The 57,671-nt window shown below is 73.1% G+C and carries 43 protein-coding genes, 1 tRNA gene and 5 pseudogenes (1 of these 49 running past the window's edge); 21 read left to right on the top strand and 28 right to left on the bottom strand.

Features of this window, described 5'->3' with window-relative positions:
• The 3 genes from ABZ934_RS10650 to ABZ934_RS10640 form a co-directional block, all read right to left on the bottom strand.
• On the bottom strand, positions 1-388 hold the beginning of the coding sequence (locus tag ABZ934_RS10650; RefSeq protein WP_361311134.1) for a S8 family peptidase. 962 nt of this gene lie to the left of the window's left edge; 388 of the gene's 1,350 nt are visible here — the first part of the coding sequence; it begins with the start codon at positions 386-388; its stop codon lies beyond the left edge, outside the window.
• 76 nt (positions 389-464) lie between these two features.
• Positions 465-902: a GNAT family N-acetyltransferase gene (locus ABZ934_RS10645; RefSeq protein ID WP_361311132.1), complete on the bottom strand. Its 438-nt coding sequence runs from the start codon at positions 900-902 to the stop codon at positions 465-467.
• Positions 903-1,490: 588 nt separating this feature from the next.
• A complete protein-coding gene (locus ABZ934_RS10640) occupies positions 1,491-2,192 on the bottom strand; it encodes a 4'-phosphopantetheinyl transferase superfamily protein (RefSeq protein ID WP_361311130.1) in 702 nt (233 codons plus the stop codon).
• Positions 2,193-2,259: 67 nt separating this feature from the next.
• Here ABZ934_RS10640 and ABZ934_RS10635 point away from each other — a divergent pair.
• Positions 2,260-2,367, top strand: a pseudogene (locus tag ABZ934_RS10635) (alpha/beta hydrolase); the annotation flags it as partial.
• Between the two features lie 40 nt (positions 2,368-2,407).
• On the opposite strand, the gene ABZ934_RS10630 reads toward ABZ934_RS10635, so the two are convergent.
• On the bottom strand, positions 2,408-2,950 hold the full coding sequence (locus ABZ934_RS10630) for a hypothetical protein (protein ID WP_361311127.1): 543 nt from the start codon (positions 2,948-2,950) through the stop codon (positions 2,408-2,410).
• Between the two features lie 364 nt (positions 2,951-3,314).
• Between ABZ934_RS10630 and ABZ934_RS10625 the strand changes: the two are divergent.
• Positions 3,315-3,566: pseudogene (locus ABZ934_RS10625) on the top strand (phospholipase A2); the annotation flags it as partial.
• Positions 3,567-3,674: 108 nt separating this feature from the next.
• On the opposite strand, the gene ABZ934_RS10620 reads toward ABZ934_RS10625, so the two are convergent.
• Entirely contained in the window at positions 3,675-4,703 is a 1,029-nt protein-coding gene (locus tag ABZ934_RS10620) for a hypothetical protein (protein WP_361311125.1), read from the bottom strand.
• Positions 4,704-4,972: 269 nt separating this feature from the next.
• Here ABZ934_RS10620 and ABZ934_RS10615 point away from each other — a divergent pair, with 269 nt between their 5' ends.
• A complete protein-coding gene (locus ABZ934_RS10615; protein WP_361311123.1) occupies positions 4,973-6,067 on the top strand; it encodes a glycosyltransferase in 1,095 nt (364 codons plus the stop codon).
• A 79-nt stretch (positions 6,068-6,146) separates the two neighbouring features.
• Here the strand turns inward: ABZ934_RS10615 and ABZ934_RS10610 are convergent.
• From ABZ934_RS10610 to ABZ934_RS10600, 3 genes and pseudogenes are all read right to left on the bottom strand, one after another.
• Positions 6,147-6,314 (bottom strand): annotated as a pseudogene (locus tag ABZ934_RS10610) (TerD family protein); the annotation flags it as partial.
• Between the two features lie 112 nt (positions 6,315-6,426).
• A complete protein-coding gene (locus ABZ934_RS10605; protein ID WP_361311120.1) occupies positions 6,427-7,512 on the bottom strand; it encodes a DNA cytosine methyltransferase in 1,086 nt (361 codons plus the stop codon).
• 478 nt (positions 7,513-7,990) lie between these two features.
• A tRNA-Arg gene (locus tag ABZ934_RS10600) sits at positions 7,991-8,063 on the bottom strand.
• Between the two features lie 331 nt (positions 8,064-8,394).
• Here ABZ934_RS10600 and ABZ934_RS10595 point away from each other — a divergent pair.
• From ABZ934_RS10595 to ABZ934_RS10555, 9 genes and pseudogenes are all read left to right on the top strand, one after another.
• A complete protein-coding gene (locus tag ABZ934_RS10595) occupies positions 8,395-10,002 on the top strand; it encodes a dynamin family protein (RefSeq protein ID WP_361311118.1) in 1,608 nt (535 codons plus the stop codon).
• A gap of 4 nt (positions 10,003-10,006) precedes the next feature.
• Entirely contained in the window at positions 10,007-11,824 is a 1,818-nt protein-coding gene (locus ABZ934_RS10590; protein WP_361311116.1) for a GTPase, read from the top strand.
• Positions 11,825-11,920: 96 nt separating this feature from the next.
• Positions 11,921-12,328: a single-stranded DNA-binding protein gene (locus ABZ934_RS10585; RefSeq protein ID WP_361311113.1), complete on the top strand. Its 408-nt coding sequence runs from the start codon at positions 11,921-11,923 to the stop codon at positions 12,326-12,328.
• 401 nt (positions 12,329-12,729) lie between these two features.
• A complete protein-coding gene (locus ABZ934_RS10580; RefSeq protein WP_361311111.1) occupies positions 12,730-13,758 on the top strand; it encodes a thioester domain-containing protein in 1,029 nt (342 codons plus the stop codon).
• Positions 13,759-13,950: 192 nt separating this feature from the next.
• Positions 13,951-15,474 carry a phosphatase PAP2 family protein gene (locus ABZ934_RS10575; protein ID WP_361311109.1) on the top strand — a complete coding sequence of 508 codons (1,524 nt, stop codon included), beginning with the start codon at positions 13,951-13,953 and terminating at the stop codon, positions 15,472-15,474.
• A 26-nt stretch (positions 15,475-15,500) separates the two neighbouring features.
• Positions 15,501-15,716: pseudogene (locus ABZ934_RS10570) on the top strand (barstar family protein); the annotation flags it as partial.
• A 399-nt stretch (positions 15,717-16,115) separates the two neighbouring features.
• Complete coding sequence (gene ettA / locus ABZ934_RS10565) at positions 16,116-17,780, top strand: energy-dependent translational throttle protein EttA (RefSeq protein WP_361311107.1); 1,665 nt, start codon at positions 16,116-16,118, stop codon at positions 17,778-17,780.
• 11 nt (positions 17,781-17,791) lie between these two features.
• Positions 17,792-18,265: a thioesterase family protein gene (locus tag ABZ934_RS10560; protein WP_361311105.1), complete on the top strand. Its 474-nt coding sequence runs from the start codon at positions 17,792-17,794 to the stop codon at positions 18,263-18,265.
• Positions 18,262-18,978, top strand: a complete 717-nt coding sequence (locus ABZ934_RS10555; protein ID WP_361311102.1) for a hypothetical protein — start codon at positions 18,262-18,264, stop codon at positions 18,976-18,978. The genes ABZ934_RS10560 and ABZ934_RS10555 overlap by 4 nt, the downstream gene beginning before the upstream one ends.
• A gap of 142 nt (positions 18,979-19,120) precedes the next feature.
• On the opposite strand, the gene ABZ934_RS10550 is transcribed toward ABZ934_RS10555, so the two are convergent.
• Complete coding sequence (locus tag ABZ934_RS10550) at positions 19,121-19,522, bottom strand: globin (protein ID WP_361311099.1); 402 nt, start codon at positions 19,520-19,522, stop codon at positions 19,121-19,123.
• Positions 19,523-19,830: 308 nt separating this feature from the next.
• Between ABZ934_RS10550 and ABZ934_RS10545 the strand changes: the two genes are divergently transcribed.
• Entirely contained in the window at positions 19,831-20,817 is a 987-nt protein-coding gene (locus ABZ934_RS10545) for a methyltransferase domain-containing protein (RefSeq protein WP_361311097.1), read from the top strand.
• Between the two features lie 45 nt (positions 20,818-20,862).
• Here ABZ934_RS10545 and ABZ934_RS10540 read toward each other — a convergent pair whose 3' ends face one another.
• The 12 genes and pseudogenes from ABZ934_RS10540 to ABZ934_RS10485 form a co-directional block, all read right to left on the bottom strand.
• Positions 20,863-21,810 carry an FHA domain-containing protein gene (locus tag ABZ934_RS10540; protein WP_361311397.1) on the bottom strand — a complete coding sequence of 316 codons (948 nt, stop codon included), beginning with the start codon at positions 21,808-21,810 and terminating at the stop codon, positions 20,863-20,865.
• Between the two features lie 45 nt (positions 21,811-21,855).
• Positions 21,856-23,184 carry a VWA domain-containing protein gene (locus ABZ934_RS10535; protein WP_361311094.1) on the bottom strand — a complete coding sequence of 443 codons (1,329 nt, stop codon included), beginning with the start codon at positions 23,182-23,184 and terminating at the stop codon, positions 21,856-21,858.
• A 71-nt stretch (positions 23,185-23,255) separates the two neighbouring features.
• Positions 23,256-24,743, bottom strand: a complete 1,488-nt coding sequence (locus ABZ934_RS10530) for a protein phosphatase 2C domain-containing protein (protein ID WP_361311395.1) — start codon at positions 24,741-24,743, stop codon at positions 23,256-23,258.
• 471 nt (positions 24,744-25,214) lie between these two features.
• Positions 25,215-27,884: a tetratricopeptide repeat protein gene (locus ABZ934_RS10525; protein ID WP_361311092.1), complete on the bottom strand. Its 2,670-nt coding sequence runs from the start codon at positions 27,882-27,884 to the stop codon at positions 25,215-25,217.
• Complete coding sequence (locus tag ABZ934_RS10520) at positions 27,881-29,233, bottom strand: hypothetical protein (protein WP_361311089.1); 1,353 nt, start codon at positions 29,231-29,233, stop codon at positions 27,881-27,883. The genes ABZ934_RS10525 and ABZ934_RS10520 overlap by 4 nt, the downstream gene beginning before the upstream one ends.
• A gap of 85 nt (positions 29,234-29,318) precedes the next feature.
• On the bottom strand, positions 29,319-30,254 hold the full coding sequence (locus tag ABZ934_RS10515; RefSeq protein ID WP_361311393.1) for a glutamate ABC transporter substrate-binding protein: 936 nt from the start codon (positions 30,252-30,254) through the stop codon (positions 29,319-29,321).
• A gap of 152 nt (positions 30,255-30,406) precedes the next feature.
• A complete protein-coding gene (locus ABZ934_RS10510; RefSeq protein ID WP_361311391.1) occupies positions 30,407-31,690 on the bottom strand; it encodes a hypothetical protein in 1,284 nt (427 codons plus the stop codon).
• A gap of 363 nt (positions 31,691-32,053) precedes the next feature.
• Complete coding sequence (locus ABZ934_RS10505; protein ID WP_361311389.1) at positions 32,054-33,055, bottom strand: BadF/BadG/BcrA/BcrD ATPase family protein; 1,002 nt, start codon at positions 33,053-33,055, stop codon at positions 32,054-32,056.
• A gap of 65 nt (positions 33,056-33,120) precedes the next feature.
• Positions 33,121-34,413 carry a 6-phospho-beta-glucosidase gene (locus ABZ934_RS10500; RefSeq protein ID WP_361311087.1) on the bottom strand — a complete coding sequence of 431 codons (1,293 nt, stop codon included), beginning with the start codon at positions 34,411-34,413 and terminating at the stop codon, positions 33,121-33,123.
• Between the two features lie 5 nt (positions 34,414-34,418).
• Positions 34,419-34,575: pseudogene (locus ABZ934_RS10495) on the bottom strand (carbohydrate ABC transporter permease); the annotation flags it as partial.
• Positions 34,576-34,585: 10 nt separating this feature from the next.
• Positions 34,586-35,875, bottom strand: a complete 1,290-nt coding sequence (locus ABZ934_RS10490; protein ID WP_361311084.1) for an ROK family transcriptional regulator — start codon at positions 35,873-35,875, stop codon at positions 34,586-34,588.
• Positions 35,876-36,004: 129 nt separating this feature from the next.
• Positions 36,005-37,060: a mechanosensitive ion channel family protein gene (locus tag ABZ934_RS10485; protein ID WP_361311082.1), complete on the bottom strand. Its 1,056-nt coding sequence runs from the start codon at positions 37,058-37,060 to the stop codon at positions 36,005-36,007.
• 287 nt (positions 37,061-37,347) lie between these two features.
• Here ABZ934_RS10485 and ABZ934_RS10480 point away from each other — a divergent pair, with 287 nt between their 5' ends.
• The 4 genes from ABZ934_RS10480 to ABZ934_RS10465 all read left to right on the top strand — a co-directional run bounded on the left by ABZ934_RS10480 (position 37,348) and on the right by ABZ934_RS10465 (position 40,658).
• Complete coding sequence (locus ABZ934_RS10480) at positions 37,348-37,884, top strand: HNH endonuclease (RefSeq protein ID WP_361311079.1); 537 nt, start codon at positions 37,348-37,350, stop codon at positions 37,882-37,884.
• 217 nt (positions 37,885-38,101) lie between these two features.
• On the top strand, positions 38,102-38,329 hold the full coding sequence (locus ABZ934_RS10475; RefSeq protein ID WP_361311076.1) for a hypothetical protein: 228 nt from the start codon (positions 38,102-38,104) through the stop codon (positions 38,327-38,329).
• A 29-nt stretch (positions 38,330-38,358) separates the two neighbouring features.
• Entirely contained in the window at positions 38,359-40,398 is a 2,040-nt protein-coding gene (gene malQ / locus ABZ934_RS10470) for a 4-alpha-glucanotransferase (protein ID WP_361311074.1), read from the top strand.
• 20 nt (positions 40,399-40,418) lie between these two features.
• Positions 40,419-40,658 (top strand): hypothetical protein, encoded by a 240-nt coding sequence (locus ABZ934_RS10465; RefSeq protein ID WP_361311072.1) that lies wholly within the window; start codon positions 40,419-40,421, stop codon positions 40,656-40,658.
• A 158-nt stretch (positions 40,659-40,816) separates the two neighbouring features.
• Here the strand turns inward: ABZ934_RS10465 and ABZ934_RS10460 are convergent, their stop codons facing one another.
• Positions 40,817-41,314 carry a MarR family transcriptional regulator gene (locus tag ABZ934_RS10460; RefSeq protein ID WP_361311070.1) on the bottom strand — a complete coding sequence of 166 codons (498 nt, stop codon included), beginning with the start codon at positions 41,312-41,314 and terminating at the stop codon, positions 40,817-40,819.
• 149 nt (positions 41,315-41,463) lie between these two features.
• On the opposite strand from ABZ934_RS10460, the gene ABZ934_RS10455 reads away from it, so the two are divergent.
• From ABZ934_RS10455 to ABZ934_RS10445, 3 genes are all read left to right on the top strand, one after another.
• Entirely contained in the window at positions 41,464-42,432 is a 969-nt protein-coding gene (locus ABZ934_RS10455; RefSeq protein ID WP_361311068.1) for an EamA family transporter, read from the top strand.
• 143 nt (positions 42,433-42,575) lie between these two features.
• Positions 42,576-43,424 (top strand): DMT family transporter, encoded by an 849-nt coding sequence (locus ABZ934_RS10450; protein WP_361311387.1) that lies wholly within the window; start codon positions 42,576-42,578, stop codon positions 43,422-43,424.
• Between the two features lie 10 nt (positions 43,425-43,434).
• Positions 43,435-44,352 carry a LysR family transcriptional regulator gene (locus ABZ934_RS10445; RefSeq protein WP_361311066.1) on the top strand — a complete coding sequence of 306 codons (918 nt, stop codon included), beginning with the start codon at positions 43,435-43,437 and terminating at the stop codon, positions 44,350-44,352.
• 83 nt (positions 44,353-44,435) lie between these two features.
• Here ABZ934_RS10445 and pepN (ABZ934_RS10440) read toward each other — a convergent pair whose 3' ends face one another.
• From pepN (ABZ934_RS10440) to pepN (ABZ934_RS10415), 6 genes are all read right to left on the bottom strand, one after another.
• Positions 44,436-47,030 carry an aminopeptidase N gene (gene pepN, locus ABZ934_RS10440; protein ID WP_361311064.1) on the bottom strand — a complete coding sequence of 865 codons (2,595 nt, stop codon included), beginning with the start codon at positions 47,028-47,030 and terminating at the stop codon, positions 44,436-44,438.
• A 170-nt stretch (positions 47,031-47,200) separates the two neighbouring features.
• Positions 47,201-48,232, bottom strand: a complete 1,032-nt coding sequence (locus tag ABZ934_RS10435; protein WP_361311062.1) for an aspartate-semialdehyde dehydrogenase — start codon at positions 48,230-48,232, stop codon at positions 47,201-47,203.
• A gap of 279 nt (positions 48,233-48,511) precedes the next feature.
• The gene (locus tag ABZ934_RS10430; protein ID WP_361311060.1) at positions 48,512-51,841 is read right to left on the bottom strand and encodes a S8 family serine peptidase; all 3,330 of its coding nucleotides are present in this window, start codon (positions 51,839-51,841) and stop codon (positions 48,512-48,514) included.
• A gap of 274 nt (positions 51,842-52,115) precedes the next feature.
• A complete protein-coding gene (locus tag ABZ934_RS10425; protein WP_361311058.1) occupies positions 52,116-52,685 on the bottom strand; it encodes a CGNR zinc finger domain-containing protein in 570 nt (189 codons plus the stop codon).
• 398 nt (positions 52,686-53,083) lie between these two features.
• Complete coding sequence (locus ABZ934_RS10420; RefSeq protein WP_361311055.1) at positions 53,084-54,046, bottom strand: hypothetical protein; 963 nt, start codon at positions 54,044-54,046, stop codon at positions 53,084-53,086.
• A 193-nt stretch (positions 54,047-54,239) separates the two neighbouring features.
• Positions 54,240-56,810, bottom strand: a complete 2,571-nt coding sequence (pepN, locus tag ABZ934_RS10415) for an aminopeptidase N (RefSeq protein WP_361311052.1) — start codon at positions 56,808-56,810, stop codon at positions 54,240-54,242.
• 125 nt (positions 56,811-56,935) lie between these two features.
• Between pepN (ABZ934_RS10415) and ABZ934_RS10410 the strand changes: the two genes are divergently transcribed.
• Positions 56,936-57,583 (top strand): DsbA family protein, encoded by a 648-nt coding sequence (locus tag ABZ934_RS10410; RefSeq protein ID WP_361311050.1) that lies wholly within the window; start codon positions 56,936-56,938, stop codon positions 57,581-57,583.
• The last annotated feature ends 88 nt before the right edge of the window (positions 57,584-57,671 follow it).

Genomic DNA, 57,671 nt, shown 5'->3' with positions numbered 1-57,671 from the left:
CGTACGTGTACGAACCGTCGAGCGGGAGGTCGCGCTGGTCGATCCGGTCGAGGGACCAGGGGGCCAGCGGCTGGGTCGTGTCATTGATCCGGAATTCGGTGTCCGGCTCGACGGACGCCACGCGCGGGTCGGCGGCCAGCTCGGCGGCGCGGGCCGCGGTGGTGCGTACGGCGAAGCCGTTCAGGGCGGTGTCGTAGACGGCCACGACCTCGTCCCCCGCCTCCGCCGCCTCCGCGGCCATGGCGCGGCCCGCGGCCAGGGCCCGGGCGGCGCCGTCCTTGAGGACCACGACGTACGGGGCGGTGGGGGCTTCGGTGGCCGGAGCCGTGGACAGGGCAGCCGTCGCCAGGAGGGCGGCGGCCGGGAGCAGCGCGGTGAATGCGGTCATGCCGCGATGCTCGGCCGGGTGGGGGGCGCCCGCGCGGGGGGTGCGCCGAGTGGCCCCCGACACGCCACCGGAGGGGTTACGGGGTGTCAGGCGCGCCGGCGTCGGGGGAGAACGGCCAGCCGCGCATCGCGAAGACGCCCTCGTCCCGCGCTCCGGCGGAGGCGTACGTAGCCAGGGCCGCCTCGTTGTCGGTGTCGACCCCCACCCACATGCCGTAACAGCCGCGTGCGCGCGCCTCGTCGGCTAGGGCCAGGGCGAGCCGGCGGCCGATGCCGCGGCGCCGACAGCCCTCATCGACCGAGAGTTCGTACAGGCACATCTCGGTGCCCTTGTCGGGGTGGCTCATCTCGACACCGGAGACCATCCCGGCGGGCACGCCGTCGAGGTACGCAATCAGCATCAGGTGCCCGGGCGAGGCCAGGAACCGCTCGGCCCACTCCTGCCGGGCGGCCCCGTCGAACAGTCCCTCGGCGGCGACGAGTTCGGCTACGGTCCGGGCACGACGGATCTCCATGACGGCGATGATAGGCCCGCCACCCCACGACGGGCGCCGGCGTGGACCGCCCGCCCCCACCGGCCGTCCACCCGTCGCGGCAGGGCCGGCCCCCACCCCGGCCCCGACGAACCCACCGCTCACGCCATGCGCCCGGCAGGCGCAACGCCGGGTCTGTTCACCGCCCCGCCGGGGGAGCGGCAGGGCCTCCTGCCGGGCAGCGACCCGCCGCCGCGGGGGTCACGCCGCTCCCGGCCGCTCCTCGCACGGGTGTTCCAACCCCGTCGCGCGCGGGTGCCAAGCCAACCCGATGCCGGGCACCGAGCGCCTGCGCCCGCGCGGACTCCCGCACGGGACAAGGGGGAACGCAGCCCTTCGCGGGAGGGGATCCGGCCCGCTACCGACCACAGCCCGGGGCGACGGCGTTCTGTCCCTGTCCCTGGAGACGGCAGGAGCGGCACGGCACGGTGCCCCACCAGGCGGTCGCTGCGGTGTCGTTCTCCGCCCCGTCGGAGCGGTACGTCCCAGGCCGCCAGCACGGCATGCGCCCCGTCGGGGCAGCGGCGGAGCCGTGCACCACCGGGACGGCCGGGGCGGCGGCAGTACCCTCTACCGCCCGGCCAGGGCAACCGCAGCCGCGTAGCCCGGCGGGGCCGTCAGGTCTCGGAGGGTCCATCCCGCCACCTGGGCCGGGGTCGGGCCCGAGCCGACGTACGGCTCGGCGATGCCTTGCGCGAGCCCCGCGCCCGTCGCCTTGAGGACGGCTTCCTTGCGCGCCCACAGGCGGCCCAGCGCCACGGGCCGGTCCGCCTCCGCCAACGCCGTGAGTTCCGCCGTCTCCACGGGATGCAGCGTGCTCAGCACGTCCGACACCACCGCCGGGCCCGGAGTGGCCTCGACGTCCACCCCGACCGGGAGTGCGGCGAACGCCAGGTACGCCACTCCCGCGGTGTGCGACAGCGAGAAGTGCACCCCACCCCCCGCCACCGCCGGGCGCCCGTGCGGACCCCCGCAGCACGGGCACTCCTCACGGATCAACGAGACGTCCGCCGGAGCCGCACCCAGGTACCCACCGAGCAGCGCCCGAAGCCCCAGGTGGGAGGCCAGGTAGGCGTGCCGGTCGCCGGGTCGCACGAGACGCCCGGCGCGCTCCCGCTCCGCCGCGTCCAGTACCGCCGCCGCCTCCTCCACCGCGTGCCCGGCCACCACGCTCCGCCCCGTGTCCAAGGCCCACACGATCACGGCCCCGCCCTCGGGCGGCAGGCCGACGCGCGGTGGGTCACCGCCGAGTTGGTTCACGTACACCGTCACCCGACGAGGGTAGACGAGTCGACAGCCGCCCCGATGGCTGGGCCGAGATGGCCGACCGGGTGGGCCCGCACCCGGCGTCACGGTCGTCCCGATCCCCGACCGCGGGCACAACATCATGCTGGACATCCCCGACGGCTTCGCCCGGGCCACCGCCCAGGCACTGCGAGCCGCCTGACGGACCGCTGCCCCCCGCACCACCGAAGCGGCCTGCCGCGCTACCGCGGGGCGGACGCCCGCACCGCCGGGGGCGCCTGCTGGGGTATGAGGCCGCCCGGCGACGGCGTCCCATCGGTCCAGGCGTAGACGCGCTTCCCGCGCACCGCGACCTGGTACTGGTAGTGGTCCCGGCACTCAGGCCGGGCGTCCTTTCTGGTGTCACCCGGCCACCACCGGGCGTTCAATCCGGGGCCCCGGACCTTGTGGGGCGTCGCCGCGGCGCACTGCGGGCCGTCCAACGGGGTCGCGCCGAGCGTGAAGCGGATCAGTCGGGCCTTGCCGTCGGTGCGCACCCGTACCCGTATGTCGGTAGCGTCCTTGGGCACCCAGCTCGGCAGGGCGAACGTCCGGTCCCCGTGCACCGGCGCGTCACCGCGCGAGAGCGCGTCGGCGGCGGTCGCGAAGTGCTTCCCCTTCTCCTTGAACACGCTCTCGTTGAAGGATTCGGAGACCGGGTTCGGCGGGAGGTGTGGCAGGGCGAGGGCGGCGGTGGTCAGGACTCCCGCTGTGGCGGCGACGAGGACGAGCGGACGGCGGTTCATAACGTCAAGTGTTCGCTTGGGGGCCCGCTCGCGCGTCCCTCCGCAGAACGAATCAAAAACCTGCCGAAAGTCTGACACGGCTCCTACCTGAGAGCTGTGCCCGTCTCCGGACCGACCCCCGCATCCGCGCGCAGCGTCACCGTCCCGCCCCTCGCCGGCGCTTCCCGCACACGCGCGCCGGGGGAACGGCCCCGGTCACGGCTCCGAAAGGGCACCGCCGTCCCCATCGCCCTTTCCCCGCCCGGTGTTCCGTCGACAACCGAGGCGGTGTCATACCTGAGGCGTACGTCCCGCCTCGCACCCCGACATCTGGGGGTCCGCGCCGCGTTAGAGGAGCCGTGACCGCCGGCGTCACCCTCGGAGGATCGCCTTGCGCCTCTTCGCGCCGCTCCTCGCCGCCACGGCCGCCGGTCCGCCAGCCGTCGCGCCCCCGGTGGACAAGCCACGGGTTTTGAGCGGCTGGACCCAGACCAGCGCCGCGAGTTACGACGCCTGGCCCGAGACACGCACGCACCGGGGGAACTGGGCGACGTACGCCTTCGACTGGACGACGGACTACCGCACCACCTCGCCGGACAACCCGTTCGGCTTCCCGTTCCGGGTGGCCTGCGCCCGCTCCCCGAGCCGCCCCGGACGCGACCGTGTGCTGTGTCCCCGGCGAACCGACGGACACAGCACACATCACCGCACTACCTCGTAGTTCCGTACGCCATGACGCGCAGGGTCAGGGGCGCTTCATGCCCGTCGGGACGACGGCACCCTTCGGGCCGGCGGCGGGCTTCATGGCCATCGGCTGCTTCCTGGCCCGGAGCGGATTCACCGGAGTCGGGGTCGTCTGCTGGAGCCAGGGCTCGTCCCAGACGAACGTCGTGCCGCTGACGTCGCCGTGTGTCTGCCACACGGTCCCGGTCACCGTCACCGCCTTGACGTAGGCATCGGTGTCGTTCGCCTCGATGGCGATGCCGCAGACCCCGGCGGGGTAGTTCGGGTTCGCGGGGTCGGTCATGGTGGCTGTGGTGTTGGTGAGGTCCTGCCAGACGATCGTCCCGCCCAGCGAGGCTGCCCTGCCGACGTACGTCTTACCGTTGGTCAGCACGGCCTGGAAGTCCTCGGTGTCGGAGGGCGCAAGGGCGTCGATGTCGGAGCACGGGCCGGTGGCGCCCGTCGCACCGGTCGCACCGGTCGCACCGGTCGGTCCCGCCGGTCCGGCCACGCCCTGAGGTCCCGCAGGTCCGGCCACGCCCGCAGGCCCCTGAGGTCCGCCCGGTCCGGCCACGCCCTGAGGTCCCGCAGGTCCGGCCGCGCCCGCCGGTCCGGCCGGCCCCGGGTCACCCGTCGGTCCGGTGTCACCCGTCGGTCCGGGAGGACCCTCGGGGCCGGTAGGTCCCGTCGGACCTTCGCACCGGTCGCCGTGGGCCGCCTTCTTGGCAGCCGGCCGCCCCGGCACCACTTTCTCCGGGCCGGTCTGCCCGAGTCGAGCCTGCCCGTTCTGGTCCTGCCCGGTACCGTCCTCCGGACGTCCCTCGTCGTGGTGGTGCGGCGGCCTTCCCTGGCAGTGGTCGTCGTCGCCACCGATTACCGGACCCGACAGACGGATGTCGGCCGAGGTCACGGCATGCGGCGCCATGGCGATCGCGGGACTCGCGATTCCCGTCAGCAGCAGGGCGAGCGACGCGACGACGCCGCCCTTCAACAGGCTGCCGCGTTGGGGAAGCGGTCCGAGGTAGGACCGGTTCGTGGGCCCAGGACTCATTCGTGTGCTCCTTGTCGAGCAGGATCAGAGGTGTCGTTCCGGAAGCGGATTCACGCTTCCCCTGCCGTCATCGGAGCCGGAATGCGGTGACTTGAGTCTTTTGCCAGCCTATTAACGGATTGGACTACAAGGCCACCCTCCAACGGACGCGTGCCCTCCGGCGAACCCGCCCGGGTGCCTCGGCGTGCCGCCCTCGGCCCCTCCGGAACGGTCCCTAAGGTCGCATCTCGCCAGGTCGCCCGGCCCGAACCGCCCGAAATGGTGATGCCGTGAAGCCGTCCGTCTGCCTCTGCATGATCGTCAAAAACGAGTCGAAGGTCATCGAACGCTGCCTCGCCTCCGTCCGCGACCTCATCGACACCTGGGTCATCTCGGACACCGGCTCGACCGACGGAACCCAGGAGCTGATCCGCTCGGCGCTCCACGGCATCCCGGGCGAACTCCACGAGGAACCGTTCCGCGACTTCGGCCACAACCGGAGCCTGAACATCGCCCGTGCCCGGGGCCGCGCGGACTACCTGCTCCTGCTGGACGCCGACCTGGTCATCCGGCGCGACCACCCGCTTCCGCCGCTGACGGCCGACGCCTACATGCTCCGCCACGAGGGCCCGACCGAGTACCGCATCAAGCGCCTGGTCCGCGGCGACCTCCCCTGGCGGTACCAAGGCGTCACCCACGAGTACCTGACCGCCGACCAGGCCCACTCCCAGGAGAACCTGGACGCGCTCGTCATCGAGGACTACGGCGACGGCGGCTCCAAGCACGACAAGTTCGAACGCGACGAGCGGCTGCTCAGCGCCGAACTCGCGCGCGACCCCGACGACCCCCGCACCGTCTTCTACCTGGCCCAGACCCTCCGCGACATGGGTCGCGCGGACGAGGCGATCACCCTGTACGAGCGCCGCGCGCAACTGGGCGGCTGGGCCGAAGAGGTGTACTTCGCCCTGCTCCAGTCCGGGATCCTCCGGGCCGACTCCGGGGACTGGCCGTCCGCCATGGACGCCCTCTCGCGGGCCTGGGAGTCGCGCCCGGACCGCCTCGAAGCGTGCTACGAACTGGTCACCCGCTTGCGCCGAATGGGCCGCTACCACTCGGCGCACGCGTTCGTCCGGCCCGTGCTCGGCCGGCCACGGCCGGACGACCTGCTGTTCACCCAGCCGTGGGTGTACCGCTGGGGACTGCTCTTCGAATACTCGATCACGGCCTACTGGGTGGGCGACCACGCCGCCTCGCTCGAAGCCTGCGACAGTCTGCTGGCGCTGCCGGACCTGCCCGAGGCGTATCGCGAGCAGACGCTCGTCAACCGTGAGTTCGCCGCACGACGACTCGCCCCGGTCCCCGAACCGGCCGGAGCGACGACCTGACCCCCGCGACCCCGCCGCCCTGCCCGCGTCGCCCGCATTCCGCACCTCCACCACCCGGACCACGGGCCGCCGGACCGGCTCACTCCGCGACGTCCACGCCGAACGACCGGGCGAGGGGTGCCAGTCCGTGGTCGTGGCCCTGCGCCCGACGGCGCGGAAGCGCCACAGCGGGCCCGGCCGGTAGATCTCCGCGGGACGACAGCGTGCGCTCGATCGTGGCGGCGTCCACCGTGACCCGCACAACGGGCACCACGCGGTGCTGTCGGGCAAGGAGTTCGGATGCCTTCACGTCCACGAGCGCGCAGGGAGGGCGCAGTCGTGCGGGAGGACCGTGTCAGGGGCGGCCCCGCTTGTGCCGCTCAGGCGTACTCCGCCACGCCCGCGACCTCGGGCTCCGGGACCCGTGCGTCGGGCACGAACGCCGCTTCCGCCTTCCACGTTTCGAGCGACCGCAGCATCGCGTCGGAAGGGGGAGCCCAACCGAACGCGGCGCACAGAACGTGCATGGCCAGGCGGGGCGGGACGGCATTTCCGATCTGCTGGCCCACATCGCGCCCCCGCCACGGATAGTCCGTCGGGAAGGTTTGCAAACGGCCGGCTTCGGAGGGGGAGAACCGGTCCTCGCTCCCGTCGGCCGCCACCACGCGATTGCGGGAGATCTTGCCGGTCACGGTGGCGGAGGGCTCCGAAGAGCTGCGCCGTCCACGCGCTTTGGGGTCCCCTCCCGTCCCGTAATTCGACACCACGTGGAAGGGGGACTCGCGCTCGGGCAGCACCTCTCCCATGGTCCGCCACGGCTGCAAGCCGCGGTCGCCCGCGGTGCGGGGAAGCCCCTTGCGGTAAGTGCGATGCGTCGGCGAGGGAAGCCTCACGTTCTCCTTGCCCATGCGGGCGATGAGAACGGCTCTTTTCCGTGTTTGGGGAACGCCGTACGCCTCCGTCCGCAAAAGGCCGCAATCGACGGAATATCCCTCGCCTCGAAGGATTTCCGCATACGCCTCCCAGACCGGCAGTACCGCGGGAACCTGTTCGAGGACGATGGCGCGATAGGGCTTGTCGCGGATGTCGATTGCTTCGAGCGCCCAGCGCAGGGGCTCCAGGACCAATCCGGTCCGCTCGTCTTCCATCTTCGAGAGGTCTTTCGCGATTTCCTCGCGTTCCTCCCGGGCCACCATGCGTGCGACGAAAGCGAGCACGTCGTCCAGCGCCCTGCGGCCCGCCCCGCTGCCCGCGACGGTGAACGTCTGGCAGGGAGGTCCGCCGGCCAGTACGTCCGCGTCCGGGAAGCGGGAGGGGCCGTAGAGCCGCACGTCCCCTTCCACGGTGACGAGGCCGGCGGCGCGCCGCGTCGTACAGGCCGCGGAGTCCCATTCCACGCCCGCCGCGGCCACGCCCAACTTCTCGGCGGCCACGTCAAGTCCGCCAGGGCCTGCGAACAAGTCCACGATCTGGACGGGATGCACCTGATCTCCAGTGAGTTGATGGGGGCGGCTGCCGGCGCTTCGACCGGCCGGGGCATGGCGTCCAGGGCTCGGCGGCGTCCCAGGGTATCGCGGGCCGTCGGCCCGCCGGGTGGCGACCGTAACGGCCGTCGTCCGATCCGCCGGCCGACCCGGAATCTGTCGAAACCGCTCGTTGATCCGAAGTCGTCCCGCATTTCCGGATAGCGACATCGGACCGTGGTTCCGAATATCGCGTCGATTTCCTCGGCTGTGTTCTTTGGCGGCCGGAGCGCCGGAGAAGGATCGGCGCGGGTGAGTTGGACGGCGATGGCGTCCGCCAGCGCGCGCGGGACGCCGAGGCGGCGCCCGGCGAGGACGGGCGGGCGGTGGGCGGCGGCAGGTGGGCGGGGCGGCGGCGCCGGGGGAGGGGTCCTGCGCGGAAGCCCTCCCCGGGGGGAGGGCTTCGGCGGTGTGGAGAGAGTGCCCCCGGCAGGACTCGAACCTGCGGCCAAGTGCTTAGAAGGCACCTGCTCTATCCACTGAGCTACGGGGGCCGGAAGGTGGCCGTGGTGGCCTGGAGCCCCTGGGTGGGGGTGGGACTGTGTCCGTGCCGGGTCAAGGATAGGGCTCCGGTCGCCTTGTCCCGGTTGCTTCACCCGCGTGCCACGATGTGGAGGTTCGGTGAAGCGGTCCGATAATCGCAGGCAGGTGCGATTCTCGCATCGCTTTTGCGCCGCGGCGCCCCTGGGTGTTGTGCACTCGTTATGCCTGCGTCCCACTCGTCCGCCGTGTCCATGATGTCCCGCTGGAGTCGCGGTCGGCGCGCAGAGGGCGTATAAGCTTCAAAAATGGCCTTAAATTGGGCATTCTTCGCATGTGGTGACCTTGGATGTTCGGCCTCAGCTGCTCGATGCCCTGTCCGCCCTGCGCGACCGGGTCGCGTCCGTGCGTCTGCCGCTGCCCCTGCCCGGCGCCCCGCGCGCCCGTCAGACGAGAGCCGAGTTGCTCGCGCAGCTCGACGACTACCTCGTCCCCCGGCTCAAGGCGCCCGAGGCGCCGCTGCTCGCCGTCATCGGCGGGTCCACCGGGGCCGGTAAGTCCACCCTCGTCAACTCTCTCGTGGGACGCCAGGTGAGTGAAGCCGGTGTCCTGCGCCCCACGACCCGCATCCCCGTGCTCGTCTGCCACCCCGACGACCACCACTGGTTCGCCGGCTTGCGGGTCCTGCCCGACCTCACCCGTGTATGGGCGCCCCAGGACGAGGAGGACGTACGCCCCACACCCAGAAGGACGCATCCGCGCGGACCGCAGCACACCACCCGCGAACTGCGGATCGAGACCGTCTCCACCCTCCCCCGCGGCCTCGCCCTCCTCGACGCCCCCGACATCGACTCCCTCGTCGTCGAGAACCGGACACTCGCCGCCGAGCTGATCTGCGCCGCCGACGTGTGGGTGATGGTCACCACCGCCTCCCGGTACGCGGACGCCGTCCCCTGGCATCTCCTGCGTACCGCCAAGCAGTACAAGGCCACCCTCGTCACCGTCCTCGACCGGGTCCCGCACCAGGTGCTCGCCGACGTCTCACGGCAGTACGGGGCCCTGCTCACCCGGGCCGGACTCGGTGACGTACCGCGTTTCACCGTCCCGGAGCTGCCCGAATCGGCCGGCGGGGGTGGGCTGCTGCCGGCCAGTGCCGTCGCGCCGCTGTTCGAGTGGCTCTGCCACCACGCCACGGACCCGGCCGCCCGCCAGTACGCAGTCGGACGGACCGCGCTCGGCGCGCTCGACTCCCTCGGCCGCCGCATGCCGGAACTCGCCTCCGCCGTCGCCGCCCAGCACGCCGCCGCCGTACGGCTGACCGCCGCCGTCGAGGACGCGTACAAGCGTGAGGGCCGGCGGGTGCGCAACCGGCTCGACCGGGGGGCCGTACTCGCCGGTGACGCCCTGACCCGCTGGCGCGGCTACCCCCTCGACACGAGCGCCGACGAACTGCTCGACTCGCTGGCCGAATCCCTGGCCGCCCTGTTGCAGTGCGCGGTGGCCGCGGCCGACGAGCGGATCGTCGACGCCTGGCGGCGCGAACCCGCCGCCGCGGCCGTACCCCTGCCCGCCCCCGACCGCGAAGCGGCGGAACGTATCGGCATGGCCGTACGCCGCTGGCGGCGGGTGCTGGAGGAACTGGCGGAGGAAGAGGTCGCGCAACTCGACCGGCAGCCGCCGCCCGACCCCGACGGCGTCGCCGCCCTGCTCGTCGCCGCCCTCCTCGGCGGCAAAAGGGCCCGGCCGGCCGGGGAGAAACTCGCCGAACGGATCGGCGCGCAGGCCGCCCTGCGCCTGCGCGACCGGGGCGGGGAACTCGTCGGCGAACACCTCGACCAGGTGCTGCGCGCCGAACGGGACCGCCGGCTCGCCCCGTTGGAAGCACTCGAAGTGACCCCCGAACCACAGGCCGAGCTGATCGCCGCGTTGTCCGTACTGCAGAAGGAGAGGTGAGACGGTGAGCGCCTTGACCGACCGCAGCGAGGAACGTTGGGACGACGGCTTCATCGCACGCTCGCGCCCCAGGCCGACCGGCGAGGGCCCGGACGGCGACGACGGCGACGACGCGCTCGTGCGGGCCGTCTCCGGAGCCGGCGGTGACGGCGGCAAGGTGCCCGCGCCCCCGCCCAGCCCCGAGGCGCAGGCCCTGCGGACCCGGCTGGACGCGCTGCGCCAACTGGTGGGGCTGTCGCGGACCCGCATCCTGGACGGCACCAGCCTCGCCGAGGCCGGTCGGGTGCTGGACGAGGCGGCGGCGCGACGCGGGCTCTCCCCCCAGCACACGGTCGTCGCGATCGCCGGAGCCACCGGAAGCGGAAAGTCCACGCTCTTCAACGCCCTCGCGGGAGTGCAGATCTCCGAGACGGGACTGCGCCGTCCCACCACCGCCGCGCCGATCGCTTGCAGCTGGTCCGACGGGGCCGCCGGGCTGCTCGACCGGCTGGAGATCCCGGGACGGCTACGACGCCGGCCCCGGGAGACCTCGGAGGCCGAGGCGCTGCGCGGGATGGTCCTCGTGGACCTGCCGGACCTCGACTCGGCGGTCGTCGCGCACCGCGAACACGTGGACCGGGTGCTGGCGCTCGTCGACGCGGTGGTGTGGGTGGTGGACCCGGAGAAGTACGCCGACGCCGTGCTGCACGAGCGGTACCTGCGGCCGCTGGCCGGGCACGCGGAGGTGACCTTCGTCGTCCTGAACCAGGTGGACCGGCTGCCCGGGGAGGCCGCCGACCTGGTCCTGGACGACCTGCGGCGGCTGCTCGACGAGGACGGCATGGCGCTCGGCGAGCACGGCGAGCCCGGCGCCACCGTCCTCGGGCTGTCCGCGCTGACAGGCGAAGGGGTCGGGGAACTCCGCGAGCTGCTGGGACAGTTCACCCAGGAGAAGGGCGCCGCGACCCGGCGGATCTCCGCCGATGTCGACCGGGCCGCGGCGCGCCTGCATCCGCTGTACGTCGCCGACGGGCACTCCGGTCCCCGGATCGGGGAGGCGGCGCGCGCCGCGTTCGAGGACCGGCTCGCGGAGGCGGTCGGGGCGTACGCCGCGGGGCTCGCCGCCGAACGGGCCTGGCGGCGCAACGCCGGCAAGGCGTGCGGGACGCCGTGGCTGCGGCTGTGGCGCTGGTACGAGAGCAGGCGCGCCCCGCGCTCCCTGTCGGGGCTGGCCGCCCTCGCGGCGATCGGGCGTTCCCCTGGGGCGGTGCAGGCGCCGGCCGAGGAGGAGGTCACCGCCCGGCAGCGGGTGGAGCAGGCCGTACGCATCGTCGCCGACGAGGCGGCCGTCGGGCTGCCCGAGCCGTGGGCGCAGGCGGTACGGGAGACGGCGGTGCGGGGGGCCGAGCGGCTGCCGGAGGCGCTGGACGAGATCGCGGTGACCTTGGGCGCGGCCGTCGCCGTACCCAAGGCCAAGCCGCCGCGGCCCAAGTGGTGGCCGGCGGCGGTGCTGGCGCAGGCGGCCATGACACTGCTCCAGATCTTCGGCGGACTGTGGCTGACCGGGCAGATCATCGGGGTCCTGGAGCCGCGCCTGATGCCGCCGGTGCTGCTGATGGTGGCGGGCATCGTCGGCGGGCCGCTCGTCGAATGGGCCTGCTCGATGGCGGCGCGGGGCCCCGCGCGCCGGTACGGGCAGGACGCGGAGCGGCGGCTGCGGCAGGCCGCGGCCGGGTGCGGGCGGGCCCGGGTGCTGGAGCCGGTCGCGGCGGAGCTGCTGCGGTACCGCGAAGTGCGGGAGCAGTACGCGACGGTGGCGAGGTTGTCCACAACCCGCCAGTAATCCACAGGCCCGAGCGGGACGGGGGCGGGCGGGCCAGCATGGTCGTACCTCGTGCGGATGGTCCGGCGGGGCTCGATACGGGGGAGGGGAGCCGGGATGAACGACACCCTGGTGACGCTGGTGGGTCATGTGGCGACGAAGATCGACTTCAAGGAGACCCCGGCGGGGCCGTCCGCGAGGTTCCGCTTCGCGGTGACGCCGCGGTACTTCGACCGGCGAAAGGAAACCTGGGCCGACGGCTCCACCAGCTTCTACACGGTGTGGGCACGGCGGACCCTGGCGGTCCACCTGGCGAGTTCCGTTTCGGTCGGCGAACCGCTGGTGGTGCACGGGCGGTTGCGGGTCCGGGAGGGGCCGCCCGACGGGGAGGGCGCCCGCTGGTTCTCGGCGGACATCGACGCCGTCACCATCGGACACGACCTCAACCGGGGAACCGCGGCGTTCCGTCGCGTCGTCAGAACCGACGTCCCACTGATGCCCCCTCAGAACGCGGCGGTGGTCTGAGTGTTCGAGGCGGCTAAGATCACCCGGTACTCACGGGCACCTGGGCCTTCGGCCCGAAGGGGAAGACTGTGTCGATCGCTGTTCCCGCATCCTCCGTTCCTGATCCCACCGCCGTCCCTGTTGCCGGTCGGCCGCCGGTCCCGCCCGTCCCGGGGGCCGACGTTGTCCCGGTTCCGCCTGACGGCCTTCCGGCTCTGCCTGGAGGCCTGCCGCACCTGCCTGACGGTCTGTCGGACCTGGTTCCGGTTGCGGTCGCCGAACGTGCTTCCGTACGGGTCTCCGCGCGACGTCCGCTGGCGGTCGCCCTGCTCGCCGCGGCCCTCGCCGCCGCACCCGGGGCACAGGCCGCGGCCGACTCCGGTTCGACCTCGGACCGGGCGGCGCCGGGGGGCGCGAGCGCCGTGCTGGACGGGCTGAAGACGTTCGGGCACGCGGTCCTGCGCGGCGCGGACGGCACGGTCCGGCAGATCCCCGCCGGGCTGTGCGAGATGCGCGTCGACGGGGGTGGCATGCTCCAGACGTACGGGGTCGGGGTGGCGGGCTACGCACAGCCCGAAGCCCGGTACACCGAGAGCGGGTGGGGCGGGACACCACTCGCCGCCAACCAGGACGCGGGCCGGATCCGCTGGGTGCTGGAGCACTCCTACCCGCAGCTCAACGATCTGGCAGGGCTCGCCAAGGCGGCCGGGGCCGGTTCCCTCACCGCCGAGAGCGCGGCGGCCGGGACCCAGGTGGCGATCTGGCGACTGGCCGACGGCGCGCAGGTCGAGGCGGCCGATCCGGCGGCGGAGAAACTGGCCGACTACCTCCAGCGGGAGGCGGGCCGGTTGCCGGAGCCGCCGGTCTCGCTGGGGCTGGACCCCGGGGAGGTGTCCGGTCCGGTCTCGGGGCCGACGGGTGCCCGGCTGGGGCCGGTCACGGTGCGGACGGGCGCGCAGAGCGTCACGGTCACCCCGGACGCGGCGGCCGTGGCCATGGGGGTGCGGGTGGTGGACGCCGAGGGGCGGCCGTTGACCACCGCCGGCAACGGGACCCGGCTCTACTTCGAGGTGCCGCCGGGCCCACCCGACGGACACGCCTCGGTCACCGTCCAGGGCTCCACCAAGGTCCCCGTCGGGCGGGTCCTCGCCAACGGGATCCCGGAGCAGGCGCAGATCGTGGCGGGCTCCAGCGCCGTCGCGACGACCGCCACCGCCTCGGCGCTGTGGCCCGCGCCCGGGGCGAGCCCGATGGGCGGGGCGGCGGCGGTGGCGCTGACCTCCCCAGACGACACCGCCGACGGGGAACGCCTCGCCACCAGCGGCAGCTCCGCGGCGACCCCGGTGATCGCCGGGCTCGCGGTCGGCCTGGTGGTGCTGGGCGGCATGGTGGTCCTGCTGCTGCGCAAGCGCCCGCTGGAGGAGGAGTCGGGCGGGGAGGAGGAGCTGTAGGGCTCGCGGAGGAGGAACTGTAGGGCTGTGGGAATCGCGACCCGGCCGGCGCGGCGGAGTCCCGGGCGGCGCGGTGGCATCGGGCCGGGCGGCGGTACGGGCCGGGGCGTGCCGCCCTGGGAGGGGTGGACGCGCGTAGCCGGGGTGGCGGGGTGGTGGATTCGGATCACGCTCGCGGGGTATTCGGTGGCAATGGCTGATCAGGAGCTGACCTGGCAAGGCGCGCTCGCGCGGTGGGACCGGCGGCTGTTCGACGCGGTGGCCCGGAGGCACTGGCCCGGGGCCGACACGGTGCTGCCCCGCCTCGGGCGGGCCGCGAACCACGGCGTGCTGTGGGGCGGGGCCGCCGCGGCGATCGCCGTGTTCGGCTCGACCCGGTCCAGGAAGGCCGCGGTGCGCGGCGTGGCCTCACTCGCGCTGGCCTCGGCGACCATCAACACCGTCGGCAAGTGGTCGGTGCGCCGCGCCCGGCCGCTGCTCGACGGGGTCCCGGCAGTGCGCCGGCTGAACACCCAGCCCTGGACCACCTCCTTCCCGTCCGGCCACGCCGCCTCCGCCTTCGCGTTCACCACCGGGCTCGCCCTGGAGGCGCCCGAGTGGGGCGCGCTCCTCGCGCCGGTGGCGGCCTCCGTGGCGTTCTCCCGGGTGTACACCGGGGTGCACTACCCGTCCGACGTGGTCGCCGGCGCCGCGTTCGGCGTCGCCGCCGGGCTCGTCGTCCGCAAGGTCGCGCGGGGCGTGGAGGGGTCGCGGATCGTACCGGGCGACGAACGCAAGGTGGTCGGGGCACCCGCCCTGCCCGACGGGGAAGGGCTGACCGTCGTGGTGAACACCGACTCGGGTACGGCCGCCCGCGCCGGGCTCGACTCCGTACTGGACCGGCTGCCCAAGGCTGAACTCGTGGAGTGCGCGGGCCCCGACCTACCGGCGGAACTGGCCGCGGCGGCCTCCCGCGCCACCGTGCTCGGCATCTGCGGGGGAGACGGCACCATCAACGCCGCCGCTACGGCCGCCCTGCGCGCCGGGATTCCGCTGGCGGTGTTCCCCGGCGGCACCCTCAACCACTTCGCCCTCGACCTCGGGCTGGCCGGGGCCGAGGACACCTGCCGGGCCCTGGCCGCAGGGCACGCGGTCCGCGTCGCCGTCGGCCGCTTCACCCCCGGCCCGCACCCCGCCCCACCCGAGGCCGGATCCGGGGACGCCCCGCCGGCGCGCCCCGCCGAGTCCGGGTACTTCCTGAACACCTTCAGCATCGGCGCCTACCCCGAACTGCTCCGACACCGCCTGCGCTGGGCCTCCCGGATCGGCGGTGGGCCCGCCGCCCTGCTGGCGGCCTGGCGGGTGCTGCGAGCCGAGCACCCCGTCGCACTGCGCCTCGCCGGCCGGCCCCGTAAGGTCTGGTTGCTCTTCGCGGGCAACGGCACCTACCACGGCACCGGCCCCACGCCCCGCCGCCGCGACAGCCTCGGCGAGGGACTGCTCGACGTACGGATGGTCTACGGCGGCGGCCGCCCCGGCCCCCGCCTCCTCGCCGCCGCCTTCGCCGGCCCCCTCACCCGTTCCCCCGTCCACACCGCGACCAAGCTGCGCAGCCTGCGCGTCGGGGACATCCCGGAGGGCACGCCCCTGGCCTACGACGGCGAGTACGCCCACGCCCCCTCCGCCCTCGTACTCGACACCCTCCCCCACGCCCTGATCGTCTACCGCCCCCACTGACACCCGCCGGCCCCTACGCTCGGCCCGTGACCACCACCCATGTACTCGACGGCGCCCGTATCCACGGCCTCCGGGATTTCCGGACGGTGATCGGTGAAGCCGTGGGCGGCCCCGGCGGCTACTTCGGCGGGAACCTCGACGCCCTGAACGACTGCCTTCGGGGCGGCTTCGGCACGCCCGACGACGGCTCCTTCGTCTTCGAGTGGCGCCACCACGCCGTCTCCCGAGAGGCTCTCGGCCACCCCGGCGGCGATCTTCACGGACCACGGCCCCCACACCCGCCGCCTCCTCTGACCAGGCGACGTCACGGAGTCAAGGTGTCGACGCCCAGGTCGGCGCGCATGGCGCCGAGCAGGGGGCGTCCTGCCCGTGGTGAGGCGGTGGCGGGGGTGCTCCGGCGCATCGTGCCGGTGCGTTCCGGGCGGGTCGGGGACGTCTCCCGGCGGTCTCCCCGCCGTCTCCGGGCCGTGGAAGTGGCTCCGCCGGCTACCGGTGAGGACCGACGGTGACCAGAGCGTGAGACCCGCCCCCCGGCAGCGGCCCAGGTCAGGGGCCCTGGACCATACGCGTTTCCCCCGGGGGATGGACGTCAGGCAAGATGGGGTGTATCTGCCCACCATCGATCTGCCGGACGGTTTCTCTTGGCTGAGTTCATCTACACCATGCGCAAGACGCGCAAGGCGCACGGCGACAAGGTGATTCTCGATGACGTCTACCTGAACTTCCTGCCAGGCGCCAAGATCGGTGTGGTCGGCCCCAACGGCGCCGGTAAGTCCACCGTTCTCAAGATCATGGCCGGGCTGGAGCAGCCGTCCAACGGCGACGCGTTCCTGTCGCCCGGTTACAGCGTCGGCATCCTCATGCAGGAGCCCAAGCTCGACGAGTCGAAGACGGTGCTGGAGAACGTCCAGGACGGCGCCGCCGAGGTCATGGGCAAGCTCAAGCGCTTCAACGAGGTCGCCGAGCTGATGGCGACCGACTACACCGACGCGCTCATGGACGAGATGGGCAAGCTCCAGGAGGACCTGGACCACGCCAACGCGTGGGACCTGGACGGTCAGCTGGAGCAGGCCATGGACGCCCTGGGCTGCCCGCCCGGCGACTGGCCGGTCACCAACCTCTCCGGTGGCGAGAAGCGCCGTGTCGCGCTCTGCAAGCTGCTGATCGAGGCGCCCGACCTGCTCCTCCTCGACGAGCCCACCAACCACCTCGACGCCGAGTCGGTGAACTGGCTGGAGCAGCACCTCTCGAAGTACGCGGGCGCCGTCGTGGCCGTCACCCACGACCGGTACTTCCTGAACAACGTCGCCGAGTGGATCCTCGAACTCGACCGCGGCCGTGCCCACCCGTACGAGGGCAACTACTCCACCTACCTGGAGAAGAAGGCCGCCCGCCTCAAGGTCGAGGGCCGCAAGGACGAGAAGCGCCAGAAGCGGCTCAAGGAAGAGCTGGAGTGGGTGCGGTCGAACGCCAAGGGGCGCCAGACCAAGTCCAAGGCCCGACTCGCCCGCTACGAGGAGATGGCGGCCGAGGCGGACAAGATGCGGAAGCTGGACTTCGAGGAGATCCAGATCCCGCCGGGCCCGCGCCTGGGCTCGATCGTGGTCGAGGTCAACAACCTCTCCAAGGCGTTCGGCGACAAGGTCCTCATCGACGACCTGTCCTTCACGCTGCCGCGCAACGGCATCGTCGGCGTCATCGGCCCGAACGGCGCCGGCAAGACCACGCTCTTCAAGATGATCCAGGGCCTGGAGACGCCGGACTCCGGCGCCATCAAGGTCGGCGAGACCGTCAAGATCTCGTACGTCGACCAGAGCCGCGCCAACATCGACCCCAAGAAGACCCTCTGGGCGGTCGTGTCGGACGAGCTGGACTACATCAACGTCGGCCAGGTCGAGATGCCGTCCCGCGCGTACGTCAGCGCCTTCGGCTTCAAGGGCCCGGACCAGCAGAAGCCGGCCGGCGTGCTGTCCGGCGGTGAGCGCAACCGCCTGAACCTGGCGCTGACTCTCAAGGAGGGCGGCAACCTGCTCCTCCTCGACGAACCCACCAACGACCTCGACGTCGAGACCCTCTCCTCGCTCGAGAACGCGCTGCTGGAATTCCCGGGTGCGGCCGTGGTCATCTCCCACGACCGCTGGTTCCTCGACCGAGTCGCCACGCACATCCTGGCGTACGAGGGTGAGTCCAAGTGGTACTGGTTCGAGGGCAACTTCGAGTCGTACGAGAAGAACAAGATCGAGCGTCTCGGCCCGGACGCGGCCCGTCCGCACCGTGCCACCTACAAGAAGCTCACCCGAGGCTGAGGTCTGAGGCCATGGCCAGACACCACTACCGGTGCCCGCTGCGCTGGGCGGACATGGATGCCTTCGGGCACGTCAACAACGTCGTCTTCCTTCGCTACCTGGAGGAGGCGCGCATCGACTTCATGTTCCGCTTGGCGCCGGGGGAGGGCAGCGAGTCCTTCACGGGCGGCTCCGTCGTCGCCCGGCACGAGATCGACTACAAGCTGCCCCTCGTGCACCGGCACGAGCCGGTCCTCATCGAGAGCTGGGTGACCCGGATCGGCGCCGCGTCCCTGACCATCCGCTACGAGGTCAAGGACGAGGCGACCGAGGACGCGCCGGAGACGGTCTACGTGCGTGCCGAGACCGTCGTCGTGCCGTTCAACCTCGCCGAGGGGCGGCCCCGCCGCATCACGGCCGAGGAGAGGCGCTTCCTGGAGGAGTACCTCGACGAGCCGGTCTCCGCCGGGGCCGCGAGGCACCGTGAAGGGCGCCTCGCGGCATGACCGGGCAGTTGCGCTTCGCCGATTCCGGGGAGGCGGCGGACCTCGTCGCCTTCCTGGGCCGGCTGGTGCACTACGACCGCGCCGCCGCCGTACGCCTGCAGGCCCGGGCGGACGGCGGCGCGCTCGCCGTCTTCGGACGGCCGCCGTCCTTCGACGTCCTGGCCGTCCGTACGGTGCGGCTCGCCGCACCCGTCGGCCGGCCGTTGGACCTGACGGTGTCCGCCGGTGAGCTGTTGGAGTCCGTGGACGAGGGCGCCGCCGGCGCCGCCGTGCCCCGGCCCGTCACCGGGCCGCCGTGGGCCGGAGTGCTGCCCCCGCGCGGAGGCTGGGAGCGGGTGCCCGGGCTGCCCGGCGCCGAGGAGATGCGGGCCGCCGTGGCCGGGGCCGTCGCCGAGTTCCGTTCCCGTGACGCGGCACTGCCCCCGCAGCACCGGACCCGGTCGGAACGCGACCGGATCGGCCGCGACATCTGGTCCCGGACCCTGGGCGACACCGAACTGCCGCTGCGCGCCGTCCACGCCGCGCAGTCCCTCGGCTTCCTGCGGCCGGTGCGGGCCACCGTCCCGGTCCAGGCGGCCCACGAGCGGCCCGAGCCGGTGGCGCTGTTCACCTCCGGGGGCTGGCTGCGGCTGAGCACCCCGTACGGGTCCGTCGCCATGCGGCGCCCCGGGCGGACCGAGGGGCTCGGCGCCCTGCTGGTCCGGCCCGTGTGACCCGGTAGGGCCGGCCCGATCTACCCGGGCCGGGGCCCGGCCCCGCCTACCCAGCCCCAGGCCCGGCCCGGCAGGCCAACCCCAGGCCCGGCCCGATAGGCCCGGACTCCGTCGGCCCCGCCCGGTCGACCCGTCGGGTCGGTCAGGCCGTGTTGATCATCGAGGCGGCCGCGTAGGTCAGGTACCGCCACAGCTGCGCCTCGTGCTCCGGCGCCAGCCCCAGCTCGTCCACCGCCTCCCGCATGTGGCCCAGCCACGCGTCGTGCGCGGCCGCGTCCACCCGGAACGGCGCGTGGCGCATGCGCAGGCGCGGGTGCCCGCGGTTCTCGCTGTACGTGGACGGGCCGCCCCAGTACTGCATCAGGAACAGCGCGAACCGCTCCTCGGCCGGGCCGAGGTCGCCCTCCGGGTACATCGGGCGCAGCAGCGGGTCTTCGGCGACGCCCTGGTAGAAGCGGTGGACGAGCCGGCGGAAGGTGGCCTCGCCCCCCACCAGCTCGTAGAAGGTCTGCTCCTGGACCGTGCTCTGCGGATTGTCATTCACCCGACCATCGTCTCAGACACCCGGACGGAGGACGGCGGTCCCGGGCCCTGTCGTCCAAGTCCCGCCTGGCCCGGCACGTCCGGCACCGCACCTCGCTGCGTTGTCGGAGCGCCCAAGTACGTCCAGTACACGGGCGCCCCTCCGCCTTGCGATGCACGGCACCGGACGCCCCGGGCCTCAACGGCGCTACTTTGACGACAGGACCTGGGCCCCTCCGCCGACCGCACCGGCGGGTACCGGCCGGTACCCGCCGGTGCGGTCGGCGACCAGCGCTCGCCTTCGCCGCCCCTGGGTTGGACAGTGGAGACATGGGAGCACACACCGCGGGACGGGACGTTCGCGAGGTCGCGCACGCCGCCCAGGTGCGGGAGCTGACCGCAGCCGGGGTCCTCCAGGACCCGGCCTGGCGGGCGGCCTTCACCGCCGTGCCCCGGCACGTCTTCGTGCCGTACTTCTGGACCGGTCGCGGCGCCGGGCACGAGCGGCTGTGGGGCGAGGACCCGGACCCCGAGCGGCGGGCGCGCTGGCTGCGCGGGGTCTACACGGACACGCCCCTCGCGACCCGGCTGCGCGACGGCGAGCTGCTGTCCTCCAGCAGCCAGCCCTCCCTGATGGCCAGGATGCTGGAGGCGCTGGAGGTGCGGGACGGGGACGACGTGCTGGAGATCGGCGCCGGCACCGGCTACAACGCGGCGCTGCTCTGCCACCGGCTCGGCGACGAGCACGTCACCACCGTGGACCTGGATGAGGAGATCACCGAGTCCGCCCGGGCCCACCTGGCCCAGCTCGGGTACCGGCCGACGGTGGTCACCGGCGACGGGGCGCGTGGCTGCCCCTCGCGCGCGCCCTTCGACAGGATCCTGGTGACCTGCACGCTCCCGCTGATCCCATCCGCCTGGCTCGGACAGTGCCGGCCCGGCGCGCGCATCCTCGCGCCCCTGTCGACGGGCCTGATCGCGCTCACCGTCCGCGACGCCGCCTTCGCCGAAGGCCGCTTCCTGCACACCCCGGCCTACTTCGTCCCCTTGCGCGGGGCCACCGCGGCTGCCCCCGGCTCCGCCTCGGCGCAGGACGGGTTCCCGTACGAGCTGGTGGAGAACGAGCGCTTCCAGTTCATGCTGATCCTCAGCGGAGGCGCGCTGCACCCCCGGGAGGCGCTGGACCTCTGGCGGGGCGAAGGCCGACCGGGGCGCGAGCGCTTCGGCGTCACGGTCACCCCGGAGGGCCAGTGGTCCTGGCTGGACGACCCCCGGGGCCCGTACGTGTGGTCCCTGGGGGAAGCCGCGTCGGTGTGAGGCCCTGTCCGGTACGGGGCCGGACGACGTGCCGGGCCCGCCCGGCTAGCCGCGCCGGACGGTGATGGTGGTCCAGGCGCCGACGTGGACGCGGTCGCCGTCGGCGAGGGGGACGGGGACGTACGGCTGGATCGGGTCCTCGCCGCCGTTGATGGTGGTGCCGTTGGTGGAGTTCTGGTCCACCACGGCCCAACTGCCGTCGGGCTGCTGGACGAGGACGGCGTGCTGGTGCGAGACGCCCGGGTCCTCCGGGGGCACCGACAGATCGACGTCGGGTGACTCGCCCGTGGAGGCGCGGCGGCGGCCGATGGTGATCTGGCCGCCGGAGAGCGGGAGGTGCTGCTCGGGGGAGTAGGCGGGCAGGTTGAGCGCCGCCGCCTCGGGGCCGCTGCGCTGCATCATCGCCATGAAGTACGAACGGTCCGGGCCGATCGTCGCACTCCAGGAGCCGCCGCCCTGGGACGGGAAGGGCTGTTGCTGCGGTTGTCGCGGTTGCTGCTGCGGTGCCTGGTGAGGCTGCTGGTGCTGCTGGGGGGCGTACTCCTGCCGCAACGGCTGCTGCTCGTGCGCCGGGGGCGGCAGCAGCCAGTCGTCCTCGCGCTGGAGCGGCTCGGCCGGGCGGTTCACCCGGGACGGGCGCGAGCCCTGGTAGTCGAAGTGGTCCTGGGAGAAGGTCGGCGGCGCCGGTACCGGCGGCGGGGGCACGGGCTGGTGGCCGGGGCCGCCCTGCGCCTCCTGCGGGAAGGACGCCGGCGTCGGCGTGCGCGTCAGGAAGTTGAACCGGCACTCCTCGCAGAACGGCGCCATCGCCTCGCGCGGGGTGCGGCACTGCGGGCACAGCTCGGCCTGCGCGGTCGGCTCACCGGCCGTGGGAGGGTAGCCGTAGCCGTAGGAGGGCGCCTCGGGAGCGCTCGTAGCGGCAGCCATGCGGTGGCCGCAGACCTCGCACCAGTCGTCGGAGGCGGACTGGTGTCCGTTCGGGCAGGTCGGCATGGCGACGCTTCCCCCTTCTCCCTGCGTCATCGCGTCAGGTTCTTCTCAGGTCTTCTTCACTCGGACGGTCTGCGTCGAACGCGTTTCAAGGGTCATCTCGTCGGCATCGGCGACCTTCGCTTTCAGCCGCACAGTACCCGCCGCCGCATCCACGACATCCACCACCTTCGCCAGAAGCCGGGCGGTGTCGGCGTTCCCGGACGCGCTCGCGAGTTGCACGGCACGCCCCAGCTTGGCGGTGGCGCCGTCGACATCACCCAGTTTGCGGGCTTCCAGGCCCTGCTGGATAGCCTGCGCCAGCTCCGCCTGTCCCGTGTAGTGCGCCACCTGCGGGCTGATGGCGGTGGAAGCGGCCAGGTCGTCCGTCCACACCGCCCGGACCAGGCCCTGGGCGAGCGTGGTCGACGGCTCCCCGAGGGCGCCGGGCACGACCAACATGGCCCGCGCGGCCAGCATCTCCTGGCCGACGGACGCCCCCGGCACCCGTACGCACACGTGGTACTCGCGGGACTCGTCGCCCCACGAACCCGTCGGGTAGTCGCCCGCGCGCGGACCGGCCTCGGTCCGGCGGTCGGTGAGGTCCTGGACGGCGGGCGCGACCTGCTTGACGTACTGGATCTCCGCGCCGACCGGGGTCCACAGGCGCAGCGAGACGTCGGCCACCTCCTTGCCCATGACGCTCTCCATCATGCGCGTGAAGTCCTCGCCGAGGTGGGCCGGATCGGCCACGATGTCGGCGGTGCCGAGCAGCGCGCTCGCGATGCCCGTCACCTCCTTCACCTCCCAGTCGGTGCCCACACCGCGCGCGTCGCAGGTGAACCGGCCCGCGCAGGCGTCGAGGGTGGCGCGCAGCGCGGTCGGCTCCTCGTGCTCGTTGCGGCCGTCGGTGAGGAGGATTCCGTGCCGGATCGTGGCGCCGGACCCGCGCAGCAGGCCGTCGGCCAGGCGCAGCCAGGTGCCGATGGCGGTGCCGCCGCCGGAGCTGAGGCCGCGCAACGCCTCCTTGGCCTGGCTGCGCGTGGCGGGATCGGCGGTGGCCAGCCGCCCCTGGCCGGGGTAGACCTCGCGGGCGACGTGGGTACCGGCGATCACGGCGAACGAGGTGCCGTCGCGCAGGGTGTCGATGGCGGCGGCGGTGGCCTCGCGGGCGCCGCGCATCTTGGTCGGCGGGTACTCCATCGAGCCGGAGCAGTCGACCATGATCACGACGGCGGCGCCGCCTGGTGCCAGGGCGGTCGAGCGGGTGGCGGTGGCGCCGCCGGTGGAGGTGACCGTGACGATGGCGTGGACGTCGCGGCCGCCTTCGGGAAGGAACTCGTTCTGGTACACCTCCACGCTGAAGCGCGGGGCGCTCGGCTTGGCGAAGTTCGCCATCGGTGGGACTCCTAGGAGGTCGGTCGAGGGACGTCGTCAGGCCCGGGGACGGGGCTCGGGCGGGGTTCCGCTTACGCTTCCGTTTCCACGTGGGCCGAGGGCCGTGGCGTGGCGGCGGCGAAGGGTACGACGGCCACGGTGACGTTGTCGTGGCCGCCCCCGTCGAGGGCGTGACCCACCAGGACCTGCGCGCTGTGCAGGGGCCGGGTCGCCGCGTCGGGCGGCAGGACCTGGGCCATCTCCCGCGCGGACTCGGCGTAGTTCCACAGGCCGTCGGTGCAGACGACGACCACGCCGGCGTGGTCCGGCTTGAAGCTGGCGGTGTGCGGTTCCAGGTCGTACGCGTCGGCGCCGAGCCAGCCGGTGATGGCGTGGGCGCGGACGTCCGCGTACGCCTCCGCCTCACCCATCAGCCCGGCCGCGACCATCTGCGCGGCCCACGAGTCGTCCTCGGTGAGGCGGCGGGGGAGGGCGGCGCGGTCGTCGGGGACCCAGTAGGCGCGGCTGTCGCCGACCCAGCCGATGGTGAGCACACCGCCGCTGACGACGGCGCCGACCAGGGTGCAGGCGGGGGCGTTCTGGGCGCCGGGGACCTCCGGAGCCAGGGCGTTGACGGCGGCGGCCGCGGCCAGGATCGCCTCGTGCATGGCCTCCTGGGGGTGGGCGCCGCGGGGCAGGGCTTCGAGCAGCGCCTCGTTGGCGGCGCCGGCGGCGGCGGCCGACGCCTCGTCGGGGCGACTGGCGGAGGACACGCCGTCGCAGACGATGGCGACGGTGGCGGCGGAGCCGTCGGGGAGGGCGGTGGCCGCCACCGCGAACGAGTCCTCGTTGCGGTGGTGGCGCAACCCGCGGTCACTGACGGCGGCGACGCTCCCCAGTTCCTCTTCGAGGTGGTCCCGCTCCCGGGGCTGCGCGTGGCCGCAGTGCTCGCAGTACCCGTCGGTGTCGACGTGCCCGGCACGGCAGGCGACGCAGGTCTTGCCTTCGCCCTGCGGGGGGCCGTACGGGGACTCCTGTGCGGAGCCGTCGCCGTGCGGGGCGGTGTACGGGGGTTCGTGGGCCGGGGGTTCCTGTGTCGGAGAACCAGGCGTCGGGGGTTCGTGGGCCGGGGCTTCCGGCGCCGGGGGTGACTGCCAGGAGGCGGCCCGGTCCGGTTCGGCCGGGGCGCCGGCCCAGTCGCCGGCTTCGTCGACCAGCGTCGGGGCGGCGCTGGTCACACTGCCCCACCCCGGGGCGGGTACTCCGGAGCCGTACCCGCCCCCGGGCGCGGCCGGTTCGGGGTGGTCGCCGTACGGCCGGCCGGTGTGGGACGCCGGTGCCGGTACCGGCCGGGCGGGGTACTCCCCGACGGACCCGTACGGCTCCCGGTCACCGCCGGGGTGGCTGCCCTCCGGGGCCGGCGGCCGGCCGGCGACGCCGTGAGCGGGGGCGCCTTGCGGGAGCGCCGCGGAGCCGGGGGCGTATCCGCCGGGGCCGGCTGCGGTCGGCCCGTCCGGGGCGCGCTCGTCCGGCACGGCCGGGCCGGACGACACCGGGTAGCCGGCCCCCCCGGAGTGCACCGCGGCCTGGGTCTCGGCGGGGCAGGAGCCGCCTCGGTCGGGGCCGCTGGGGGAGGGGTGACCACCGCCCCCGGGGCTCGGTACGACCCCTGCGGCCGCGCCGGGTCGGGCGTGCGCCGGTCCGCCGGACAGGTTTCCACCACGGGCTTCGACCGGGGCGTAGCCGCCGGGGGCGGGCGAGGCCGGGCAGCCCGCCCCGCCGGGGTCGGCGGCGGTGGACACCACGGGACTCGGGGCGGTGGCTCCCCCGGGGCCGGCCGGGGCATACCCGCCCGGGCCGGTCGAGCCTCCCGGGGCGGGCCGGCTGCCCGGGCCGTCCCCGGACGGGGGATCGGCCGGGGCGTAGCCGCCGGGGGCGGGCGAGTCCGGGGTGGCGGAGACCGCGTAACCGCAGACCCCGCAGAAACGGTCACCCTCTTCCAGGGGCTCCGCGCAGCTGGGGCAGCCCGACAGCCGATGCATCGACATCAATCACACCCACGTCCGGGGACGGAAACGGTTTGCCCGCTCCACCAGTTCGATCCTCTCCTCGCCCCGCTGCGCCAGCCGAGCGAGGACGCGGTACGAGCGCTCCAGGCCGAAGCGCAGCCCCCGCTCGTCCAGTTGACTGTCGAGCAGCGTGGTCCGGCCGGGGTCGGCACCCCGGCTACCCGACAGTACCCAGTCCAGGGCCGAGCCCAGAACCTCCACCGAAAGCCGCTCCCGCCGCACCGAGTCCAGTCCCACCCGCCCCAGCGCCTCCACCTGCGCGGCAGCCGCCGCCAGGTCGGGCAGCAGGGGTTCCTCCGGGGACCGGTCGCGCAGGCGTGCCCGTACCGCCGCCACCCGGGCGGCGGTGTAGTGGATCGACACCTCCGGCACCGACTCCAGCGTGCGCACCGCCCCCGTCCGGTCGCCGGAGGCCAGTTGCACCCGTGCCAGCCCGAACGCCGCGCTCACGAAGCCGGGATCGGTGATCCAGACGAGCCGGTAGTACTCGGCGGCGTTGTCCAACTGCCCGAGGACCTCCGCGCACAGGCCCAACGCCAGCTTCGGCGCCGGCTCGCCCGGGAAGGCGTCATAGACGGCGTCGAAGGACAGGGCGGCGATCTCGTCGTCCCCGGTGGCCAGGGAGGCGATGCCGCGCGCCCACACCACCCGCCAGTCGTCGGGGTGCAGGACCTCCAGCTCGGCCAGCGCCCGCCCCGCCACCGCGAGTTCGCCGAGCTCCAGCCGAGCGCGCAGCTCCCGCAGCCGCAGTTCGGCGGAGTCGGCGGGAGCCGAGCCCAGCGCTCCCAGGAGGTCGGCGGGAGCGGCGGTGAGCAGTCCGGCCAGGAAGCCGGCGCTCGGGTCGGCCGGGTCCACCAAGGGAACCGGCAGCGCCAGCGCCATGTCCCGGGCGTCCAACGCCGCGAGCCCGCTCCCGGCGTGCGGTTCTTGCGGTACGGCCGGCGGCGCGGGGACGACTCCCGTCACCATTTCGCCCTGCCTGGGCGCCGGCACCCCTACGCCGGCCACTCCCACGCCCGTCGCCCCGACCCCGACCATCCCTACGCCGGCCGCCCCGACCCCGACCATCCCTACGCCGGGCGCTCCGGCGGTGACCGCCGCACGCCGGCCGGGCAGCCGGGGCCATCGCGAGCCGACATCTGCGCGCACGCCCAGCCGGGACACCTCCGTCCCCGCCTCGTCCGCGTACAACCGGGTGTCCGGCACCCGCAGTTCCGGCCCGAACAGCGTCGACAACTGGGGGTGCGGCCGGCCCGTCTGGAGCGCCACGACCTCCCGCAACACACCCGTCAGCTGGTCCGCCATCTCCTGCGCGGATGCGAACCTCCGCCCCGGATCCGGGTCCGTCGCCCGCACCAGCAGCCGGTAGAACGACTCGTACCGGCGGAAGACCTCGATGTGTTCGGGCTCGGGCAACGAATCCACGAACACGTTCGTATAGCCCTGGAAGTCGAAGGTCAGCACCGCCAGGGTGCGCGCCACCGTGTAGAGGTCCGACGCCACCGAAGGTCCCAGCTCCGCGACCTCCGGCGCCTGGTAGCCGACCGTGCCGTAGATGGCCGACTCCTCGTCGTCCATCCGCCGTACCGCGCCCATGTCGATCAGCTTCAGCTGGTCCTGCTGTTGGATCGCGTTGTCGACCTTGAAGTCGCAGTAGAGGAGGTTCCTGCTGTGCAGGTGACCGAGTGCCTCCAGCGCCTCGATGCCGTACGCGCACGCCTGCTCCACCGGCAGCGGATCGCGCCGCCCGTCCGGCCGCCGCCGCCCGTTGGCGATCTCCTTGAGCGACTTGCCGCCGACGTACTCCATGACGATGTACCCGTCCAGCGAACCGGTCCGCTGGTCGAGGTGCTCCACGAAGTTGTAGATCCGCACGATGTTGGAGTGCTCGATCTCCGCGAGGAAGCGTCGCTCGGATATCGCCGCCTCCATCGCGTCCTGGTCCCCGGTGTCCAAAAGGCCCTTGAGTACCACCCAACGGTCGGAGACCGCCTTGTCCACCGCGAGGTACACCCAGCCGAGACCGCCGTGGGCGAGGCAGCCGGCCACCTCGTACTGGCCGCGCACCACGTCGCCCGGGTTCAGCTTGGGCACGAAGGAGTACGGATGCCCGCACTTGGTGCAGAACCCTTCCGTCCGACCGGGCCGGTCGCCCCGCGCCCGCCCCACCGGGGCCCCGCAGTCGGAGCGGGAGCAGAACCGCTTGCGCTCCGGGACCTCGGGGTTCTCCAGCACCGCCGCCGAGGGGTCCGGGCGCGGCACCTCCGGCACCCTGACCAGTCCGGCGCCCAGCCGGCCGCGCCCCGAGGTGGATCCGGCCGAACCCGAACTGCGCACCGACACCGAACGGCTGGACGCCGTTCCCGGCAGGGACCGCGACAGCCGCCCGGACACCGAGCGCCGTGAGGAGGACGAACGGGAGGAGCGGGAGGAGCGGGCCGACGCCGACGAGGAGCGCCCCGAGCCACGGGAGTCACCGTGGCGGGCGGCGCTGGTCATGCCCGTGGGCGGCGACACCAGTTCCTCCGCGCCGGCGGAGACGGCGCCGATCGGCGCCAGGCCACAGGTGTCGCAGTAGACCTCGCCGCCCCCCATGTCCTCGTACGTCCCCGGGCAGCCGGGGCGCACGCACGCCGTTCCGGTCAGGCTCATCCGTCTTCCCTCTCCGCCCCGTCCACGGCGGGGGATGTCTCCTGCGGCTGCGACTGCGACTGCGACTGTGCTTGCGGCTGCGGCTGCGGCTGCGGTGCCAGCGCCTCGGCCGTGGCCCGCTGGTAGCGCAGTACGGCCTGTTCGGCGGCCCTCAGGTCGCATGGCGCGCTCCACAGCATCCGCCGAGCGGTGTCGTAGCGCTCCATCAACAGCGGATCCTCCGCCAGGCCGTGCCGGGCCACCTTCGCCCGGTACGCGTCGAGCCGCCCCCGCAGCTCCGCCCGCACCGCGAGCGGCGCCGTCACCGCCGTCAACGACTCGCGCGCCCGGCGCAGTTCGTCCTCCGCCCGCTCCTCCAGGGCTTCCAGCAGCGGGGACAGCCGGTGCCACTGGGCCTGCCGGCGGTACTCGGCCGCCGCCGCGAGCTGCTCCTGCAACGCCGTCGGCGGACCGCTGACCGCCGGCACCTCCGACGCGGCGATCTTGGCCAGTACCTCGCCGCGCGCAGTCCGCGCCTCCGCGAGGGTGCGGTCGGCCCGCGAGAGCACGTCCCGCACACCGATCAGCCGCTGTTCGGCATCCTGCCGTACGGCCAGGACCGCCTCGATCTCGCGCCGTACGTCATCCAGCGCGCGCGCCGCCCGGTCGTAGCGGGTGGTGTCCGGACGGCCGCCGCCCGGGGCGGAACTCCCCGTCACCGCGACCCAGAACGCCAGCGGGTCCGCGATCACCTGCTCCCGCAACCGCGTCAGTTCGGCGGTGATGTCCTCCAGGTCGTCCCCGGAGGGGTGTTCGCCGGGTCGCACGCCCACCGAACGCGCCAGCGAACGCGTGCGGTGCAGTTCGGCCGCGAGCAGGTCGATCCGCGCGGGAAGCGCCGACCAGACCGCGTCGGCCGCGACCACCACGTCCAGCGAGCTCGCGTACAGCTCGTTCATCCGCACCACCAGCTCCGCGAGCGAGAACCGCTCCGCGAGGGCGGCGCCCTCGGCCCCGGCGCCGGCGATCACCACCCCCGGCCCCCGCAGCCGGTCGGTCAGCTCGACGAGGTCCTCCGGGCTCGGCCGGCGCCGCCGCTCGCGGATCTGCCGGGCGGCGGCCAAGGCACCGCTGTAGGCGTCGAAGTACGTCCAGAGTCGGGTGATCGCCGCGTCGGCGGCCGTCCACCGCTCCTTGGTGACCCCGGTCAGTCCCGCGCCCTCCAGCAGCCGCCGCCCGGCATGGTCCTGAAGCGCGAGCAGGGACGTCTCGACGGCCTCGTGCTCCGCGACCAGGCGGGCCAGCGCGCGGTCGACCTCGTCCCTGTCCATCACCGCCGTTCCAGTCTGCGGACGGCTCACCCGGCTCATCCCGCTCTCCCCGCTCACGTACGGCCCCGATCCCGACCCGGATCCCGACCCTGATACCCATCCCGACGCCGATCCCGCCACGGCCTCAGCCGTCCCGGTACTTCGGCGCGGGCGGGGCGGTCACGTTCGGCAGCACGGCCGCGAGGTGCGTACGGTACGCCTGCATCCAAGGGCTGTCGTTGCCGCCCGCGCGGTAGTCCTCCAGCACCTTGTTGACGCGGCGCACCAGGTCACCGGCGTCCTTGTTCATCGCGACGCCGTAGAACTCGCGGGTGAACGGCGAGCCGACCAACTGCACGGACGGGTCCTGCGCCGCCTGGCCCGCCGCGAGGGCGTTGTCGGTGATGATGCCGTCCACCTCGCCCAACTGGAGCCGGACCAGACAGTCCAGCTGGTTGGCCACGGAGACGGGGACCGCGCCGTACGACCGGGTCTTGAGGGCGGCCTCCGCGGTGGAACCCGAGGCCGTGCAGATCTTGCGGCCGCCCAGCGAGGCGTCGTACCCGGTGATCGGGGAACCCTTGGGGGCCAGCACCTGCTGACCGGCCTCGAAGTACGCCGTCGAGAAGGCGACGTCCTCCAGGCGCTTGCAGTTGATCGTCATGGCCCGCACCACGATGTCGACGCGGTTCTCCTTGAGCGCCGGAATGCGCTGACTGGTCGGGATGGCGCGGTAGATGACGGCGTTCTCATCGCCGAGGATGTCCTTGGCGATGGCCTTGACCAGCGCGATGTCGAAGCCGTCGAGGTGGCCGTCCGGCTTGCGGTAGCCCCACTTGAAGCTGTTCTGGTCCACACCCGCGACGAGCTTGCCCGCCTTGCGGATGCGTTCGATCGTCGGCCCGTCCGCCCCGGAGGGGCGCAGGCCGGCCTCCGGGTCCTGGCAGGTGTCGGCCGGGGCCGCCGGGGCCAGCGCCATCGTGGCGGGCGGCCGGACCGCGCCGGGTCGGATGGTGTCCGGCGCCGCCTGGGCCAGCGGCAGCAGCACGGCCGCCGCGGTCAGCGCGCAGGCGGCCGCCATCGCGCCGACACCGCCCCAGCCGCGCAGCCGGCCCGCAGGCCGCCGGGCCCCGGCGCCCCCGGGCTGCCCGCCCGCGGCTCGGCCGCGCTCGGCGGCGGGGCCCGCGCCGGAGCCGTACCCCTGGTCCCGCCCCGCCCGTATCCGCATCGATCTCACCTGTACTCCGAAAGCCTGCGACCGATGCCGAGCAGTGCCGCCGCCGCGCCGACGACCGCCAGGGCCGCCGCGCCCGTCACCAGACCGCCCAGCGCCCCGAGTCCGCCCCGGGCCGCCTGAGTGAACTGCTTCTGCTCGTGCGCCACGGCCTGCTCCAGGGAGGCGTCCACCGTGTCGAACGAGGCCCCGCTGCTGTCCTTGTGGTCCTTGTCGCCGATGACCTGCGGCAGCGCGAGTTCGTAGTCGCCGCGCATGTCGGTCTCCCGGGCCGCCGCGTGCCGCTGCTTCCACTGCGCCACGCCCGCGATGGCCTGCTGGACGGGCCGGCGACCACCGCTGTCGTCGGCCAGCCGCAGCGCCGTCGCCAGCCCCGCGTCCAGCTCCTTCATGTTCTTCGTGAACTCCACGTCGTACTTGTCGGACGTCTTGTCCTCGGCCAGTACGGCGCCGCGCGCGATCAGCGTCAGGTTCTCGCCGGCGCGCGCCTGGAGCGAGGCGATCCGAGCGTCGTTCAGCACCTTCAGCGACTCCTGCCCGCCCGACCGGGCCTCACTCAGGTCCGACCGCGCCAGCGTCTGACCGACGGTCAGCCACAGCAACACCACCACCGCGGCGGCCGTCGCCGCGACGAGACCGTGGTTGAAGACGCGGTGGGTCCGAAGGTAGTTGCGCCGCTGCGCCCATACCAGGGCGGCGAGGGCCAGCAGGCCGGTGACCGTCGCGGCCGGCGGCCAGGAGCGGGCGTCGTCGTAGTCCTGGTAGAGCCGCCCGGTCTCCGCCTCGTAGAGCCGCTGGGCGGCCGGCAGCAGCACCGTGCTCATCTGCTCGTTGGCGTAGCGCAGGTAGGCGCCGCCGAGGGGCAGGCCCTGCCGGTTGGTGGCCCGCGCCTGCTCGATCAGGCCCGTGTAGCGCGGCAACTGCTCCCCGAGGAGCGCTATCTCCTTGCGGGAGTCGCCGCCGGCATCGGTGTTGGCGGCGGCGTTCACCAGCAGGCGGGACGCGTTCGCGATGTCCTTCTCGTACCGTTCGCGGACCTCGCGCGGCTCCTGCGCACCGGCGAGGAAACCGCTGGAGGAGGCCGTGTCCGCATCCGCGAGGGAGCGGTAGATGCTCGCCGCGTCGGCGCTCAGCGGCTGGCTGTGGTCCACCACGCCCTTTGCGGCGCTCATCCGGCCGGAGACCTCCCACACCGCCGCCGTGCCGAACAGCAGTACCAGGGCGGCGAGGACGGCCCCGATGATGCGCAGCCGGCCCGGTTCGGTGGTGGCGGACGCGCGCAGTCGCTCGACGCCTTCGGCCCAGGCGGTGCCCCGCCCGGGCGGGGCGGGTTCCCGCGCGGGCGGTCCGGCGGGCGGCGTCGTGGAGACACCGCCGCCGTGCGCGGGCGCGCGTGATGTGATGGCCACCGTGACCTCCCCCTCGGTCGTGATTCCCCCGGCTGCCGGGCGGGAACACCGCCGGCTGTCACCGGGGGAGTACCCGTCGCAGCAGTATGGCCGCATCGGCGGTCAACCACAGCACCCGGTCCCGGATCTTGGGCGATCCTCCTCCGGTCCGGCGCCGCGGCCGTTCCCTCTCCCCTTCACCGTCAATACGTCCGCACGCCCGCCACGGTTCCAGACCGGCCGCCCCCGCGGGCAGGTTCACCCGAAATGGGCACGGAGCTTCCCGTACGCCTCGGCCGGCGCCCCCACCGCGTCCAGCCCCAACAGTCCCGCGCCCAACACCGGCGGGGCCGCCACCACCGACACCCGGGCCCGCGGCGCCACTTCGGCCAGCCCCGCCCCGATCGCCCCGTTCAACCGCGCGTGCCCGGCGGCGAGCACCCCGCCGCCCAGCAGGACCGGCACCTCCTCGCCCAGCAGCCCGAGCCGCCCCAGCGCCACCGACGCCATGGCCACCACCTCCCGGGCCTGCCGCTCCACGACCGCCGCCGCCACCTGATCCCCGGCCGCGGCCACCGCGAACAGCACCGGCACCAGCTCGTGCGTGCGCTCGTACCCCACCGCACCCAAGTGCAGGGCCTCGATCAGCTCGGCCATCGACGTGAACCCGAAGTGCCCCGGCACCGCCGACGCCAACTCCGTGGGCTCGCCGCGCCCGTCCTCGGCCCGGGCCGCCCACCACAGGGCCTCCCCGGCCAGGCCCGAACCGCCGCCCCAGTCGCCGGAGATCCGCCCGAGCGCCGGGAAGCGCGTGATCCGGCCGTCTGGCGCCACCCCCACGCAGTTGATCCCGGCCCCGCACACCACGGCGACCCCGTACGCGGTGCCGGTGTCCGCGAGCCCGGCCCGCAACACGGCGAAGGTGTCGTTGCGCACCTCGGTCGCCCCGCCCCAGCCACGGGCGCCGATGGCGTCCGCGAGCCGCCGTTCCTCCACCGGCAGGTCGGCGTTGGCCAGACAGGCCGACACCCGCGCCGCGTACGGGCCGCCGGGGTGCGGCGGTGCCAGGCCGGCGGCCTCGGCCGCCTGCGAGACGGCCCGCGCGAGCACGTCCACGGCGGCCTCGACCCCGGTCCGGGGCGGCTGGAAGCCCCCGGAGCGGCCGGTTCCGAGCACGGTGCCGTCCGCGCCGATGAGCGCCGCGTCCGTCTTGCTGTTCCCGGCGTCGACGGCCAGCACGGCGGCCGGAAGCCTGCCCATGGACAGCGGACCGGGGTCAAGCGGGCGGGTGCCAAGCGGGGCGGCGCGCGCCGCGGCCTCCGGGTTCACGCCCATGCCAGGTGCTCCTTGTTGTGCGCGAGCAGCCGGTCGGTCAGCCCCTCGGCGAGGTCGAACTGACCGATCAGCGGGTGCGCGAGCATGGCCCGGAACACCCGCTCGCGCCCGCCGCGCAGCGCCGCGTCCAGCGCGAGTTCCTCGTACGCGGTGACGTGCGCGATCAGCCCGGCGTACAGGGGGTCCAGCCGGGGCACCGCCAGCGGTACCGGGCCCGGGCGACCGCCGCCGCCGTCCGTGCCGTTGACGCGTGCCTGCACCTCGATGACGGCGTCGTCCGGCAGGAACGGCAGCGTCCCGGCGTTGCGGGTGTTGACGACCTGGATCGGGGAGGCACCGGCGCCGTCGCCCAGCAGCGCCGCCGCCAGGTCCACGGCCGCCTCCGAGTAGAACGCCCCGCCCCGCTCCGCCAGCAGGGCGGGCTTCTCGTCCAGGGCGGGATCCGCGTACAGGGCGAGCAGTTCCCGTTCCATCGCCGCGACTTCCGCGGCCCGCGAGGGCTTCTCGCCGAGCTCCCGGACCACCTCGTCGTGCGCGTAGAAGTAGCGCAGGTAGTACGACGGCACCACGCCGAGCCGGTCCAACACCGCCCGCGGCAGGCGCAGGTCGGCGGCGACGGTCCCGCCGTGCGCGGCGAGCAGCCCGGGCAGCAGGTCATCGCCGTCGGGGCCGCCCCGGCGCACCCCCAGCTCCCACGTCAGGTGGTTGAGGCCGACGTGGTCGAGGTGGATCTCGGACGGGGCGACCTCCAGCAGCGCCGCGAACTTCCGCTGGAGGCCGATGGCGACGTTGCACAACCCGACCGCCTTGTGCCCGGCCGCGAGCAGCGCCCGCGTGACGATCCCCACCGGATTGGTGAAGTCGATGATCCAGGCGTCGGGGCTCGCCCGCCGGACCCGTTCGGCGATGTCGAGGACGACCGGGACGGTGCGCAGGGCCTTGGCGAGCCCGCCGGCCCCCGTGGTCTCCTGGCCGACGCAACCGCACTCCAGCGGCCACGTCTCGTCCCGGAGCCGGGCCGCCTGCCCGCCGATCCGCAGCTGGAGCAGGACCGCGTCGGCGCCGGCGACACCCGCGTCCAGATCGGCGGTGGTGGTGATCGTGCCCGGGTGGTCCTGCTTGGCGAAGATCCGCCGGGCCAGGCCGCCGACCAGCTCCAGCCGCTCGGCGGCCGGGTCGATCAGCACCAGTTCGTCGACGGGCAGGGTGTCGCGCAGCCGCGCGAAGCCGTCGATCAGCTCGGGGGTGTAGGTGGAACCGCCGCCCACCACTGCGAGTTTCATCGTCGCTAGCCTTTCACTCCGGTCAGGGTGACTCCCTCGACGAACGCCTTCTGGGCGAAGAAGAAGAGGACGATCACCGGCGCCATGACCAGCACGGTCGCCGCCATGGTCAGGTTCCAGTTGGTGTGATGCGCCCCCCTTGAAGGCCTCCAGTCCGTAACTGTGGGGGGTGTCAGCGTCGGCGGGAGGTGTCGAAGACCTCGTCGCGGGTGGTGATCAGGGCGCTCTCCAGCGCGCCGCGCAGGACGGGCCGCTCGCGCACTTCGCCGGGGACCAGGCGGGGCCGGGAAGGCGCCAGTTCGGCCAGTTCGGCCTCCAGCAACGCGCGCAGCGGTTCGCCGCCCGCGCCTATCGCGGAGCCCGACAGCACCACGATCTCCGGGTCGAGTACGGCGACCAGGGAGGCCAGACCGGTCGCGAGGACGGTGGCGTACGACTGGAGGAAGCGCAGGTACGCGCCCTCGGGCCGGGCGGCGGCCCGCTCCAGCAGCGCGACGCCGACGGCGACCTCCGGGCCGCCCGGGTCCCCGCCCGCGCCCGGGTCCCCGCCCGCGTCCGGGGCCTCGCCGCGGCCCGGGGTATCGATCCTGCCAGGGGCCTCGATCCCGGCCGGGGCCTCGATCCCCAGCTCCCGGGCGAGGCGGGGCAGCACCTGCACGCCCGCCAGTTCCTGGTAGCCGCCGGTGTTGGCGCGGGTGACCTGCCGGACGAGGGGGTGGCCGGGCACGGGCAGGAAGCCCACCTCGCCCGCGCCGCCGGTCCAGCCGCGGTGCAGCCGGCCGCCGAGCACGAGCGCGGCGCCGAGCCCCTCCTCGTTCCACAGCAGGACGAAGTCCTCGTGGCCGCGGGCCGCGCCGAGCCGCTGCTCGGCGATCGCGGCGAGGTTGACGTCGTTCTCGTACTCGACCGGCATCGGCAGGGCCGCCGCCAGTTCGTCGAGGAGGGTGGGGGAGTGCCAGCCGGGCAGGTGGCCGGCGTAGCGCAACTGGCCGGTCTGCGGGTCGAAGGCGCCCGGCGTCGCGATGACCAGCCGGTGCACGTCCGAGAGCTGGAGCCCGGCGGCCTCGACGGCCCCGGCGAACGCCTCGGTGACCTGCGCGACGGCGTCGTCGCCCGCCACGGAGGGGACTTCGAAGCTGCCGACCACCTCACCGGCGAGGTCGGCGACGGCCGCGACGACCCGGCCCGGGGTCACGTCGAGCCCGGCCACGTGGGCGGCGCCCGCGTTGAGGGCGTAGAGCTGGGCGTTGGGGCCGGGACGGCCGCCGTCGGTGCCGGTGGCCACGACCAGCCCGGCGGCCTCCAACCGGGCCAGCAACTGGGAGGCGGTGGGCTTGGACAGACCGGTCAGGTGCCCGATCCGGGTCCGGGACAGCGGTCCGTGCGTCAGCAGGAGCTCCAGCGCGGCGCGGTCGTTCATGGCGCGCAGCAGGCTGGGTGTTCCGGGTGTGGCGGCGGGCATGGGACTGGTTTCTCCCTCACCGAAGCGAACTGTTAGGTAAGTTTCCTATTGCGTCCGAGGCCTGTCAATGCCGCTGCCCCGCAGGTTGTGACCTGCGGGGCAGCGGAAGGGCGGGAAGGCGCTACGCGACTACTTGGTGATGCGGGGGTTCCCCGGTGCGGCCGGGGGCGGGATCGGGTTGGTGGCCAGCGACTGCACGGAGGCCGGGTTGGCGAGCGCCGACGGCGGCGCGACGGCTGCCGCCGGGTCGGCGGCGCTCTCCTCGGCGTCGTCGGCGGCCGGCAGACCGCCGATGATGCCGATGCCCGCGGCGTCGAAGGCTTCCTTGATCCGCCAGCGCAGCTCCCGCTCCACGGCGAGCTGCTTGCCGGGCATCGTCTTCGCCGACACCTTCACCGTCATCGAGGCCAACAGCACCTCGTCCAGGCCCAGCACCTCCACCGGGCCCCACAGCCGCTCGTCCCACGGAGACTCCTTCGCCATGCCGTCGGCGACCTCCTGGATCACCTCGCGCAGGCGGGCGAGGCTCTCCGTCGGCTTGACCTGGATGGCCACGCCCGCCGTGGCCCAGCCCTGACTGAGGTTGCCGATCCGCTTGATCTCGCCGTTGCGCACGTACCAGATCTCGCCGTTGTCCCCGCGCAGCTTCGTCACGCGCAGCCCGACCTCGACCACCTCGCCCGAGGCCACCCCGGCGTCGATCTTGTCGCCGACGCCGTACTGGTCCTCAAGGATCATGAACACGCCGGACAGGAAGTCCGTCACCAGGTTCCGGGCGCCGAAACCGATCGCCACACCGGCCACACCCGCGCTCGCCAGCAGGGGCGCCAGGTCTATCCGCAGTTCGGCGAGCACCATCAGCACGGCCGTGCCGAGGATCAGGAACGAGGCCACCGAGCGCAGCACCGAACCGATCGCCTCCGAGCGCTGGCGGCGCCGTTCTGCGTTGACGAGCAGCCCGCCCAGCGCCGTCCCCTCGACGGCCTCGGCGCCCCGGTTCATCCGGCTGATCAGCTTGGTCAGCGACTTGCGGATGACCGAGCGCATGGCGAAGGCGATGACCAGGATCAGCAGGATCCGCAGCCCCATCGCCAGCCAATCGGCCCAGTTCTTCTCGATGAAGTCCGCGGCGTTCGTCACGCTCTTGGTCGCGTCACCCGTCGTCGTCGGGATGTCGTCTGCCATCGGTAGCAAAGTGGCGGGCGAGGGCACGGCGGGAAACCTCCAGGCATAGCGGTCCGCCCGAAGGGGAAAAACGGGCGGCCCCACCACACTAACGGGGGAGCCGCCTTGACCCCGTTGTCGTGTTCGAGGGAGAGACCGGACTCACGTGGGGACGAATCGGGTGTGGTGGAAAACACCTCCGACCCGTTACGAGCGCGTGGTGGCGCTTCGACCAGCCGTAAGGGGAAACTGGAGAGCAGATCGTCCCGGCGCGAGCCACGCGCCGCCGGCGTACAAGGAGGCAGTCCGTGCCGCACGTCCTGGTCCTCAACGCGTCGTACGAGCCCCTCGGCGTCGTACCGCTCCGCCGCGCGCTCGTCCTCGTCCTGGAGAACAAAGCGGTCTCCCTGGAGGAATCCGGCGCCTTCCTGCACAGCGCGACCAGAGCCGTCCCCGCGCCCAGCGTGGTCAGGCTCAAGCGCTTCGTGCGGGTCCCCTACCGGGGGCCCGTTCCACTCACCCGCCGCGCCCTCTTCGCCCGTGACGGCGGCCGCTGCATGTACTGCGGGGCCGTCGCGACGAGCGTCGACCACGTCGTCCCGCGCAGCCGGGGCGGCCAGCACGCCTGGGACAACGTGGTCGCCGCGTGCAGGCGGTGCAACCACGTCAAGGCCGACCGTCACCTGCTGGAACTCGGCTGGCGGCTGCGTCACCAGCCGGCTCCGCCGTCGGGCCTGGCCTGGCGCATCATCGGGACGGGCCACCGTGACCCCCGCTGGATGCCGTACCTGGAGCCGTACGGGGCGGAGGCGGCGCTGGACCGCATCGGGGTGTCCGCGTCCTAGGGAGAGCCCGGGCCCGGTCCGGGCGGGAGAGCCGTACGACCGGGCCGCGCCATCTCGACGGCGTACGGGTCCGCGCGCGCCCGGCGTGCCAGGCGCGGCGCGCGCCCCCGACCCGTCACGGGCGCGCCAGGAATGCCCGGCGTCCGACGGGGTAGTGCTGCGGTGTTCGCCGGGCGTGTTACATCGGTCCCACGAACCCGCGCGAAGGAGTGCTTCCATGAAAGCCCGATCCGCCCGCACCGCCACCGTCCCGCCCTCGACCCCCCGCGCCCTCCTGCCCCACCTCCGCGGCCAACGCGGCCCGGCGGACGTGCCCCACACGCCGTTGACCAGCGAACCCCCGCTCGACTGCACCGCGTACGCCCCCCTGACCAGCGAACCCCCGCTCACGAACGAGACGGCGCTGACGAGCGAGCCCACCGTGCCCACCCGCGCGGGCGACTGACCCCACCCAGCGATCAGACAGGGACCCACATGGACGACCTCGACCGGCTCGCGGCCCTGCACGGCGTCGCCACCTCCTACCAGCCCGCCGAGGAGATCACCCTGCGGGCCCCGGAGGCCACCGTCGTCGCCGTCCTCGACCGGTTGGGGGTGTCCGCCGGGGACCCGGAAGCCGTACGGGGCGCTCTGGCGGCGGCGGAACGGGCCGCGGCGGACCGGCTGCTGCCGCCCGTCGTCGTCGGTTGGGCGGGCTCGGCCCCGGCCGCGCTGGCCGGGCTCCCGCCCGGCACCACCCTGCGCGTCGCCCTGGAAGAGGGTGGTGAACTGCCCTGGGAGCCCGGACTGCCCTTGGGCGTCCACCACTTGACGGCCCGTGCCCCCGACGGCCGCACCGCCACCGCGACCCTGATCCTGGCGCCTGACCGGGCCCCGGCCGCGCCCGACCGCACCGTCCCCGGCCTGCTCGTCCAGCTGTACTCGCTGCTCTCCGCCCGTTCCTGGGGCATGGGCGACCTCGGTGACCTGGCGGCCCTGGCCGACTGGGCGGCCCGCACGCACGGCGCCGGGTTCCTCCAGGTCAACCCGCTGCACGCGGCCGTACCCGGCAACCCGACCGACCCCTCCCCCTACCGGCCGTCCTCACGCCGCTTCCCCGACCCGGTCTACCTGCGCGTCGAGGACGTCCCCGAGTACACCGGCTGCCCCGACCGGGAGGCGCTCGCGGAGCTCTCCGCCCGGGCCGGAGAGCTTCGCCGCGCGGTCCTGGAGAAGGGCGCCCTCATCGACCGGGACGCGGTGTGGGCGCTCAAGCGCGCCGCCCTGGAACTGCTGTACGCGGTCTCGCGCGAGCCGGCCCGGGACGCCGAGTTCCGCGCGTTCCGGCAGGCGGGCGGCTCCGCGCTGGCCCGGCACGCCACCTGGTTCGCGCTGGTCGAGCGGTACGGAACCGACCCCGCGGCCTGGCCCGAGGGCGCCGAGGGGGCACCGGAGACCGCCCGTGGCACCGAGTTCCACTGCTGGCTGGCCTGGCTGACCGACGCTCAACTGACCGCCGCCCAGCGCGCGGCGAAGGACGCGGGCATGACGGTCGGCCTGGTGCACGACCTGGCCGTCGGGGTGCACCCGGAGGGCGCGGACGTCTGGGCCGCGCCGGACACGCACGCCGCGGCGGCCACCGTGGGCGCCCCGCCGGACGCCTTCAACGCGCGCGGCCAGGACTGGGGCCTGCCACCCTGGCGCCCGGACGTGCTCGCCGCCCGCGACTACGCCCCCTTCCGGGCCCTGCTGCGCGGGGTCTTCCGGTACGCGGGCGCATTGCGCATCGACCATGTGATGGGCCTGTTCCGGCTGTGGTGGATCCCGCGCGACACCCCGCCCGCCGAGGGGACGTACGTCTCCTACGACGGGGAGGCGATGCTGGCCGTGCTGGTGCTGGAGGCCCACCGGGCCGGGGCCCTGGTCATCGGCGAGGACCTCGGCACGGTCGAGCACGGCGTGCGCCGGGCGCTGGCCCGGCGGGGGGTGCTCGGCACGTCCGTGCTGTGGTTCGAACGGGACTGGCAGGGCGACGGGCAGCCGCTGGAGCCGGCGGAGTGGCGGGCGGAGTGCCTGGCCACCGTCACCACCCACGACCTGCCGCCCACCGCCGCGAAGCTGGCCGGCAGCCACGTCGAACTGCGCGACCGGCTCGGCCTGCTGACCCGGCCCGTGGACACGGAGCGGGCCGAGGACGCCGCCGACACCGCCGAGTGGCTGGCGGTGTTGGACCGGCTGGGTCTGGAGGCGAAGGGCGAGGAGGCCGCCGTACGGGGCCTGTACGCCTTCCTGCTGCGCACGCCGGCTCGGCTGGTCGGCGTGTGGCTGCCCGACGCCGTGGGGGACCGGCGCCCGCAGAACCTGCCGGGCACCTGGGACCAGTACCCCAACTGGCGGCTGCCGGTCGCCGACGAGGCTGGTCGACCGGTCACCCTGGAGGCGTTGATGGCCTCGCCCCGCGCGAACGCCCTGCTGAGCGCCGTGCGGGAGGGCGCGCACACCCGTACGGCACCCCCGGGCGCGCGCCCCCTTTAGGTGTTCGCTACGTTTGCACCGTGGACAAGAAGAACGCTCTGCGCGCCGGCGCCGTCACGGCCGGAACGACGCTGATGATGCTGCTGATGACGTCTCCCGCCCTCGCGACGATCCGCGACGACGGCGACGACCCGGGTCCGGGCCTGAGCATCGGCGAGACGCTCGGCCTGTACGTGGCCACGCCGATCGCGCTGTTCCTGATCATCGCGGGTCTGGTGATCGTCGGCGACAAGTCGCGCAAGCAGCGTCCGACCGACTGATCCGGCCGCCCCGACAGGGGCGGTCTCATCGGTCATTCGTCAGAACTTCCGGGGCGCCGGGGGTCCGCACACCGAAACGGTGGGCACGGGACCCCCGGCGCCTCGTCGTGCCCTGCCCCGGCGTGCGGGGCCCGGAACACCCTGCCCGACGGGCCGGCTCAGGGGGCGCCGGCCATGAGCTTGCGCAGCAGCCCGCTGAGCGCCGTCACTTCCTCGTCCTCCAGCCCCGCGAGCGCGGCGCGCTGTACCTCCAGGCCCGCGGCGACGGCCTCGTCGATGAGCTTGAGCCCGCGCTCGGTGATCGTCACCTGGAGCCCGCGCCGGTCGTTCGGGTCGGGGTTGCGGCAGAGCAGCCCGGCCTTCTCCAGCTTGTCCAGCCGCCCCGTCATGCCGCCGCTGGTGAGCATCAGCGTGGCCGAGAGTTGTCGCGGCGAGAGGGTGTAGGGGACGCCGGACCGGCGGAGCGTGGCGACCACGTCGAACTCGCCGAGGGAGACCCCGTAGCGGTTGTAGGTGCGTTCCATCTCGTCGCTGATGGCCCGGGCGATCCGGTTGATACGGCCGAACACGGCCATCGGGACGGTGTCCAGGTCCGGTCGCACCGCGTGCCACTGGTCGGTGATCGCGTCGACGGCGTCCTTGTTGGCCTCGGTCATGAGCAAAGTATCCGGCCTCCCCTTCTTCGATCGCCAAAAGTCGCTTGACGAAAAGTAGCTTAGGGCTAAGCTACTTACAAGCAACCTAAGTAGCGGTGTTGCGAGGGGGCTTCGCCACCTCATCGCCGCGCCGTCCCCGAGGAGTCGCCGTGAACCGCCTCGCCACCGTCGCCCTGACCGCCCTGGCCCCCATCTCCTGGGGCTCCACGTACGCCGTCGCCACCGAACTGCTGCCACCCGACCGGCCGCTGTTCACCGGCGTCATGCGGGCCCTGCCCGCCGGACTGCTGCTCACCGCCCTCTCCCGCCGGATCCCCAAGGGTGAGTGGTGGTGGAAGTCCGCCGTCCTGGGGGCGCTCAACATCGGCGCCTTCTTCCCGCTCCTCTTCCTTGCCGCCTACCGATTGCCCGGCGGCGTCGCGGCCGTCCTCGGCAGCGCGGGTCCGCTGTTCGTCGTGGGGCTCGCCGCACTGGTCCTGGGGGAGCGGGCGAGCCTGCGCACCGTGCTCGCCGCCGTCACCGGCGCGCTGGGAGTCAGCATGGTGGTCCTGACGGCCGCCGCCCAGCTCGACCTCGTCGGGATCATCGCCGGCGTGGTCTCCTCCGCGTCCATGGCAGCCGGCACGGTGATGACCAAGCGCTGGGGCCGGCCGGACGGCGTGGGACCGCTGGCCATGACCGGCTGGCAGCTCACCGCCGGTGGCCTGATCATCATCCCGATCGCGGCCCTCCTCGAAGGCGCCCCGCCGGCGCTCGACGGCAAGGCGTTCCTCGGCTACGGCTACATGATGCTCATCAACACCGGCACCGCGTACTGGCTCTGGTTCCGCGGCATCGGCAAGCTCACCGCCACCTCCGTCACCCTGCTCGGCCCGCTGTCCCCGCTCACCGCGGCCGTCATCGGCTGGGCGGCCCTCGGGCAGGCCCTCTCCCCGGTCCAGCTCGTCGGCATGGCCATCGCCTTCGGGGCCACCGTCGCGGGCCAGCTCTTCGCCGCCCGCGCCGCCGCCCGCGCCACCGCCGGGGCCGGCGCGCCCACCCCGGAACCGTTCAGTTCTGCTGAAAAGACCGATCGGAACATTTCGATGGACCTGACGGCTGAGCCGGTGCGACGGTAGTCCCACGCACCGTCGATCGAATCCCGAGGGGGAGACACCCAGTGGCCGTCCTGGGCCGCACACCGTCCGCTTCACCCGCCGAGCAGCCGGCCGACGCCCGGCAGCCCGCCGGCCCGGGGAAGAAGGGCGCCGCCGGGCTCGGGGTGCTCCTGGCCCTCGTGGCGACGGTCGTCTGGTCCGGCAGCTTCGTCGCCACCCGGGGAATGGCCGAGACCGTACCGCCCGTGCAGGCCGTCTTCTGGCGCTGGGCCATCGCGGCGGTGGCCGTCGCCCCCCTCGCCGCCCGCCAGGCATGGCGGCAACGGGCCCTGATCCGGCGCCACCTGGGCTACATCGCGCTCGCCACCCTCTTCGGCGTCACCCTCTACAACACCCTCGTGCACCAGGCGGGCCTGACCACCTCCGCCTCCAACATGGGCATGATCATGGCGGCCTCGCCGGTCATCATGGCCCTCTACGCCCGCCTCGGCGGCGAACGGCTCGGCGTCCGCCGCGTCCTCGGGATGCTGCTCGCCGCCTTCGGGGTACTGCTCCTGGTCGGGGACGGCTCGCTCGGCTTCGACTTCACCGCCGGCGACCTGTGGATGTTCGCCGCCGCGCTCTCCTTCGCCACCTACAGCGCCCTGCTCAAGCGCAAGCCGGCCGAACTGGGCGGCCTCGCCTTCCTGCTGACCACCTTCGTGCTCGGCGCGCTGATGCTGGCACCCGCCTACGCCGTGTCCGTCACCGTCCAGGGCGGCTTCCACCTCACCCCCGGCACCGGCGGCATGCTGCTCTACGTCGGCGTGATGTCCTCCGCCGTCGCCTTCTTCGCCTGGAACAAGGCCATCTCCCTCATCGGAGCCGCCCGCGCCGGCATCGTCTACTACCTCCAGCCGGTCTGCGTCGCCGGCCTCGGGCTGCTGCTGCTGGGCGAGCGGACCGGCCCGGCGCAGTTGCTGTGCATGGCGTTGATCCTCGTGGGCGTGGGGCTGGGGAGTGCCCGCCGGTAGGTTCGGGCCCATGACCGAGTGGGACATCAAGAAGCTGCGCATCCTGCGGACCCTGGCCGACCGGGGAACGGTGACCGCGACGGCCGGGGCCCTGCACATGACGCCCTCGGCCGTCTCGCAGCAACTGACCAACCTGGGCCGGCAGCTCGGTGTGCCGTTGCTGGAGGCGCAAGGTCGGCGGGTGCGGCTCACGGACGCCGCCCACCTGGTCCTGCGGCACGCCGAGGCCGTCTTCGCCCAGCTCGAACGGGCCGACGCCGAGCTCGCCGGGTACCTGTCCGGCGAGGTGGGCGAGGTGCGGATCGGGGCCTTCTCCACCGCCGTGCCCGCCCTGGTGGTGCCGGCCGTCGCGGCCCTGCGCCGGACCCGGCCCGGGGTGGAGGTGCGGGTCCGGGAGACCGAGGCCGCCGAGTCCTACGCCTTGCTCTCCGCCGGGGTCGTCGACCTCGCCCTCTCCCTCGCCGCCCACGCGCCGACCGCCCGCGACCCCCGCTTCACCCGGGTCACGCTGCTGGAGGACCCGCTGGACGTGGCGCTCCCGCCCGACCACCCCCTCGCCGCCGCCCCGACCCTGCGGCTGGCCGACCTGTCGGGGGACCGGTGGATCTACGGGGGCAGTGGCCCCTGGTCGGAGATCACCCGTTCCGCGTGCGAGGCGGCCGGGTTCGTGCCGGAGCAGGCGCACTCGGCGTCGGGCTGGAGCGCGATCCTGGCCATGGTCGGAGCGGGGATGGGGGTGGCCCTCGTACCCCGCATGGTGACCGAACGCGCCTCCGGCATCGCCGTCCGCGTCCTCGCCCACGACCGTCCGGCCCGCCACGTCATCGCGGCCACCCGCGGCGGCGCCGAGTCGGCCCCGGCGCTGGCCCACGTCCTGGCGGCCCTCCGTGACGCGGCCGCCCTGCGCGGCGCCGGCTCCGCCGCCTAGCTAGGGGTGGCCCGACGGATCACGGCCGGGTCCGGACAGGGGTGTGCCCCGGCCGCCGGGGGCGGACCGGGGCACACACGGGCTCAGGACGCGGCAGCGTCCGCCGCCTGCGCCTTGAGGGCGCGCTCGACACCCGCGCGCGCCTCCGAGACCAGCCGGCGCAGACCCGCGTTCGGTTCGGCCGAGGCCAGCCAGGCGTCCGTCGCCTCCAGCGTCTCGTGGGAGACCTGGAGGGACGGGTAGAGCCCCACCGCGATCTGCTGTGCGATCTCGTGGCTCCGGGTGTCCCAGACCTCCTTGACCGCGGCGAAGTACTTCTCCGTGTACGGGGCCAGCAGCTCGCGCTGATCCATCTGGACGAAGCCGCCGATCACCGCCTCCTGCACCGCGTTCGGCAGGTCACCGGACTCCACGACCGAGCCCCACGCCTCCGCCTTGGCCTCCGCCGTCGGGCGCGCCGCCCGGGCGGTGGCCGCGTGGCGCTCGCCGGCCGCCGTGGCGTCCCGCTCCAACTCGGCCGCGATCGCCTCCTCGCCGGCCACGCCGGTCGCCACCAGGCGCTCCAGGAACGCCCACCGCAGCTCGGTGTCGACGGCCAGGCCCTCGACCCGCTCCGACCCGTCGAGCAGCGCCGACAGGTACGACAGCTGCTCCTCGGTCCGGGCCGTCGCCGCGAAGGCACGGGCCCACGCCAACTGGTGGTCGCTGCCCGGTTCGGCGCCGCGCAGGTGCTCCAGCGTCGCCTCCGTCCACGTCGCCAGGCCCTGCTCCCGCCACGCCGGGTCGGCGTACAGGTCCACGGCCAGCTTCACCTGCCGGTGCAGCGACTGCACGACGCCGATGTCCGACTCCTTGCCGATGCCCGACAGAACCAGGGCCAGGTAGTCGCGGGTCGCCAGCTCGCCGTCACGGGTCATGTCCCAGGCCGAGGCCCAGCACAGCGCGCGCGGCAGCGACTCGGTGAAGTCGCCCAAGTGCGCGGTGACGTTCGACAGCGACACCTCGTCCAGGCGGACCTTCGCGTACGACAGGTCGTCGTCGTTCAGCAGCACCACGGTCGGCCGGGCGCGGCCGACCAGCTCGGGCACCTCCGTCAGACCGCCGTCGATGTCCAGCTCGATCCGGTCGGTGCGGCTCAGCACGCCGTCCCGCAGGTCGTACAGGCCGATCGCGATGCGGTGCGGGCGCAGGACGGGCTCGCCCTTGGCACCCGCCGGCAGGGCCGGTGCCTCCTGGCGGACGGCGAAGGACGTGATGACGCCCTGGGCGTCCGTCTCGATCTCCGGACGCAGGATGTTGATGCCGGCCGTCTCCAGCCACGCCTTCGACCAGGCAGTCAGGTCGCGCCCCGAGGTCTCCTCCAAGGCGCCCAGCAGATCCGACAGGCGCGTGTTCCCGAAGGCGTGCGCCTTGAAGTACGCCTGCACGCCCTTGAAGAAGGCGTCCATGCCGACGTAGGCGACGAGCTGCTTGAGCACCGAGGCGCCCTTGGCGTACGTGATCCCGTCGAAGTTGACCAGGACGTCGTCCAGGTCACGGATGTCCGCCATGATCGGGTGCGTGGACGGCAGCTGGTCCTGCCGGTACGCCCAGGTCTTCATCGAGTTGGCGAAGGTGGTCCACGCGTGCGGCCACTTCGAGCCCTCGGCGTACGCCTGGCAGGCGATCGAGGTGTAGGTGGCGAACGACTCGTTCAGCCACAGGTCGTTCCACCACTCCATGGTGACCAGGTCGCCGAACCACATGTGCGCCAGCTCGTGCAGGATCGTCTCCGCGCGCACCTCGTACGCCGCGTCCGTCACCTTCGAACGGAAGACGTACTGGTCGCGGATGGTGACCGCGCCCGCGTTCTCCATCGCGCCCGCGTTGAACTCCGGCACGAAGAGCTGGTCGTACTTGGCGAAGGGGTAGTCGTACGCGAACTTCTCCTGGAACCAGTCGAAGCCCTGCCGCGTCACCTCGAAGATCGCGTCCGCGTCGAGGAACTCGGCGAGCGAGGGCCGGCAGTAGATGCCGAGCGGCACGGACTGCCCGTCCTTGCCCTCGTAGGAGCTGTGCACCGCGTGGTACGGCCCGGCGATGAGCGCGGTGATGTACGTCGAGATCCGCGGGGTCGGCTCGAAGCGCCAGACGTTGTCCTTGACGTCCTCCGGCTCGGCCCCTTCCGGAGTCTCCCGTGGCGAGTTCGAGACGACCGTCCAGCCCTCGGGCGCCGTCACGGTGAACCGGAAGGTCGCCTTCAGGTCGGGCTGCTCGAAGTTGGCGAAGACCCGCCGCGCGTCCGGCACCTCGAACTGGGTGTAGAGGTACGCCTGCTGGTCGACCGGGTCGACGAACCGGTGGAGGCCCTCGCCCGTGTTGGTGTAGGCGCAGTCCGCGACGACGCGGAGCTCGTTGTCACCCGCCGCCAGGTGCTCCAGCGCGATCCGGGAATCCCGGAAGACCGCGGTCGCGTCGAGCGCCTTGTCGTTCAGCACGACCTCGTGCACGGACGGCGCGACGAGGTCGATGAAGGTCTCGGCGTCCGCCTCGGCCGACCGGAAGCGCACGGTGGTCACGGACCGGTAGGTGCCGCCCTCCTGCGCACCGCTGAGATCGAGTTCGATCTCGTACGAGTCGACGGTGAGCAGCTTCGCCCGCTGCTGAGCCTCTTCACGGGTGAGATTCGTGCCTGGCACGCGGTCATCTCCTTTGATGGTGACGTTGCCGCCCCATCCTTCCACGCGCCCCGCGTCACGGCTCCGGAGTAATCCACGGGCGAACAGGGGCGGCCCGCGACCGGCCCCCGGCACACCGAAGGGCGGCACCGCGGGGGTGCCGCCCTTCGGAGCGTGCGGGTCGGGGCGGATCAGCCCTGGCGCAGCTCCTCGGCGACCAGCTCGGCGATCTGGACCGCGTTCAGCGCGGCGCCCTTGCGCAGGTTGTCGTTCGAGAGGAACAGCGCCAGGCCGTTCTCGACCGTCTCGTCCACGCGGATGCGGCCGACGTACGAGGCGTCCTTGCCGGCCGCCTGGAGCGGGGTCGGGATCTCGGAGAGCTCGACGCCCGGCGCGTCCCCCAGCAGCTCGTAGGCGCGCTCCACGCTCAGCGGACGCGCGAAGCGGGCGTTGACCTGGAGCGAGTGGCCGGAGAAGACCGGTACGCGCACGCAGGTGCCGGAGACCTTCAGCTCGGGGATCTCCAGGATCTTGCGGGACTCGTTGCGGAGCTTCTGCTCCTCGTCGGTCTCGAAGGAGCCGTCGTCCACGATCGAGCCGGCCAGGGGCAGCACGTTGAAGGCGATGGGCCGCTTGTAGACGCCGGGCTCGGGGTACTCGACGGCCTCGCCGTCGTGGACGAGCGCGGTGGCCTCGCCGGCCACGGCCTTGACCTGGCCGTCGAGCTCGGCGACGCCCGCCAGGCCCGAGCCGGAGACGGCCTGGTAGGTGGTGGCGATCAGCGCGGTCAGGCCGGCCTCGTCGTGCAGCGGGCGCAGGACCGGCATCGCGGCCATGGTGGTGCAGTTCGGGTTGGCGATGATGCCCTTGGGGCGGTTCTTGATCGCGTGCGGGTTCACCTCGGAGACGACGAGGGGGACCTCCGGGTCACGACGCCAGGCCGAGGAGTTGTCGATCACGACGGCGCCCTGCGCGGCGACCTTCTCCGCGAGCGCCTTGGACGTGGCGCCACCGGCGGAGAAGAGCACGATGTCCAGGCCGCAGTAGTCGGCCGTGGACGCGTCCTCGATGGTGATCTCGCGGCCCTCCCACTCCAGGGTCGAACCGGCCGACCGGGCCGAGGCGAACAGCCGCAGCTCGTCCACCGGGAACTTCCGTTCGGCGAGGATGCCGCGCATGACTCCGCCGACCTGTCCGGTGGCTCCGACGATTCCGACCCTCACGGTGACTCCCTCATGTGTGCTTCGACGCGGGCGCGCGTAAGGCCATCATGCGTTCGACCCCACGAGCCTTGTCCAATCCATTGTCCGAGGACCGGACGGTGTTCCGGCGACGCCCGCCCCGGGCGGGCCCGGGACGGGCGTGTCGGCGCGCTCGCGGGGAAACGTTTTACCTGGTCAGCGGGGCGTGTCGGCTTCCCGGGGAGAAACGCCCCGAGGGGCGGCGCTCGATCGAGCACCGCCCCTCGGGTTTCGTGCGTACCGCGCCGGTCTGTGCCGGGACTACGGCAGGACCTTCTCGATCTGCACGCTGCCGGTGCCCGCGGCGGTGCCGCGGCCGTTGAGCAGCTGGACCTGGCCGAAGAACTGCCGACCCTCCGGGGCCGCGCTGTTGACCAGGACGTTCGCCGAGACCTGCGCGCTCGCGCCGGTGGCGAGGTTCACCGCGGCGGCCTCGTCGACCTGGACGGAGCCCAGGGCGGACGAGAAGTACACGTCGCGGTAGTCGTACGTGGTGCTGCCGGACGGGACGGCGTAGCCGATCACCTTGACGGTGTAGGTGCCCGCGGCCGGGTTGGGCAGGCTCACGGCCTCCTCGGAGTCGCCGTCGGCGGAGGAGCCGACCTTGACGCCGTCCTTGTAGACCTCGAGGTCGAGGTCGGCGGCGGCGTCGGAGACCTTGCCGATCGCGACGTCGAGGCGCGAGACGCCCTCGCCGACCGTGACCTCGGTGGTCTGGGTCTCGCCGGCGGCGATGGTCGGCTTGGCGACCTTCGCGGAGCCGAGCGGGCCGCCCTGGAGCTTGCCGCCGGAGATGGCCGCGCCCGCGTTCTTGATGCTCCACTGGACGGGCGCCGGGGTGCCCTGCTTGACCTCGGGGAGCACCTTGACCGCGGGGTCGAAGGAGGCGCCGAGGACCGAGACGTCCAGCTTGAACGGGTTGTCGAGCAGCGGCGACGTACGGCGCGCCTCGACCTCGATCTCCCAGACGCCCGGGGTCGGGTCGGCGTAGGAGCGCAGGTCGGGGCGGCACTTGTTCGCCGGGTTGTCGTAGTTCGGGTAGCACTGGGTCGTCGCGCTGTCCTCGACGCCCACACCGTACGGGTGGATCGAGATGAAGCGCGTCTGGCTGCCCGCGGCGAGACCGCCCAGGGCGACCTCAAGGGTCTTGGCGCCCTGCGGGACCGTCACGAAGTACGACTTGTGGCTGTTGCGCTGCACCGAGGAGGTGTCCGACTGCGCGAACGACGGCTGCGTCAGCGGGGCCGACGCGACGACCGTGGCGAGGATCTGCTTGTCGATGCCCTCGGTGGTCTCGTCGTCCAGCTGCAGGATGCCGCTGTGGACGCCGGCCGACTTGACGTTGGCCTCGACCTTGATGGTGACGGGCTTGTTCAGCGGCAGGGTGACGTAGTCGTAGCCGCCGACCACCTTGAAGGTGCCGTCGTTGTTGCGCCAGCTCAGGTTGTGCCGGGTGCCGTACTTGACGCCGGTGGTGCGGGTGACGACGACGTCGTAGACCTTCTTCTGGCCGACCTTCAGGCCGCCCTCGCGGTCGTAGAGGCCGGTGCCGAAGCCCGGGGTCTTCAGGAACTGGTCGATCGCGGTGTCGACCGGGGCCTTGACGGTGAACTCGTTGGCCTTCGCGCCGCGCTGGATCGACTCCCACGCGGCGGGGATGTTGATCAGACCCGAGCCCTGGGCGTGCGCCGGGACGTCGTCGATCTTCTTCGCGGTGCTGGTGAGCGCCACGCGCAGGTTCGCCGGGGTCACGGCGATGTGCTGCTGCTTGGCCGCCGAGAGGAGCAGGGCGCTGGCGCCCGTCGCCTGCGGCGAGGACATCGAGGTGCCCTGCAGCATGGAGTAGCCGGCCGGCAGGTTGTAGCCGGCCTCCTTCACCGGGGAACCGGGCAGCCAGGTCTGCGTGGTGTTGATGGCCGCGCCGGGGGCGGTGATGGTCGGCGTGAACCCGCCGTCCTCGCGCGGACCGCGCGAGGAGAAGGGGAACATGTTGTACTTCTTGGTCACGCCGGAGCCGTAGTTGGCGGCCCAGGTCTCCTTCGAGACCGCCGCGCCCACGGAGATGACCTTGTCCGCGAGGCCGGGGTCGCCGATCGTGTTGAGGCCGGGGCCCTCGTTGCCGGCCGAGATGACCAGCTGGACGCCGTAGGTGTCGATCAGGTTCTTGTAGAGCTCGGCGCGCGCGTTGTTGCCGTCGTTGAGCGCCGGCAGACCGCCGATGGACATGTTGACGATGTCCACGCCGCGGTTGGCGACCAGGTCGATCATGCCCTCGGTCAGCGCGACGTTGGTGCAGCCGCCGGACCAGGAGCAGGCGCGCGAGGAGACGATCTTGGCGCCGGGCGCCTCGCCGTTCATCTTGCCGCCGAAGAGGCTGTTGGCGGCGGTGATGCCCGCGACGTGCGTGCCGTGCTCGGACTCGATGATGCCGATGTTGACGAAGTCGGCCTTCTTGCCGACCCAGTCACCACCCAGCGGGTCCATCGGGACGTCCTTGCGGATCTGGATCACGAAGGGGACCCGCTCGACGACGTCGGTCGCCGGGTTGTCCGTGCCGAAGTAGCCGATCTGGTAGCCGTCCTTGTACGGCTTCATCGGCTCGTTGTTCGTGAAGTCGTTGTCCTGGTCGGTGTCGACGCGGACGGTGCCGGCGACCGGGTCGTAGAGCATGCCGAACTTGTCGGTCGTGTCCCCGTCGCGGTTGACGTCACCCTTCTCGTCACCGGTCGCGGTGATCGACTCGCTGAAGCGGCTGAACTGGAAGGAGCCCTCGGGGGCCTTCCAGCTCTGACCGCCGGCGGTGAAGGAGGCGCCGGAGACCGGGGTGATCTGGGCGCGCCAGGTGGCGTCGTTGTCCGTGATCGGGTCGGTCGCGGTGACCCAGTCGACGATCTTGCGCTCGCCGGTGGTGGTCTTCTGCAGCGCCGGGTGACCGAGGTCGACGCCGGAGTCCAGGATGCCGATGGTCACGCCGCGGCCGTCGGCCTGCGGGTTCTTGGCGACGAAGTCCACCGCGCCCGTCTCGAAGGACGGGTTGTACGGGTTCTTCGCGGGGGTGTCCTTGCCCGGGCCGGGGTAGGTCTCGGCCGCGGTCCTGTTGCTCGCACCCGCGTCCTTGCCCGAGTCCGGCCGCGGGTCCGGCAGCTGGATCTCGTGCTTGAGGTCCATGGCGTGGACCGAGGAAAGCTTGCCGGCCGCCTTCAGCGCGGCCTCGGCCTTACCGGTGGGCAGCGTGGCGCGCACGTAGCCGAGCTTGTCGTTCGTCTGGCCCACCGAAGCGCCCTGGACGGCGCCGAGCTGGTCGGCGACCTGCTTGGTCTGGCCGGGCGCGGTGGCCACCATGACGGTGACGGTCGCGTCACCCTTGGCCTTGGCGTCCTGGAGCAGCTCCGCGTCGGACGAACCGAGCTTCTGGTCCGCGGACTTGACCGCTGCCGGGGCCCCCGGGTCGGTGGCTCCCGTCGCGGCGAAGACGGGCATCGCCCCGGACGCGCAGAGCGCGGCCACCAGGCCGGCGGCCGCCGCGACGCGGGCGACGCGCCTGGAGGCCGGTATTGCCCCGGATATGGAGCTGGGGGATTCGAGGGTCATCAGCATCCCTGGCTAAGTGAAAGATACGGTCCGGATTTCGGTGCCGGATGACCGGTCAGCCTTGCGCAAGTGACCAGTGTTTGGGGAGACATGTCATTGACCGAGACCTGACATGGCGGACTCTCGCCACCGTGGACCATGTGCCAGTTGGGACGCACCGGGGCATAGGGGGGCGACTCGCGGAGGTCGGCGAGTGGATTTAGCGACTTTGCGACGGCGTGTCAGGCCGACACGGGCGTCCGGACGCGCCGCGGGTGTGACAACTTTCGCCCGTTCAGCGCTCGCGCGTGCGCGCGTAGTGTCGTGATGCCTTCGCCCGGTTTCCGCAGGCGGCCATGGAGCACCAGCGCCGGGTGCCGTTGCGCGAGGTGTCGTGGAAGTGCAACACGCAGGTCTCGGAGGCGCACTTGCGGATGCGGTCCGGCGCGGAGCCCAGCAGTTCCAGGTAGTCGCGCGCCGCGATCCAGGCCGGCCCCCAGGCGGGATCGGCGAACTCGGCCCGCTCGCCCGGCCCTTCGGCCGTGAGCGTGGCCCGGATCCGGCCGTGTTCCAGCACCGCGTCGACCAGTGCGCGTGCGCTCGCGTCGGTCGGGTCCGCCACGGCGCGGGCCAGCGACTCGCGGGCGGTCAGCAGGTGCACCAGGGTCGGGGCGTCGGCGCGGAAGCGGTCGGCCAGGCCGGTGCTCTCCAGCCACACGGCGAGCCCCTCGACGCGGGTCAGTCCGAAGGCGCCCCCGAACAGGTCGGCGATCTCGCCGTCCGACATCCAGCGCGTGTTCAGCAGGTCGAGGGAGACCGGCTCGCCGGTCAGTGGACGCCGATCCGCGGGGCTCTGGGTCGTCATCACACGCCTCCTTGGTCGATCCGCGGCCGTCTCCCGCGCCTCGGCTAACCCGTCAAGCGTACGTGACCGGTTGCCGCCGAGTCTTATAACCTCTGACTGGCGCTTAGAAAGTTAGGTGCCCCGGCTCAACGGGACCCTGGAGGGCCACTCGGTGCGCCTTCGCGGTGGCGGCCGAGCAGGTCTTCGCCAACTGCCCGCAGTGCCTCCGGAAGCGGCAACCGCCGGTATGGGAGCGGCGGGGGGCGGTGTCCTGAGTCGCGGGGGCGTGCTCACCCCGGACCGGGAGCGGGCGGTGGGGGCCGCCGACACCTTCGTCGCCACCACCGCCGGGCGCGACGGGGTCGACGTGAGTCACCGGGGCGCCCCCCGCTCTGCCCGGCCGGCCCGACGCTCCCGGTTCACCGGGGCAGTACGACCAGATAGGCGGCGGGTTCGCGGTCGTCGGAGGCCGTCAGGGCGGTCCGGACGACCGCGGCCTGCTGTTCGGGCCAGTCGCGGAGCTTGCGCGGGGTGATGTGGATGACGGTCACCCCGAGCCGCTCCAGCGCGTCCCGCTTGCGCACGGCCTCCGACCACTGCTCGTCCTGGCCCTGGCGGGGCGCCCGGGTGTCGATCTCGACGGCCACCGCGTGCTCGGGCCAGAACGCGTCGACCCCGCCGAGGTGGGGGCCGCCGGGCAGGCGCAGGTCCACGTTCCAGACCGGCTCCGGAAGCTCGTAGCCCCGTACGAGCTGGTACAGCCGGTCCTCGGCGATGGCCCGGCCCTCGGCCAGCAGGGACTCGACGGCATCGACCACGTGCGGCCGGTTCAGCAGCCGGGCCACCGTCAACTCGCGTACCAATGCGGCGGGTTCACAGTGTCCGGCGCGCACGGCCTCGCTCAGGAGACGACGTACCACGCCCGCGTCGGAGAGCCGGCCGACGGCGTCGGCGACGGCGCGGGCCACGGGGGCGACGGGCAGGCCGGTCACCTCCGCCGGCCGGGGCGGGGTCTGCGCGCGGATGATCCTGACGCCCCCGGTGGAGCGGAGCCGGCGGGTGTTGGAGACGAGCACGTCGATGTGCGAGAGCGCCGTGAGCGCGGGGGCCGCGCCGAACCGGTACAGCGCGAGGGCGGCCAGCCCGGTGATCATCGCGTCGTCGTCGGCGCGGCGCCCGGCGTACAACAGCGCGGCGTGCAGCCGCTCCTCGCTGGTCGCGGGGCCGGAGTGGAGCAGGAACACCCCGGGCAGGATCTGCTGCCAGGCCCGGCCGGCGGCGTCGGAGGCGCTCACGCCGTGCTCGCGGAGCTGCGCGAGCGTCAGCACGCGGGGGCGGCTGCCGGTGAGGTGAGTGAGGGGGAGGGGCGTGTTGTGGTTCATGACGCGGAGATTCCCGCGCGGCGGGGGCCCGCTAACCCCTGTTACAGTCCCGTCGACAAATCGGGACAAGCCCGCACTAAAGTACGGCCGTTCGAAAGCCGATACCGCCGTTCGCATCCCGCCCGGACCCGCCCGGACCCGCCCGGGCCAGAAGCCTTGTCGACCCGGTCCGGGCGGGAAGCGCACGGGGCCCCTATCCGACGGTGGCCGCCGTGCCGGCGCGCGCGTCACAGTCCTGCGCGCGCAGCGCGCGGGCCAGGTCGTCGCGGGACTCGATCACCAGCCGCCGAAGCGCCGGCGCGGCCGATTCGTGCGCGGCCAGCCACGCGTCCGTCGCGTCCAGCGTGGCCCGCGAGTCCTGAAGGGCCGGGTACAGGCCCTTCACCACGTCCATCCCGATCTGGATCGATCGCTGCTCCCACACCCGCTCGATCGCCTCGAAGTACCGGCCGGTGTAGGGCGCCAGCAGGGCCCGCTGCGAAGACTGCTGCATCCCCGCGATCGTGGCTTCGACCAGCGCGTTCGACAGCGCGTCCGACTCCACCACCGCCGCCCACGCCTGGTCCTTCACCGCCGCGGACGGCCGGGCCGCCAGGCACCGCACGTGGTGGCGGCGCCCCGACGCCGTGTCGTCGCGCGCCAGTTCCGCCGCCAGGACGCCCTCGTCCACCGCCCCGTGCGCGGCCAGCGGCAGCAGGAAGTCCCACCGCAGCTCCTGGTCGACCTCCAGACCGTCGATGCGCGCCGAACCGTCGAGCAGCCCCAGCAACAACTGGAAGTCACCCTCCGTCGTCGCGCCCGCCGCGAAGAACCGGGCCCAGATCAGCTGGTTCTCGGACGCCGGCTCCGAGAACCGCAGTTCCTGCAGCGCGACCGCCGACAGCACCCGCCCGCCCTGCTCGCGCCACTCGGACGCGGCGTAGTGGGTGACGGCCGTCAGCGCCTGGGCGTGCAGCACCTGCAGCACGCCCAGGTCGCTCTCGCGCCCGGCGTGGGACAGGACCAGGGAGACGAAGTCGCGGGCGGGCATCAGGGCGTCGCGCGTCAGGTTCCACAGCGCCGACCAGCACAGAGCCCGGGCCAGCGGATCCCGCACGTCGCCCAGATGCGTGCGCAGCGTCGCCAGCGAACCCTCGTCGAAGCGGATCTTGCAGTAGGTGAGGTCGTCGTCGTTGACCAGGATCAGGTCGGGCCGCTCCCGCCCGGCCAGATCCGCCACGCTCGTCCGCGCCCCGGCGACGTCCGCCTCGGTCCGCGCGTACCGGACGAGGGCGCCGTCCTCCAGCCGGTACAGGCCCACCGCGACCCGGTGCGGGCGCGGCGCGTCGCCCTCCTGCACCACGGCGAGTTCGGCGATCCTGCCGTCGGCGTCGTAGGACACCGCCGGGGTCAGCGCGTTCACGCCGGCCGTCTGGAGCCACGCCCGCGACCACGCCGGCATGTCCCGGCCCGAGACCTCCCCGAGCACCGACAGCAGGTCGTCCAAGGTGGTGTTCCCGTAGGCGTGCGCCTTGAAGTAGCGCCGCGCGCCCTCCAGGAACGCCTCCCGCCCGACGTACGCGACGAGCTGCTTGAGCACCGCCGCGCCCTTGGCGTAGGTGATGCCGTCGAAGTTCAGCTTCGCGGCCTCCAGGTCACGGATGTCGGCCGTGATCGGGTGCGTGGAGGGCAGCTGGTCGGCCCGGTAGGCCCACGCCTTGCGGTTGTTGGCGAAGGTCACCCACGCCTGGTCGAACCGGGTCGCCTCGACCAGTGCGAACGAGCCCATGAAGTCGGCGAAGGACTCCTTGAGCCACAGGTCGTCCCACCACTTCATGGTGACCAGGTCGCCGAACCACATGTGGGCCATCTCGTGCAGGATGACGTTCGCGCGCCGCTCGTACGAGGCCTGCGTGACCTTCCCGCGGAAGATGTACTCCTCCCGGAACGTCACCATCCCCGGGTTCTCCATCGCGCCCAGGTTGTACTCCGGCACGAACGCCTGGTCGTACTTGCCGAACGGGTACGGGTAGTCGAACAGCTCGTGGAACAGGTCGAAGCCCTGCTTCGTGACGAGGAAGACGTCGTCCGCGTCGAAGTGCTTCGCCAGGCCCTTGCGGCACATCGCGCCGAGCGGGATCGTCAGGTCCCCGCGCGTGTAGGTGTCAGTGACGTAGTGGTAGGGGCCCGCCACCACACAGGTGATGTACGTCGAGATCGGGGCGGTCTCGGCGAACCGCCGGGTCTGCCCCTCCCGGGACTCCTCGACCCCGTTGCTCCACACCTGCCAGCCCTCGGGCGCGGTGACCTCGAAGCGGTAGGGCGCCTTCAGGTCCGGCTGCTCGAAGTTCGCGTACACCCGCCGGGCGTCGGCCGGCTCGTACTGGGTGTAGAGGTAGACCTCGCCGTCCTCGGGGTCGACGAAGCGGTGCATGCCCTCACCGGTGCGGCTGTAGGCGCAGTTCGCGTCGACCACCAGCACGTTCTCCGCGGCGAGACCGTCCAGGGCGATCCGCGAGCCGTCGAAGACGGCGGCCGGGTCCAGGGCGCGCCCGTTCAGGGTGATCGCGTTCACCGAAGGGGCGATCAGGTCGGCGAACGTGGCGGCGGCGGGAGTCGCGGCCCGGAAGCGGATCGTCGTCACCGAGCGGAAGGTGCGCGGCCCCTCGGCGGGTTCGGCCTCGTCCACCGCCGACCTCAGGTCGAGGGACACCTCGTACCCCTCGACGGACAGCAGTTCGGCCCGTTCGCGGGCCTCGTCACGGGACAGGTTCTCTCCGGGCACGTGCACTCCTTCGTGCGTGATCGCGGTCTTGCGTCGAATCCTCGCACGGGGGGAATGGGAGCGGCCCGGAGCTGGTTGGCCACTGGGCAGGTGACCGTACACGGGTGAACGATGTGAGGAGAGACATGGCCGACACGCAGGTGAGCGGGAAGACCCCGGTCGATTTCTGGTTCGACCCGCTCTGCCCTTGGGCGTGGATGACGTCGCGCTGGATGCTCGAAGTCGAGAAGGTGCGCGACATCGAGGTCCGTTGGCATGTGATGAGCCTTGCCGTCCTCAACGAGAACAAGCTCGAAGAGCTGCCCGAGCGCTACCGCGAGATCCTCGGCCCCAAGGGCTGGGCGCCGGTGCGCGTGGTCATAGCCGCCCAGCAGAAGCACGGGGACGAGGTCACCGGCAAGCTCTACACGGCCCTCGGCACCCGCATCCACAACGAGGACAAGGGCGCGACCCGCGAGGTGATCGCGGAGGCACTGGCCGAGGTCGGCCTCCCGGCAGAGCTGCTCGCCTACGCCGACTCCGACGAGTACGACGAGGTGCTGCGCGCCTCGCACAACAACGGCATCGAGCGCGTCGGCCAGGAGGTCGGCACCCCGGTGATCTCCGTACCCGGCGCCGACGGCGACGAGGTGGCGTTCTTCGGGCCGGTCGTGACGCCGGCCCCGCGCGGCGAGGACGCGGCCCGGCTGTGGGACGGCACGCTGCTCGTCGCGTCCACCCCGGGCTTCTACGAGATCAAGCGCACCCGCACCCGGGGCCCCGTCTTCGAGTAGGGCGCCCCCCCGCGGATGATCCCGCGCACAGAAGACCCCCGTGAGTCCTGTCCTCACGGGGGTCTTCCGCTGAACACGCCCGCCGGTG

The sequence above is a fragment of the Streptomyces sp. NPDC046557 genome (assembly GCF_040645975.1).
Classification (GTDB): domain Bacteria; phylum Actinomycetota; class Actinomycetes; order Streptomycetales; family Streptomycetaceae; genus Streptomyces.
This window is presented reverse-complemented; position numbering and strand designations above follow the sequence as displayed.

Bases quoted from the DNA above. Each gene is read 5' to 3' on its own strand.
- ABZ934_RS10585 (WP_361311113.1), top strand. From the start codon at position 11,921: ATGAACGACACCCTGGTGACGCTGGTGGGTCATGTGGCGACGAAGATC.
- ABZ934_RS10500 (WP_361311087.1), bottom strand. From the start codon at position 34,413: ATGAAACTCGCAGTGGTGGGCGGCGGTTCCACCTACACCCCCGAGCTG.
- ABZ934_RS10425 (WP_361311058.1), bottom strand. From the start codon at position 52,685: ATGACGACCCAGAGCCCCGCGGATCGGCGTCCACTGACCGGCGAGCCG.
- ABZ934_RS10520 (WP_361311089.1), bottom strand. From the start codon at position 29,233: ATGAGCCGGGTGAGCCGTCCGCAGACTGGAACGGCGGTGATGGACAGG.
- ABZ934_RS10525 (WP_361311092.1), bottom strand. From the start codon at position 27,884: ATGAGCCTGACCGGAACGGCGTGCGTGCGCCCCGGCTGCCCGGGGACG.
- ABZ934_RS10485 (WP_361311082.1), bottom strand. From the start codon at position 37,060: ATGGCAGACGACATCCCGACGACGACGGGTGACGCGACCAAGAGCGTG.
- ABZ934_RS10505 (WP_361311389.1), bottom strand. From the start codon at position 33,055: ATGGGCAGGCTTCCGGCCGCCGTGCTGGCCGTCGACGCCGGGAACAGC.
- ABZ934_RS10410 (WP_361311050.1), top strand. From the start codon at position 56,936: ATGGCCGACACGCAGGTGAGCGGGAAGACCCCGGTCGATTTCTGGTTC.
- ABZ934_RS10555 (WP_361311102.1), top strand. From the start codon at position 18,262: ATGACCGGGCAGTTGCGCTTCGCCGATTCCGGGGAGGCGGCGGACCTC.
- ABZ934_RS10475 (WP_361311076.1), top strand. From the start codon at position 38,102: ATGAAAGCCCGATCCGCCCGCACCGCCACCGTCCCGCCCTCGACCCCC.
- ABZ934_RS10575 (WP_361311109.1), top strand. From the start codon at position 13,951: ATGGCTGATCAGGAGCTGACCTGGCAAGGCGCGCTCGCGCGGTGGGAC.
- ABZ934_RS10645 (WP_361311132.1), bottom strand. From the start codon at position 902: ATGGAGATCCGTCGTGCCCGGACCGTAGCCGAACTCGTCGCCGCCGAG.
- ABZ934_RS10560 (WP_361311105.1), top strand. From the start codon at position 17,792: ATGGCCAGACACCACTACCGGTGCCCGCTGCGCTGGGCGGACATGGAT.
- ABZ934_RS10490 (WP_361311084.1), bottom strand. From the start codon at position 35,875: ATGCCCGCCGCCACACCCGGAACACCCAGCCTGCTGCGCGCCATGAAC.
- ABZ934_RS10535 (WP_361311094.1), bottom strand. From the start codon at position 23,184: ATGGCGAACTTCGCCAAGCCGAGCGCCCCGCGCTTCAGCGTGGAGGTG.
- ABZ934_RS10420 (WP_361311055.1), bottom strand. From the start codon at position 54,046: ATGAACCACAACACGCCCCTCCCCCTCACTCACCTCACCGGCAGCCGC.
- ABZ934_RS10630 (WP_361311127.1), bottom strand. From the start codon at position 2,950: ATGAACCGCCGTCCGCTCGTCCTCGTCGCCGCCACAGCGGGAGTCCTG.
- ABZ934_RS10460 (WP_361311070.1), bottom strand. From the start codon at position 41,314: ATGACCGAGGCCAACAAGGACGCCGTCGACGCGATCACCGACCAGTGG.
- ABZ934_RS10540 (WP_361311397.1), bottom strand. From the start codon at position 21,810: ATGCCGACCTGCCCGAACGGACACCAGTCCGCCTCCGACGACTGGTGC.
- ABZ934_RS10445 (WP_361311066.1), top strand. From the start codon at position 43,435: ATGACCGAGTGGGACATCAAGAAGCTGCGCATCCTGCGGACCCTGGCC.
- ABZ934_RS10545 (WP_361311097.1), top strand. From the start codon at position 19,831: ATGGGAGCACACACCGCGGGACGGGACGTTCGCGAGGTCGCGCACGCC.
- ABZ934_RS10620 (WP_361311125.1), bottom strand. From the start codon at position 4,703: ATGAGTCCTGGGCCCACGAACCGGTCCTACCTCGGACCGCTTCCCCAA.
- malQ (WP_361311074.1), top strand. From the start codon at position 38,359: ATGGACGACCTCGACCGGCTCGCGGCCCTGCACGGCGTCGCCACCTCC.
- ABZ934_RS10515 (WP_361311393.1), bottom strand. From the start codon at position 30,254: ATGGCGGCCGCCTGCGCGCTGACCGCGGCGGCCGTGCTGCTGCCGCTG.
- ABZ934_RS10430 (WP_361311060.1), bottom strand. From the start codon at position 51,841: ATGACCCTCGAATCCCCCAGCTCCATATCCGGGGCAATACCGGCCTCC.